This is a genomic window from Streptomyces sp. NPDC002790 (genome assembly GCF_040295505.1).
Taxonomy (GTDB): Bacteria; Actinomycetota; Actinomycetes; order Streptomycetales; family Streptomycetaceae; genus Streptomyces.
The window spans coordinates 1-57,671 of record NZ_JBEOVM010000006.1 but is presented as its reverse complement, the minus strand read 5'-3'; the positions used below and the strand labels follow the sequence as shown (position 1 = coordinate 57,671).

Here is a 57,671-nt window from a genome sequence, read left to right as displayed (position 1 = left end):
AGCAGCGCGCCGACGAGTACGCCGTGCGCTCGCAGGAGAAGGCGGCGAAGGCGTACGCGAACGGCAAGATCCAGCAGGATCTGGTGCCCATCTCCGTGCGCAACACCAACACCGAGGTCGGCGAGACCGGCTGGGGCCTCGTCACGGCCGACGAGCCGATGCGCCCGGGTACGACCCTGGAGAGCCTCGCGGGCCTCAAGACCCCGTTCCGCACGCACGGCCGCGTGACCGCTGGAAACGCCGCCGGTCTCAACGACGGTGCGACGGCCTCCATCATCGCGAGCGAGGACTTCGCCCGCGAGAACGACCTCCCGGTCAAGATGCGCCTCGTCTCCTACGCCTTCGTGGGCGTGGAGCCGGAGGTCATGGGCTACGGCCCGATCCCGGCCACGGAGAAGGCGCTCGCGAAGGCCGGCCTGTCGATCGAGGACATCAACCTCTTCGAGATCAACGAGGCCTTCGCCATCCAGGTCCTCGCCTTCCTCGACCACTACGGCATCGCCGACGACGACGCGCGCGTCAACCAGTACGGCGGCGCCATCGCGTACGGCCACCCGCTCGCCTCCTCCGGCGTCCGTCTGATGACGCAGCTGGCCCGCCAGTTCGAGGAGCAGCCGGAGGTCCGCTACGGCCTCACGACCATGTGCGTCGGCTTCGGCATGGGCGCCACGGTCATCTGGGAGAACCCGCACCACAAGGACGCCGGAGGCGACAAGTGAGCACCACCACCGCTGAGCTCCTGAAGGGCGCATCCGCCCTCTTCGAGGACGAGGTCGTCACGTCGGCGCACGTACGCCACCTCGATCTCCCGTACGGCGCGGGCAAGTTCGCCCTCATCACGCTGGACAACGGCCTGGACCACACCAAGCCGACCACCTTCGGCCCCGCGTCGCTCGCCAACCTGAACACGGCGATCGACCAGGTCGAGAAGGAGGCCGCCGAGGGCGACATCGTCGGCGCCGGCGTCACCGGCAAGCCGTTCATCTTCGCGGTCGGCGCCGACCTCAAGGGCGTCGAGCTGCTGAAGAAGCACGACGACGCGCTGGCCATCGGCAAGGGCGGCCACGAGGTCTTCAAGCGCCTCTCCTCCCTCGCGGTCCCCACCTTCGCGTACTACAACGGTGCGGCGATGGGCGGCGGCGTGGAGGTCGGTCTCCACTGCTCGTACAGGACCGTGTCTCAGGCCCTCCCGGCCTTCTCGCTCCCCGAGGTCTTCCTCGGCCTGGTTCCCGGCTGGGGCGGCTGTGCGCTGCTGCCGAACCTGATCGGCGCGGACAAGGCCGTCTCGGTCATCATCGAGAACAGCCTCAACCAGAACAAGCAGCTCAAGGGCGCGCAGGTCTACGAGCTGGGCATCGCCGACGCCCTGTTCGAGGGCGCCGACTTCCTTGAGCAGTCCCTCCTCTGGACCGCTCAGGTCCTCAAGGGCGACGTCAAGGTCGAGCGCCCGGACGTCGACCGCGGCGAGGCCTGGGACCAGGCCGTGGCGCGCGGCAAGTTCATCGCCGACAGCAAGGTGCACGGCGCTGCCCCGGCCGCGTACCGCGCGCTCGACATCATCGCGAACGCCAAGTCCGGTGACCTTCAGGCCGGCTTCGACGCCGAGGACCAGGCCCTCGCGGACCTGATCATGGGCGGCGAACTGCGCGCGGGCATCTACGCGTTCAACCTCGTCCAGAAGCGCGCGAAGCGCCCGGCGGGCGCCCCGGACAAGAACCTGGCGCGCCCGGTCACAAAGGTCGGCGTGGTGGGCGCGGGCCTGATGGCCTCGCAGCTCGCCCTGCTGTTCCTGCGCCGCCTCGAGGTCCCGGTCGTCCTCACGGACATCGACCAGGAGCGCGTCGACAAGGGTGTGGGCTACGTCCACGCCGAGATCGAGAAGCTGCTCGGCAAGGGCCGCATCAACCAGGACAAGGCGAACCGCCTGAAGGCCCTCGTCTCCGGTGTGCTCGACAAGGCCGAGGGCTTCGCGGACGCCGACTTCATCATCGAGGCCGTCTTCGAGGAGATCGGCGTCAAGCAGCAGGTCTTCGCGGAGGTGGAGGCCGTGGCCCCCGCGCACGCGATCCTGGCGACGAACACCTCGTCCCTCTCGGTGTCGGAGATGGCCGCCAAGCTGAAGCACCCCGAGCGCGTGGTCGGCTTCCACTTCTTCAACCCGGTCGCGATCCTCCCGCTCCTGGAGATCGTCCGCGGCGAGCAGACGGACGACGCGGCGCTGGCGACGGCGTTCGGTGTGGCCAAGAAGCTGAAGAAGACCGCGGTCCTGGTCAAGGACGCCCCGGCGTTCGTGGTCAACCGCATCCTGACCCGCTTCATGGGCGAGATCCAGAACGTCATCGACGAGGGCACGCCGGTCGCGGTCGCGGAGAAGGCCGTCGAGCCCCTCGGCCTCCCGATGTCCCCGCTGGTCCTCCTGGAGCTGGTCGGCCCGGCCATCGGCCTGCACGTCTCGGAGACCCTGAACCGCGCCTTCCCGGAGCGCTTCACGGTGTCCCCGAACCTCGCGGCCGTCGTCAAGGCCGGCAAGCGCGGCTTCTACGTCTACGACTCCGGCAAGCCGGAGCTGGACCCGGAGGTCGCGGCTCTGCTGAACCAGGGCGACGTGGTCCTCTCCGAGGAGCAGACCCGCGACCGCGTCCTCGACGCGGTGGCGCAGGAGATCGGCCTGATGCTCGACGAGAACGTCGTCGCCGAGGCCCAGGACATCGACCTCTGCCTGATCACGGGCGCCGGTTGGCCCTTCCACCTGGGCGGGATCACTCCGTACCTGGACCGGGCGGGCGTCTCCGAGCGGGTCACCGGGAAGAAGTTCCTGGAGGCGGGGGTGGCTTCGGTCCCCGCGTGACGCGTGCCGCGTGACGGTGGGCTGCTGATGCGGCTGTTGCTGTGACTGTGACGGCTATCTACGAACATTTCGTAGGTAGCCGTCACAGTTCATGGTGCGGGGGCCTCACCCGACACCCCGCCACGCCTCCATCGCCAGCCCGGGCTCATCCCGCTTCCGCCGCGCGAGATGCAGCCGCGCAGGCTCCCCCGGCACCCAACTCCCCGCCACAACATGCCGGTCACGGTCCTCCGCGAGCGCGACCCGCGCGTCCGCCGGCAGCTCAGGACCGGACTCCGACTCCGCCCACCAGGCCCCCGCGGACTCCGTCTCGGTGGGATACGCGGCGAAGGCGACCCGACCGCCGGCCGTGCGCTGAGCGAGCAACGTGCAGTCCACGCCGTCCAGTTGACACCGAACGGCCGAAACGGCCCCGGGCCCGACCGCATCCAGCACCCGCACCGGCGCGCCCTCCCCTCGCCAGGCGCACACGGCACCGTCCTCGTCGGTGAAGAAGAGGGTGGTGTGCCCGGCGGACGTGGCGAGGGCACACAGGGTGCCCGGCCGGGCGGCGGCGGGCTCCGGCTTCTCGTCCCGTACGAGGGGCCGCCCCGCCTCCTCCTGACGCCACCGCAGAACGCCCCCGTCAGCGGTCACGGCGTAGAGGGTGATCAGCCCCGACTCCCCCGCCACAGCTGCGAGTTGCCCATGCACATCCTCCCCCTTGAGATCCCGCCACGGCCCCCAGCCGCCCTTCTCCTCCTGCATCCGCAGGCTCACCCCGCCACCGTTGTTGCGTACGAAGACGTGGGCGCGGCCCTGCGCGTCGACGGCCACGGCGGGTGGGCCGGTGCGGTCGCCCTGCTTGTTGGGGTGGCCGATGGGGAGCCAGTCGAGGGCGGAGAGGTGCGGCTGGAAGTGCGTCGAGTGCACGAGTCCGGCCTCGCCGGAAACGGTGGGCCGCCAGGCGACGAGGTGCGCGTACCCCTCGCTGCTGCGGGCAACGCCCCCGCCCGGATGCACGCACTGCTCGCCGCCGACCGTGCGGGGTGGTGACCAGGGGCCTTCTGGATACTGCTCCGCGCGGCACGTGACCGCGCCCTCTCCGGGGGCGTACGCGTACGCGCGGAGGACGCCGCCGCGCCCACCGATCAGCCAGTCGCCGTTCACACCTCCAGCCTATGCCGCGCCGCACGGCCCCCTCGTGCGACCCTTGCCGCATGAACGAAGTGCTGGTGGTCGACGGGGCCAACGTCGTCGGCTCCGTCCCCGACGGATGGTGGCGCGACCGCCGAGGCGCCGCCGAGCGACTTCGGGACCGCCTGGTGGACTACGGAAAGCGAACCGGCACCGAGGTGATCCTCGTCGTCGAGGGAGCCGCGCGGGGCGTGGAATCGGTGCCCGGGGTGCGGGTGGAGTCGGCGGAGGGGAGCGGGGACGATCACATCGTGGGGGTGGTGGCGGGGCTTGGGCGGCCTTGCACTGTCGTTACGGCGGATCGTGAATTGCGGGGCAGGGTGGGCGCGTTGGGCGCGACCTGTGCAGGGCCGCGCACCGTGTGGCCGGGCTGAGGGCGCCCGAACCCGGATCAACCTTCCGAAGCCGCCGGTTCCGCCTCCCCACCGGAGACACAGACGCCGAGCACGGCCGTGCCCGTCCACGGCAACGGTCGGCACACCCAACGTCGCCGCACCCTTCGGGTCCCGGTACGGGTTGCCCAGGGAACGCCAATCACCAAGGGGGCGTCCGCTCTGGTACTGCACTGCGTAGAGCAGATCGGCCTTGGGCGCGCCTCCCCCTTGACGTCTCTCTCCGCGTCCTACCAAGCGTCAGCCGAGCAGCACCGACCCGGCCCCCCACGGGAGCGGCCTGCTGCTCCTGCCCCCTCTGGGCGCGAGTTGCGAGAACCCCACCGTGAGCCATGACGTGGGCACACCTGTACCGACATCCCACGGAGCCGAGTCCAGTACACGGCGCGGCCGCAAGGCCCCGAAGAAGAAGTGCCGCACGGGCCGGATCGTGCTCCTCGTGCTCCTGGTTCTCGTCCTGGCCCTCGGCGGCACCGGCTACCGGCTCTACAGCGACCTCAACAACAACATCGACGGCATCGACCTCGACAAGGCGATGGGTGGTGACCGGCCCGAGAAGCTGCCGACAGCGGGGCAGAACACTGGAAGGCCCTCCGCGGCGACCGCGAGATCCCCGAGTCGGCGAAGAAGTCCCCGGCCAAGGGGGGGACCGACGAGCGGTGGTCGGCTGGAGCGTGTATCGGAAGTGGCTGTTGAGGGTGCTGAGCAGCTGCGATCATCCGTGTCATGACAGTTGATTGGAGCAGTGACAAGGTCGTCTTTCAGCGTGCTGAGGGCGAGCACATGGACGATGTGCTGAGCGTGCTCGACGAGGCGGCGGAGTGGTTGGAGGTCCGCGGAGTCAGTCAGTGGCCTTCACGCTTCGAGGCGGCGTGGGTGGCGGAGGCGCTCGCCCGAGGCGAGACGTGGTTGGTCGAGATCGACGACAAGCCAGCGGACACCGTCACCGTGGACTGGTCGGACTCGTTGTGGGCGGATGTCGGCGGCACTGCGGGATACATCCATCGGATGGCTGTACGTCGCTGGGCGACCGGGCTGGGGGACGTCATTCTCGACTGGGCAACCGATACTGCCCGGCAACTGGGAGTGGACGCCTTGCGGCTGGACTGCGTGAAGTCCAACGTCCGCCTGCGTAGTCACTACGAGGCGCGGGGGTTCGTGCACCGCGGCGACGTGCCGGTCGGCGGCGCTCCGGGCCAGCGGCAGGATGATGGCCCGGCGACCTGGGTCAGCCGCTATGAACTGGGCCTCGCCGCGCGGTGACTGGCGTGTCACAGCCACTCGTTGATGGCTGCGACGATGCGGACCTGGCTGCGGCGCCGCGGCATCGGCCACACCATTCCCGAGCGGGCCGACCAGGTCCGCAACCGGCTCCGGCGCGGCAGCCGGGGCGGGCGCCGACCTGCCTTCGACAAGCAGCTCTACAAACGGCGCAACGTCGTGGAACGGTGCTTCAACCGGCTCAAGCAATGGCGCGGCATCGCCACCCTCTACGACAAGACCGCCGAGTCCTACCAAGCAGCCGTCACCCTCGCCCCGCTCCTGATGTGGGCGTGACACTTGAAGACAACTCCTAGGGCCGGCTGTCGTCCGGAGTGTTCCGGGGCGCGTGGGCGCGTTCGTAGACCACGGAACCGTCCACCACGGCCACTTCCCAATACCCCGCCAGGATGCGCCGTAGCGACCCCACCCGCCCCGGTCCGTACGGCGCGCCCCGTGAGTCGTCCACGATCAACGTCGGTGGCCGGTCCCGCACCTCCGCCCGGAACGTGGCCCAGCTCCCCGGCACCGCGAACCGCTCCCCGACGCCGCCCCCGTCCCGGCCCCCGCTGAAGTTCGTGAGGAGGCCGGCCGTCAGGAAGCGGGAGGCCGGGGTGCGGTTCGAGAGCCAGTACGCTTCCGGGTGCATGCCCCAGATCAGGATCCGGTCGTCCGGGGTCGTGCGCTCGCGCACCGCCGTGGCCAAACGCTCCGTGTGGGCGAGGTCCGTGCGCGGTGCGAGCAGGCCCCACGTGAGGAACAGGGCCGCGCAGCACGACGAGGCGAGCAGGGCACGTCGCTGGTGTTCGCGGGTGAGAATGTGCAGTGCCAGCGTTCCCAACAGGGCCAGGGGCGGGACCAGTTGGAGGTAGTAGTGGCCGAAGAAGTGGAAGCCGAAGACGACCGCGATCGCCGAGGACGCCAGCCACAGCCAGAGGTCCGCGCAGCCCGTCCGCGCGATGCGCAGCACCCGTACGATCGCCGGCAGCACGCCCGCGCACGCCACCGACAGGATCGCCGCATTCGTCAACCCTCGTAGGAGGACGTGGAGTTCGGAGCCGGTGATGGACGCGTATGCGCCCGAGCCCGTCACCGTCCAGAAGGCGAAACCGGTGGGGTTCGTGAGCAGTGCGGCTGCCGCGACGGGCGCGAGTGCTCCAACTCCGCACCGCAGCAGCCCACTTCGCGGCCACCCCGCCCTCCAGAGCAGCCACACCGCCGGTACCAGCACCGCTCCCCCGGTCTGCTTCGTCAGGAACGCCCCCGAGATCGCGGCACCGCACAGGGCCCAGTTGCGGCGGTCCGCGCACCAGAGCGCCGCCGCGGTCCACGGCAGCATGAAGACCTCGAAGGTCGCGGCCTGCGTGTCCTCCGGGTTCAGGCCGATGGACAGGAGGAGGTAGAGGACGCCCGCGGTGCGGCCCGGCGTGTCGCCCCAGCGGCGGCGGGCCAGTGACGCCAAGAGCACCGCTGTCACCACGTGCGCCAGCACCGCGCACACCCGCACCGGCGTGAGCGAGTCCGAACCGAAGACCGCGAACACCGCCTCGTACAGCCAGGGGACCAGCGGGGGTTTGCGGTCGACAACGGTTTCGTAGAGCGAGCCGCCGTGCGCCAACAGCCGTGCCTGGACGGCGAGATAGCCCTCGTCCGGGTTCCAGAGCGGGCGGGTGAAGGACGGGATGCGGGTGACGCAGGCCAGGGCCGTGAGGGCGAGGAGCAGGCGGGGCCAGTAGCGGCGGGGGCGTCGGGTGCGTCTGTCTTTCGAGGAGCCGGTACGGCCTTCGGATACGTACGGTCGTGGAAGGAGCGCCTCGCTGAGCATGTGCGCCAAGCTATCCGCCCCCGTATGTCCTACTTAGTAGGGACATACGGGGGCGGGGTGTGGTCGTGATTACCGTGATTACCGCTGGGCCCGGCTGTGGCGGCGGCCGTACGCGAAGTAGATGACCACGCCGATCACCATCCACACCGCGAACCGCAGCCACGTCTCCACGGACAGGTTGAGCATCAGCCACACCGAGCACGCCACGGAGGCGATGGGCAGGAACGGCACCCACGGGGCCTTGAAGGCGCGCGGCAGGTCGGGGCGGGTGCGGCGCAGGATGAGGACGCCGAGGGCCACGACGACGAAGGCGAACAGCGTGCCGATGTTGACCAGCTTGGAGAGTTCCTCGAGGGAGATGAGGCCGGCCACGCACGCCGTCAGGACGCCCAGGATGATCGTCGAGCGGTACGGGGTGCGGAACCTGGGGTGGACCCTGCTGAACACCGGGGGCAGCAGACCGTCGCGGCTCATCGCGAAGAAGACGCGGCTCTGGCCGAGGAGCAGGATCATGCAGACGGTCGTCAGGCCGATGACCGCGCCGAACGAGATCAGGCCCGCCCAGAACGGGTGGCCGACCGACTTGAACGCCTCCGCGAGCGGGGCGCCCGGGTCGAGTTCCTTGTAGTTCTGCATGCCGGTCACGACCGCGGCCACGCCCACGTACAGGACCGTGCAGATGGCGAGGGAGCCGAGGATGCCGCGCGGGACGTCCTTCTGCGGATTGCGGGTCTCCTCGGCGGCGGTCGCCACGACGTCGAAGCCGATGAACGCGAAGAAGACGACGGCCGCGGCGGTAAAGATGCCCATCACGCCGAAGCTCTGCGGTGTGAATCCGGCGATGCCTTCGAGGAGGGTGGCGCTCAGCCCCGAGCTGCTCTTGTTGTCCTGGGCCGGCGGGATGTACGGGCTGTAGTTGCTGGACTTGATGAAGAAGGCACCCACCGCGATCACGATCAGGACGACCGTCACCTTGATGGCCACGACCACCGATGTCACCCAGGCCGAGAGCTTCATGCCGATCACGACGACCGTCATCACGGCGAGCACCAGCAGGAACGCGGCGATGTTGAAGCTGAAGCCGCCCTGGCCGGAGCCGGGTCCCTGGAGCGCCCCCGGCAGTGGGATGCCCCAGCTGTCGAGGAGGGACTGTACGTAGCCGGACCAGCCGACCGCGACCGTCGCGCAGCCGAGGGCGAGTTCGAGGATCAGGTCCCAGCCGATGATCCAGGCCGGGAACTCGCCGAGCGAGGCGAAGGCGAAGGTGTACGCGGATCCGGCGACCGGGACCGTCGAGGCGAACTCCGCGTAGCAGAGCGCGGCGAGGGCGCAGACCACGGCGGCGACGACGAAGGCGATGGTCACGGCCGGGCCCGCGTAGTCGGTGGCGGCCGTGCCGGTGATGACGAAGATGCCGGAGCCGATGACGACGCCGACGCCGAAGACGGTGAGGTCGAGGGCGGAGAGGGTCTTCTTGAGCTGGTGCTCGGGTTCCTCGGTGTCCTGGATGGACTGCTCGATGGACTTGGTGCGGAACAGGCCGTTACGGGCTGTTCGTTCCGCGCCGCCTGGCTGGGTGCTCACGCTTACCTCCGTTGGCTTCGTCGTCCTCGACATGATCGGACGAGTGGCCTTCGGCGCGCGGGTGAGTCAACCGGTTTCATGCGAATGGGGCCGGTCCGGCCCCCATTTGGAGCCGCGTGGGCCAATCAAGCCCCTGCGGCGATTGAGCAGCGGGGTCCGGGGCGGAGCCCCGTGGCCTCGTCCCCGGCCGACCGGGGCACAAGATGTCCTCAATCGCCGGACGGGCTTGAATTGCCCGTCCGACGGGCTTGAATTGCTCGCGACGGGCTTGATGTGCTCAGTCGCGAGCCGCCTCGACCGCGTCCGCCGCGGCGGAGCCCTCGTAGCGGCCGTCCAGCTTGGAGACGAGGCCCGTGACCTGGCGGGCGATGTCGGGGGCCGTGAGGCCGATCTCGGCCATGATCTCCTTGCGGGAGGCGTGCTCCAGGAAGCGCGGCGGGATGCCGAAGTCGCGGAGCGGGACGTCGACGCCCGCGTCGCGCAGCGCCTGCGCGATGGACGAACCGACGCCGCCCACCCGGGAGTTGTCCTCGACCGTGACGACCACCCGGTGGCGCTCGGCCAGCGGAGCCATCGCCTCGTCGACCGGCTTGACCCAGCGGGGGTCGACGACCGTCGTCGTGATGCCCTGCTTGTCGAGGAGGTCGGCGATCTCCAGGCACATGGGCGCCAGCGCGCCGACCGAGACCAGGAGGACGTCGATCAAGGGGTGCGTCCCGTAGGGACTCGGTTGAGGGTGGTGGTGGGAGACGGGTGGGAGTTCGGAAGAGGCCTCCCGGAGTACGTCCATGCCGCCGACCTTGCCGACCGCCTCGACGGCCGGGCCGACCGCGCCCTTGGAGTAGCGGACGACGGTGGGCGCGTCCTCGACCTGGACCGCCTCGCGCAGCTGCGCGCGGACCTGGTCGGCGTCGCGCGGCGCGGCGATGCGGACGCCGGGGACGACCTGGAGCAGGGACATGTCCCACATGCCGTTGTGCGAGGCGCCGTCGGTGCCGGTGATGCCGGCCCGGTCCAGGACGAAGGTGACGCCGCACTTGTGCAGGGCGACGTCCATCAGGACCTGGTCGAAGGCGCGGTTGAGGAACGTCGCGTACACCGCGAAGACCGGGTGCAGGCCGCCCTGGGCGAGGCCCGCCGCGCTGGTCGCCGCGTGCTGCTCGGCGATGCCGACGTCGTAGACCCGCTCGGGGAACTCATCGGCGAACTTCTTCAGGCCGACCGGCTGCAGCATCGCGGCGGTGATCGCCACGATGTCCTCGCGCTCGCGGCCGAGCTTGGCCATCTCGTCGCCGAAGACCGACGTCCAGTCGGCGCCGGAGGCCTTGATCGGGAGGCCGGTGTCGGGGTGGATGGGGCCGATGCCGTGGAAGCGGTCGGCCTCGTCCTGGAGGGCGGGCTTGTAGCCGCGGCCCTTCTCGGTGAGGCAGTGCACGATGACCGGGCCGCCGAAGCGCTTGGCGCGGGTGAGCGCGGACTCCAGGGCCTCGAGGTCGTGGCCGTCGATCGGGCCGACGTACTTCAGGCCGAGGTCCTCGAACATGCCCTGCGGGGCGATGAAGTCCTTGAGGCCCTTCTTCGCGCCGTGCAGCGTCTCGTAGAGGGGCTTGCCGACGACCGGGGTGCGCTCCAGGAGGTCCTTGCCGCGGGCCAGGAAGCGCTCGTAGCCGTCCGTGGTGCGCAGGGTCGCGAGGTGGTTGGCGAGGCCGCCGATCGTGGGAGCGTACGAGCGCTCGTTGTCATTGACCACGATGACGAGGGGGCGGTCCTTGGCGGCGGCGATGTTGTTCAGCGCCTCCCAGGCCATGCCGCCGGTGAGCGCGCCGTCGCCGATGACCGCGACGACGTGGTCGCCGCGGTCCTGGATCTCGTTCGCCTTCGCGAGGCCGTCGGCCCAGCCGAGGACGGTGGAGGCGTGGCTGTTCTCGATCACGTCGTGCTCGGACTCGGCCTGCGAGGGGTAGCCGGACAGGCCGCCCTTCATCTTCAGCTTGGAGAAGTCCTTGCGGCCGGTGAGCAGCTTGTGCACGTAGGACTGGTGGCCGGTGTCCCACAGCACCTTGTCCTGGGGGGACTCGAAGACGCGATGCAGGGCGATCGTCAGCTCGACGACGCCGAGGTTCGGGCCGAGGTGGCCGCCGGTCTTGGAGACCGCGTCGACGAGGAAGGTCCGGATCTCTCCTGCCAGCTGGTCCAGCTGCTCAAGGCTGAGCCGGTCCAGATCGCGCGGTCCCGTGATGCGGGTCAGCAGCGGCACCCGTGCCTCCTTGCGATAGAGCTGTGAGTAACTGGTTGAGCTGTCGAGCTTGCCGGGCCTGTCGATTCTAATGTTCCCCTGCGCGCCACGGCGTGCGGGCCGTGCGTTCCTCGTCACGCCCTCGTCACGAAACAGAATCAGGCGTTCGGCCCGCACGCAGGGTGTGAGCGTGACTGTGCCCGGCGTCACCATCGACGCCGGGCACAGTCGGTCGAGGCCAGAAGGGCCGGAACAGCCGTCAGGCGCGGCCGGCCGTCTTCTGGGTCTTACGGGTGACCGAGTCGATGACGACCGTGGCGAGGAGTACACCGCCGGTGATCATGTACTGGATCGGGGTGGCGATGCCCTCGAGCGCGAGGCCGTACTGGATCGACGTGATCACCAGCACACCGAGCAGCGCGTTCCAGGTGCGGCCCCGGCCACCGAAGAGGCTGGTGCCGCCGATGACGGCCGCGGCGATGACGTTCATCAGGAGGTCGCCGGCGCCGGCGCTCTGGTTTGCCGCCGCGATCTTGGAGGCCCAGAAGAGGCCGCCGACCGCCGCGAACAGGCCCGCGAGGGCGAAGACCGAGATCCGGATCGCCGTGACGTTGATACCGGCACGCCGGGAGGCCTCGACGCTGCCGCCGAGCGCGTTGACCTTACGGCCGTACGAAGTACGGCGGAGAAGGAAGTCCGTACCGACGAGCACGATGCCGAACAGCAGCACCGCGAGCGGCAGGCCCTTGTACTGGTTGAAGATGATCGCGACGCCGAAGAGCGCGATCGCGAGCAGCACCGTGCGCAGCACGATGTCGCTGAGCGGCCGGGACGGGATGCCCGCGGCCTCGCGGCGCCGGTTGCCGAGGAAGGTCGGCACGAAGTAGGCGAGGATCGCGATGACGGCGAGGCCGTAGGCAGCGACGACGTCCGAGAAGTAGTACGTGGTGAGCTTGCCGACCACGCCGTCGCCGTCGATGTTGATCGTGCCGTTGGAACCCAGGATCTGGAGCATGAAGCCGTTCCAGAACAGCAGGCCCGCCAGCGTGACGGCGAACGCGGGGGCGCCGAGCCGGGCGAAGAAGAAGCCGTGCAGGGCGCCGATGATCGCGCCCGCGGCGAGCGAGACCAGGACGGCGACCCACTCGTTCACGCCGTGTGTGACGCTCAGCACCGCGGTGATCGCCGAGGAGACACCGGACACGGAGCCGACCGAGAGGTCGATCTCGCCGAGCATCAGCACGAAGACGATGCCGACCGACATCATGCCGGTGGCGACCATCGCGACGAAGATGTTGTTGAGGTTCTCCGCGCCCAGGAACGCCGAGTTCAGGCTCTGGAAGATCGCGCCGATGACGATCAGGCCGATGACGACCGGGATGGCGCCGAGGTCACCGCCCTTGATCTTGCGCTTGAACTCGCTGAGGTAACCCGCGAAGCCCTGCTCGCGCACGAGGAGGCGGGGGTCGACCGCGGTCACGGCGGCGCCGGCGGCGACGCCCGGTTCGTCCGCGGGGGCTTTGGTCTTGTCGATGCTCACTTCTGAGCCTCCCCGTTGGCGCGCGCCGCACGTCGGGTCACGGCGTTGTCCGTGGCGCCGGTGATGGCGGAGATGATCTCTTCCTGGGACGTGCTCTTGACGTCGAACACGCCGTTGTTGCGGCCGAGTCGGAGCACGCCGACCTTGTCGGCGACGGCCTTCACATCGGCCATGTTGTGGCTGATGAGGATGACCGCGTGGCCGCGCTCGCGCAGCCGCTCGACGAGGTCGAGGACCTGCGCGGTCTGCTCGACGCCGAGGGCGGCGGTCGGCTCGTCGAGGATCACCAGCTTGGGCTCGCCGAGCATGGAGCGGGCGATCGCCACGACCTGGCGCTGGCCACCGGAGAGCGAGGCGACCGGGATCCGCACGCTGGGTATCCGGATCGACAGGGTCTCGAGCAGTTCCCGGGAGCGGCGCTCCATCTCGACCTCGTCGAGGATGCCGCGCTTCTTGATCTCGCGCCCCAGGAACAGGTTGCCGACGACATCGATGTTGTCGCACAGCGAGAGGTCCTGATAGACGGTCGCGATGCCCAGGTCCTGGGCATCGTGCGGCCGGTTGACGGCGACGGCCTTGCCGTTCCACTCGATGACACCGTCATCGATGGGATGCACGCCGGCGATCGTCTTGACCAGGGTGGACTTTCCGGCACCGTTGTCGCCGACCAGGGCGACCACCTCACCGGCGTGGACTTCAAGCTCTACGTCGGTGAGCGCCTGCACGGCACCGAATCGCTTGGAGACCCCGCGCAACGCCAGCACGGGCGTAGCGGACACGTGAACCATCTCCTTCACCGCCACAGGCATGACCCGGCGGGAGGTTGAACTCAGAAGAATGAGGGGGGTGTTGGTGTTCCGTCCGACGCCCCGCCGTTGAGCTTGCGGGGCTGTTGGCGGCGGGGCGCCGGACGTGCATCAGGGGCCCGTCAGGGCCGTGGGGAAGGCTGCTTCGAGCTCCCGGGTTACTTCAGGCCGATCTTGTCGCAGGCCGCCTTGTACTTGGCCGTGCAGATGTCGTTGACCGTGTAGTAACCCTCCTTGACGACCGTGTCCTGGATGTTGTCCTGCGTCAGCGAGACGATCGGGACGATCACGGAGGGGATGCCCTTGGCGGTGCCGCTGTCGACCTTGGTGGTCTCCAGCGAGCTGTCGATCTTGCCCGTCTTGGCGATCGAGACGGCCATCTTGGCGACGGTCTCGGCCTCGGTCGGGTACGACTTGAAGACCGACATGTACTGGTCGCCCGTCACGATCCGCTGCACGCCCGCGAGTTCTGCGTCCTGACCGGTGACCGGCGGCAGCTTCGAGAGGCCCGCGCCCTTGAGCGCGGTGATGATGCCGCCCGCGAGGCCGTCGTTGGCGGAGTAGACGCCGACGATCTTGTCCTTGCCGAGGGCGGAGATGGCGCCTTCCATGTTCTGGTTGGCGTTCTCCGCCTTCCACTCCTTGGTGTCGTACTCCTTGCCGACCTTCACCTTGCCGTCGAGGACGGAGTGGGCGCCCTTCTTGAAGTCGCCGGCGTTCGGGTCCGTGGCGGCCCCGTTCATCATCACGATCTCGTTGCTCGGCTTGGCCTTGTCGCCCAGGGCCTTCAGCAGCGCCTTGCCCTGCTCCTTGCCGACCTCCTCGTTGTCGAACGAGGTGTAGGCGGAGATCGGGCCCTCGGCCAGGCGGTCGTAGGCGACGACGGGGATGTCCGCGTCCTTGGCCTTCTTCACGCCCCCGGCGACGGCCTTGGAGTCGACCGAGTCGAGGATCAGCACGTCCACCTTGTTGGTGATCATCGTGTCGATCTGCTGCGACTGGACGGACGGGTCCTGCTTGGCGTTGAGGTACTGGACCTTGCCCTTGCCACCCGTCAGCTTCTTGACCTGCTGCTCGATGATGGGCTTGTCGAACTTCTCGTAACGCGCGGTCTGGTTCTCCGGGAGGAGCAGACCTATCTTCAGCGCGTCGGTCTTCTTGCCTTCGGACTTGGTGGAGTCGTCGCCGGACTCCTTGGCGCTGCCACAGGCAGCGAGGGACGCGGCCATGGCGGTGGCACAGAACGCAACGGCGGCACGACGCATACGCGTGTTCACTTTGAAACCTCCCTGACGAGGCCGCGTCGTTGCGGCCGAGGTGGCTGGAAGTCAACTCGGCCGCAACCGCAGCGTCAAGGAGTAAATCCTTAACGGGTTGGCAACGGTGTCATGCGTTCTCTAAGTGAAGGCAGGTGTGGCTGCGGGCACAGCACCTGCACCAGAACCGTCCAAAAGCATCGAATCGCCCATCTCGCTGAGTGCCAGGGCGAGCGCCCCGAGCACCTCCGCGCGGCCGCCCAACGCCCCTGGGAGGACCGAGAGTTGGCGCCCGGCGCTGGGGATCGCATAGCGTCCCACGGACTCCCTGATGGGCCCCAGGACCAGCTCCCCGGCCTCCGCCAGATCGCCGCCGAGGACGACCCGGCTGGGGTTCAGCAGATTGCAAAGATTCGCCACACCGGAGCCGATGTGCCGCCCCACGTCCGCGACGACGCGGCGGCAGCCCGGGTCCCCGTCGCGCGCGAGCCGCACGACCTTCTCCATCGTGAGGTCGGTGCCGTGGCTGGACTGGAGCAGCGGCAGCACGTAGCGGGCGGCGGTGAAGGTCTCCAGGCAGCCGCGGTTGCCGCAGCGGCACACGGGCCCCGACTCGTCGAGCGTGATGTGCCCGATCTCCCCCGCCGTGCCGCCGGGCCCGCGGTAGATCTTCCCGCTGATCACGAGGCCCGCGCCGACACCACTGGCCACCTTGATGTACGCGAGGTCCTTGACGCCCCGGCCGCTGCCCCACACCAGCTCGCCGAGCGCGCCGAGGTTGGCGTCGTTGTCGACGTGCACGGGGACGCCCAGGCGCCGCGCCAGCTCCTCGGCGGGCTTGGTGCCGGACCAGCCCGGCAGGATCGAGGTGGAGCCCAGCGTGCCGCTCTCCACGTCGATGGGGCCCGGCACACCGAGACCGACACCGGCGACCTTCGCCCGGTCCACGCCCGTGGCCACGATGAGGCGCTCCACCAGCTCCTCGGCCCGGTCGAAGCCCTGCGCGGCGGAGGCGTCCACGTCGAGCGGCTCGGACTCCTCCGCGAGCACCTGGTGGGCGAGGTTGCCGACCGCCACGCGCAGGTGGGTGTGGCCGAAGTCGACGCCGATCACGATGCCGGCGTCGCCACTGAGGGAGACGCTGCGGGCCCTGCGGCCGCCGGCCGATGTGGGCGTGACCTCGACGGTTCCGCCGTCCTTGAGCTCCCGGACGATGTTGGAGACCGTCGCGGCGGACAGGCCCGTCGTCCTCGCGATCTCGGCCTGCGTGAGCGAACCGGCAAGGCGTACGGCGCGTACGACCCGCTCGAGATTGGCCCGGTGCAGCGAGGACTGCGACCCCGGAGTCTCCATTGACCCACCCTTATCCCTTGATCCGCGTCACCCAGTGTGACCGGACCTTGTACAAGTTATGAACTCCAAGCTCCGCTGAAGGTGTCTCCGGCGTCAAGCCCTTGACACCAATCCGTTCCCTTGGAAACGCGCAGAAGTCCGGCCCCGGGGGGATTTGCCCCGGGGCCGGACCCTTCGTCGTACGAGAATTCGGGCGGTTACTTCAGCGCCCCCGCGGTCAACCCCTGAACGACCTGGCGCTGGAAGATGATGTACGCCGCCAGCACCGGCAGCATCGCCATCACCAGACCCGCGAAGAGGCCCGACCAGTCGCCCTTGTAGCCCTGGCTCGTGGCGAGCTCGACGAGGCCCTGGGCGAGGACACGCTTGTCGGGGTCCGGGTTGAGGACCGTCGGAATCATGTACTGGTTCCACTGGCCGAGGAAGTTGAAGATGCCCACGCTGATCAGGCCGGGCTTGGCCATCGGCAGCATGATCTGGAAGAACGTCCGGGTGTGCGAGGCCCCGTCGACGAACGCCGCCTCCGCGATCGAGCTCGGCAGCGTACGGAAGAACGACGTGAGGAAGAACACCGTGAACGGCAGCGAGTACGCGATGTAGGCGAGGACGAGGCCCGGGATCGTGTTCAGCAGGGCCAGGTTCTTCATGACGAAGAACAGCGGTACGAGCGCCAGGATGATCGGGAAGCTCATGCCGCCGACGAACAGGTAGTAGATGAAGCTGCGTCCCGGGAACTCGAAGCGGGCGAGCACGTACGCGACCATCGAGCCGAGTACGAGCGTGCCCACGAGTGAACAGCCCACGACCACAATGGTGTTGAGGAAATAGTCGCTCATGTGGGCGTCGGACCACGCCCGCGACCAGTTCTCGAAGTGCAGCTTGTCCGGCAGCGACCAGGGCGAGCCGAAGATGTCGCCGTCCGTCTTGAAGGACGTCATCACCGCCCACAGCAGCGGCATGACGACCAGGATCGCCCAGAGGATGAGCATGCCGTGCGAGAAGACGTTGAGGACGCCGCCCTCGCTGCTCTTCAGCTTCTTGTCCTCGGGCGACTTCGTCTTGGTGACCGGGTCGCCGCTGCCGCGCTGGGCCGGGACCTCGGACGGCGGAGTGTCGGTGGTCTTCATGGTCAGAACTCCAGCCGCTCGCGTCGACCGAGGCGCATCACGACGGCCGCGAACAGCAGCGTGAGGACGAGCAGGGCGACACCGATCGTCGTTGCGTAGGCGGCGTTCGCGTCACGGAACGCCGATTGCCAGACGTACAGGGGGAGGACGGTCGTCGAGTAGGCGGGACCGCCGGGGCCCACCGACATGATCTGGACCGAGGCGAAGGCCTCGGCGCCGAGGGCGAGGATGCCCATGTAGATCCAGCCGGACTGGATGGTGTCCCACAGCAGGGGCACCGTGATCTTGAAGAAGGTGGTGGCCCGTCCTGCGCCGTCGAGCAGCGCCGCCTCGTAGAAGTCCTTCGGGATGGACGCCATGCCCGCCGAGAACAGGACCACGAAGAACCCGACCGTGCTCCACACCAGGACGGCCATGATGGACCACAGGGCGACGTTCGGGTCGCCCAGCCAGTCCTGCGCGAGCGAGTCCAGGCCGACCGCTCGGAGCGCGCCGTTGGTCGCGCCGTCGTTCGGGCTGTACGCGAACCGGAAGAGGATCGCGACGATCGCGATCGACAGTACCTGCGGGAAGAAGTACGCGATCTTGTAGAAGCCCGACCCGCGCACGCCCGAGACGGCGGCGCCCTTTCTGTGCCGTCCCCCCACATTGATCATGAAGGAGAAGAACAGCGCGAGGCCGAGCGTCACCAGCGGCAGCAGCACCACGAACATGAGGCTGTGTTGGAGCGACTTCCAGAAGACGTCGTCCTCGAACAACCTCTTGTAGTTCGCGAAGCCCACCATCTTGAAATCCGGGCTCAGTCCGGTCCAGTCGGTGAACGAGTAGTAGATCGCCTGGATGAACGGCCAGATGACGAAGATGGCGTACAGCGCGAGGGGGGCCACCAAGAACCCCACAATGAAGCGGTACTTGCCGTGTTGCATTTTTACCGACCCCGTTCGGTTCGCGGGTGCCGCCGCTGGTGACGAGAGCGCACGTGCTGTGCCGCTACTGGTGCTTGTAGTGCTTGATGGACGAGTCCTTGGCCGTCGCATCCGCGAATGCCTGGATCTTCTTGATGGCCTCGGCCGGGGTCATGCGGCCAGCCATCATCTCGCCCAGACACGAGACGCCGATCTGCTCCTTCTGGAGCTTCGCGTACCAGTCCTGCATACGCGGGTTGACCACGTTGTCCTTGGCCAGTTCCAGGGCGGCGTTGGCCGACTCCGTGCCCGAGGTCAGCTTGATGCCGTCGGTGCCGCCGTTGTAGGCGGTCAGCGACTTCACGAGCTTCGTGGTGTTCTGCGAGGACTTCTCGCTGAGCATGATGCGCAGCTGCTCCATGCCGCCCTCGGCGTTCTTCGCGTTCGCCGGAACGATGTACGGCTCGGAGCCGGCCGCCCAGATGGTGCCGAACGGCATCTTGTCGCTCTTGTCGAGGCCGGACGGCGCGCTCACGGTCAGCTCGAAGTCCTTGGGGATGACGCTCGCCGACTCGTTCTCCACCCAGGACCCGTTGGGGAGGAACAGCGCCTTGCCCTTGGCCCACGCGGTCTGCGACTGGATGTGGTCGATGCCGGGCGTGCCCTTGAGGATGTAGCCCTTCTTGTAGAGCTCGTAGTACGCCTCGAAGGCGGCCTTGACGGCCGGGTCGCTCCAGGCCTTCGGCTCCAGGTTGTCGATCTTGTCGAGGACCTCGCGGCCGCCGATCTTGGCGATGAACGGGTAGAGCGAGAACGGCAGGTAGTACGGGTACTTACCGGCGTACGTCCAGCCGGCCATGCCCTTCTTCTTCGCCTTCGCGCAGACGGCGAGCATGTCGTCCCAGGTCTGCGGGTACTCCGCGTCCAGCCCGTCGAGCGCCTTCTTCGAGTACCAGACGCCGTACACGGTGTAGGCCATGTACATCACGACGCACTGCTTGCCCTCGAACTGGCCCATCTCGACGACGCCGGGGCGCAGCGTGTCGCGGAACTTCTTGCTCGGGTCGTCCACCGACGGGGCGTCGAGCAGCGGCGTGAGGTCGGCGAGCTGCTTCTTCGAGAAGAGGACACCCATGTCCATCTGCTCGGCACCGGAGTTGTCGATGAGGTCCGGCGGGGTGCCGCCGTTGAACTTCGGCTGCAGCTCTGACTGGATCTTCTGCGTCGAGTGGAAGTCGATCTTCGCCTTCGGGTGCGCCGTCTTGTACATCTTGTTGGCGTCCTTGGCGTACTGCGTGCCGAAGCCGCCGTCGAAGATGACCACGGAGAGCGCGGCGCTCTCGTTGACACCCAGCGGGTTCTTCTCGGACTTCTTGCCCCCCTTGGCCTTCGTGTCCGAGTCGTCGCTGCCGCTGGCGCATGCGGAGAGCATCCCCATGGCCGGTACGGACAGCAGGCCGAGCGCAGCGGAGCGCTTCATCAGGGTGCGTCGGCCGACGCCACCGTTTGTGTTCTGCTCGGAAGTGGATCCCATGCTCAAGTCCTCGCCTTCTCCAGGACTCAGGCGGTGAACCGGATCCTCCCCGGCACCGCGGTGATGTGCTGCGTAACGCAGGTGGAGCTGGGTGGTGCCCGCCCGGATCTCGAACGGGCCGGGCGGTGGCGACAGGTATAGTCCACTCCCTGTGAGGGGGGCAAGATCGAATGCAGGTTTGGGCATCGGTCTTTTCCGAGTTGAGACCTCCCGGAAATACGCCGCACCAGCGACGAACCGTTCTTTCCAACTGCGTTGTCTACAAAGGGTGTAGCGGCGACGTAGCGGAATCCGTCGGGCCGCTTATTCACTGGCGGGGGAACCATCCCCTCCAAAGGGCCCAATACCCTTGACACCACTGGGCACTTGAGCCCCTACTGGACCTTGCTCAGCAACTGACAACGTTGTCCAGTAGCCGGAGGGTGGGCCCCTTTATGCGAGGCAGATCCAGACACAGACTCGGAACGGTGGCCGCGCTGGGCGCGGCCGCACTTGTGCTCTCGGCGGCGGGCCAGGGTCTCGGCCCCGCCACCACCGCCCAAGCCGCCGGGGGGAAGCCGGAGTTCCGCTCCTCCTTCGAGGCGGGGCAGCCCGCCCCGGACTGGCTGAACACCGTCGACACCGACGCCGACGGCAAGAAGCGGGCGAGCGGCGTGGACGGCGCGTACAGCAGCGGCATGCCGGGCAATGTGAACGGCCATGTCACCGACATCCGCGCGAGCGACGAGAACGCGGACGGAGGTGAGACCAAGGAGAACCTCGTCGACGGTGAGCCGACCACCAAGTGGCTGGCCTTCACGCCGACGAGCTGGGTCGAGTACGACCTCGACGGGCCGGTCAAGATCTCCAAGTACGCGCTCACGTCGGCCAATGACCACGACGAGCGCGACCCGAAGGACTGGACCCTGAAGGGTTCGGCGGACGGCAAGGAGTGGAAGACGCTCGACTCCCGCTCCGGCGAGACGTTCGACAAGCGCCAGCAGTTGAAGTCGTACGACATCCAGAGCCCGGCGGAGTACTCCCACTTCCGTATCGAGTTCACGAAGAACAACGGCGCGGACGACGCGACGCAGCTCGCCGACTTCCAGCTCTCGACCGGTGAGGACTCCGCCCCGGCCCCCGAGGACATGCTCTCGCTGGTGGACCGCGGCCCGACCGCCTCGCCCACCGCCAAGGCGGGCGTCGGCTTCACCGGCACGCGCGCGCTGCGCTACGCGGGCACGCACAAGGGCGACGGCCGCGCGTACTCGTACAACAAGGTCTTCGACGTCGATGTGGCGGTGGCCAAGGACACCGAGCTCGCGTACAAGATCTTCCCGTCGATGGCGGACGGCGACCGCGACTACGACGCCACGAACGTCTCCGTCGACCTCGCCTTCACCGACGGCACGTACCTGAGCGACCTCAAGGCCGTCGACTCCAACGGCGGGGCGCTGACCCCGCAGGGGCAGGGCGCGGCGAAGCGGCTGTACGTGAACCAGTGGAACGCGGTGAAGTCCGGGATCGGATCGGTCGCGGCCGGTAAGACGGTCGACCGGGTCCTCGTCGCGTACGACTCCCCCAAGGGGCCCGCGAAGTTCCGCGGGTGGCTGGACGACCTCAGCATCGCGAAGGCGCGGCCGGCCAAGCCGAAGGCGCACCTGAGCGACTACGCGTCGACGACCCGCGGCACGAACTCCACCGGTGACTTCTCGCGCGGCAACACCTTCCCGGCGACGGCCGTCCCGCACGGCTTCAACTTCTGGACGCCGGTGACCAACGCGGGCTCGCTGAGCTGGCTGTACGACTACGCGCGCGACAACAACGCGGACAACCTGCCCACGATGGAGGCGTTCGCGGCGAGTCACGAGCCGAGCCCGTGGATGGGTGACCGGCAGACGTTCCAGGTGATGCCGTCGGCCAAGTCCGGTGACGCGTTGGACACGTCGCGCTCCGGGCGCGCGCTGCCGTTCAAGCACGACGACGAGACGGCGACGCCCTCGTACTACGGCGTGAAGTTCCAGAACGGCGTGAAGGCGGAGATGACGCCGACCGATCACGCTGCGGCGCTCCGCTTCAGCTACCCCGACGACGACGCGAGCGTGGTCTTCGACAACGTCTCCGACCAGGGCGGTCTCACGCTCGACAAGGAGAACGGGGTCGTCACCGGCTACTCGGACGTCAAGTCCGGCCTGTCGGCGGGTGCGACGCGGCTGTTCGTCTACGGGGTCTTCGACAAGCCGGTGAAGGACGCCGACTCGTCGGGCGTGAAGGGCCACTTCACGTTCGACGCGGGCAAGGACCGCACGGTGACGCTGCGCCTCGCCACGTCCCTCATCGGCCTGGACCAGGCGAAGGACAACCTGTCGCAGGAGCTGCCGCAGAAGCGGTCGTTCGCGGACGTACGGAACGCGGCGCGCGCCCAGTGGGACACGCTGATGAAGAAGGTGGAGGTCGAGGGCGCGACGGACGATCAGCGCACGGCGCTGTACTCCTCGATGTACCGGCTGTACCTGTACCCCAACTCGGGCTTCGAGAAGGTGCGTTCGCAGGGCGGAAAGAGCAAGGCGACGTACAAGTACGCGTCGCCGTTCTCGCCGATGCCGAACCCGGACACCCCGACCCACACCGGCGCGAAGATCGTCGAGGGCAAGCCGTACGTCAACAACGGCTTCTGGGACACGTATCGCACGACCTGGCCCGCCTACTCGCTGCTGACGCCGAAGAAGGCGGGTGAGCTGGTCGACGGGTTCGTGCAGCAGTACCGGGACGGCGGCTGGACCTCCCGCTGGTCCTCGCCGGGCTACGCGGACCTGATGACCGGCACGTCGTCGGACGTGGCGTTCGCGGACGCGTACGTGAAGGGCGTCGACGACTTCGACGTCGAGTCGGCGTACAAGGCGGCCGTGAAGAACGCGACCGTGGTGGCGCCACAGGCCGGCGTCGGCCGCAAGGGCATGGAGACCTCCCCGTTCCTCGGCTACACGCCGTCGGAGACGCACGAGGGTGCGTCGTGGGCGCTTGAGGGCTACCTCAACGACTACGGCATCGCGGAGATGGGCCGGAAGCTCTACAAGAAGACGGGCGAGAAGCACTACAAGGAGGAGTCGGAGTACTTCCTGAACCGCGCCCGTGACTACGTCAACATGTTCGACGACAAGGCGGCCGGCAGCGCGTCGAGTCCGGGCTTCTTCCAGGGCAAGGACAAGGACGGCAACTGGCGTGTGAAGTCGGAGGACTTCGACCCGGCGATCTGGGGCTACGACTACACGGAGACCAACGCCTGGGGCTACGCCTTCACCGCCGTCCAGGACAGCCGCGGCCTCGCCAATCTGTACGGCGGCCGGGGCGGCCTCGCCAAGAAGCTCGACACGTACTTCGACACGCCGGAGACCGGCTCGAAGGACGTCGCGGGCTCGTACGGCGGTGTCATCCACGAGATGACCGAGGCGCGCGACGTACGCATGGGCATGTACGGCCACTCGAACCAGGTCGCCCACCACGTCACGTACATGTACGACGCGGCAGGTCAGCCGTGGAAGACGCAGGAGAAGGTCCGCGAGGTGCTCTCCCGCCTCTACACGGGCAGCGAGATCGGGCAGGGATACCACGGCGACGAGGACAACGGCGAGCAGTCGGCCTGGTACCTGTTCTCCTCGCTGGGCTTCTACCCGCTGGTCATGGGCAGCGGTGAATACGCCATCGGTTCCCCGCAGTTCACGAAGATGACGCTGCACCTGGAGAACGGCAAGGACCTGGTCGTCAAGGCGCCGAAGAACAGCGCGAAGAACATCTACGTGCAGGGCGTGAAGGTCAACGGTCGTACGTGGACGAAGACTTCGCTGCCACACTCGGCCATCGCCAAGGGTGGCGTCATCGAGTTCGCGATGGGTGACAAGCCGTCGAAGTGGGGCACGGGTGCGGACGCCGCGCCGACGTCGATCACGAAGGACGACAAGGTGCCCTCGCCGCGCTCGGACGCCATCACGGGTTCGGGCCCGCTGTTCGACAACTCCTCCGCTACGTCGGCCAGTTCATCGGGTCCGGTGGAGCTGCCGGTCGGGGCGGACGGTGCGAAGGCGGTCCAGTACACGCTGACCTCTTCGGGGGACAAGTCGAAGGCGCCGACGGGGTGGAAACTGGAGGCCTCGGACGACGCGAAGGGCTGGAAGACCGTCGACGAACGCTCCGGTGAGTCCTTCGCCTGGGACAAGCAGACACGGGCGTTCTCCGTGCCGTCCCCGGCGGCGCACAAGCACTACCGGCTGGTGTTCACCGGCGGGGCGGCGACGGTGGCGGAGGTGGAACTGCTGTCGTGACGTCCTCCCGGGTGGCGTGCCGAGCGCGGCACGTCACCCGGGGCAGTCGCCGTTGTCGAAGGTCCGGTACAGCGAGAGTTTCCGTTCGTGACGCCGGTCCGGGAACTCCACGACTGGCACCGGCTTGCACGCCGACCACTTCCGGTGCGTTTCCTGACCCGCGAAGCCGTACGTCCCGGTCGCGCCTTGGAGCATGCCCGCGCCGTTGACGGTGGGCTGCAACAGAGTCGTGTACAGCTCCTTGCTCGTGGGAATCTTCTCGCTGTTCTCGCCCTCGTTCATGTCGGCGAAGGTGCGCTTCACCGCCTCGGTGAGCAGCCGCAGGCCGTCGTAGTACGAAGCCGCGTAGCCGTCGGCCAGGGGCTTCTCGCCGAGCGTGTGCTGGGTCCTGATCTCGTTGAAGAGGTCGAGGAAGTCGTCGACGCCGGAGGGTCGGTCCGCGGAACCCCCCTTCTCCCAGTGCGGGTCGAAGGAGGCGGCGTCGACGATGGTGGCGTTCGCCTTGTCCAGGTCGCGCTCGACGTCCGGCCTGGTGAGGGTGGGTTCGAGGCCTATGCCGGTCTTCAGGATGCGCAGGGGGCGGCGGGCGCAGCTGCCCTCGTCGGAGAGGCCGTCGATGAAGCCCGGGAGGTCCTGGTCGCGGCCCGCGAAGAAGACCGTGTCCAAGTGCTCACGGCAGATCTTGTCGATCGCGTTCACGAAGAGGCCCGGCTCGCCCTCGTCGCTGCCGGAGGAACCGGTGAAGACGGAGAAGCCGGTCTTGAGGCCGTAGTCCTTGCTGAAGCGGTCCCTGAGGGTGTTCCTCAGGTCCCTGGAGTACACGTCGCCCCCGTGCTTGTCGAGCAGGAGCAACCCCTTCTTGCTGCCCTGCGGGTAGGTTTTGAGGTAGTGCTGCAGGGCGTTCGCGAACTCCTCGTCGCTCGGCGAGGTCTTGAAGAAGTACGGGAAGTTCATCGACGACGCGTTGATGACCGGGCCCACCGTGGGGATCTCGCTCGCGCTCAGTGCGGTGAGGGCGTGCTTGGTCTGTGTCTGGCTGCTGGGGATGCCCGTGACACCGACGAGCGGGTGTTTCCCGTCGTCGGCCAGCGCGTCCAACTGGTCGACCACCGGCTTCCATTGGTCGAGTTGCTTCCCGACGGGCGCGAGCATCAGCTGGACCTGCGGACCGCCCGCCCCCGCGTTCGCCTCCGTGAGCGCGGCGAGGGAGCCCGCGAGTGCGCGGCGGATCATGTCGCCGGTCATCGCGCTCGTGTCGCCCGAGGTGAAGGCCATCATCAGGGCGATACGGACGTAGGGGGTGCCGCTCTCCGACGCGACCCGGTGGTTCTCGTCGGCGATGGCGCCGAGGAGCGAGCCGATGTCGTCGTCCGCCTCGAAGGACTCCGCGGTGACGCCGATGCACTCACCGCCGATCTCGTTCAGTCCGTTGTCGCACGTGCGCAGCAGCTTCGAGCCGCCGTAGATCCCGCCGGCCACGAGCGCGAGCACCACCATCGCGGCGACGCACCAGTCCAGCGGACCCCACTCCCTGATCCTGCTGCCGAACATCAGCCTCCCTCCCCGGAGTTGGTGCCTGGGGGCACGGGTAGTTCCTGCCTCTTGCGGGCGGCCGTCGGCCAGTCGCGGGCCGCCTGCCCGAGGGCCGCGTACCAGGTGGGGTGGCGGCGCGCGAGGAAGCCCAGCTCCTCCCCCACGGCCTTGCACATCCGGTCGGCGTCCGGGTCGAGGGCGGCGTCGGCGTACGGCTCGGAGAGGTACCACAGGGCGTGCAGCAGGCGGTTGATGCTGCGGCCCGAGGGGTCGAGGCGCGCGTAGCGGGCCGCGTGCTCGCCGTCGGCGATCTCGACGCGCTGGTCGCGCCAGGTGTCGTCGGCGGGCGGCACGGGCGCGCTCGCGCAGCGCTGGAGGCACAGCAGCCAGTGCTCGACGCTCTGTTCGGCCTCCTCCGCGTCGAACTCGTCGGCGAGCATCGCGACGACCTGTTGCGGGTTTCCGGCGGCGAGGTTGTGGCGCAGGGCGTCGGCCTCCTCGGTTTCGGCGCGCTGGACGTGGTGGAGGTGGAGGAAGGCGTGCACGGAGCGCCAGCTGTGCGGTTCGTCGCCCGGCGGCAGGGTGCGCCGCGCCTCGTGGACGAGGAGGGTGCGCAGGAGGGGGCTGGTGACCAGCGGGTCGTCGGAGCCCGGGAGTTCCTGCCACTCGCGCTCGACGAGGTACTGCGCGGCGGCCGTGGCGGGCAGCTGCTCGGGGCCGACCAGGCCGAGGTCCTGGGCGAGCGCCTCGGCCGCCTTGGAGTCCCTGGCGAGGCAGAGCTTGACGAGGCGGTCGCGCTGTCTGCGGTCGGGCAGCAGGTCCCGCAGCAGCACCTCGGTGACGGCGCGGCCGCCCTCGACGCGCAGGTCGAGCAGGTCGCGCGGTACGACGGTGCGGTTCTGCTTGGCGGTCTCGACGGCGGCGTCGGCGAGGACGGTGCTGGCCGATGGGTGGCCTCCGGTGAGGGCGTGGAGCGCGGAGGCGAGGTGCGGGTGGAGCAGGCGCGAGGACGCCCGGTCGAGCATGGAAAGGATGTCGTCCCTGGTCAGCGGGGTGAGCGGGAGGACGAGGAGGCCTTCGGACGGCTCGTGCCCGGTCCGCTTCCACAGGGTGGCGGCGTGTCCGGGGCGTCTGACGCCGCCGGGCGGCAGCAGGTCGACGAGCTCCCGGCGCACGGCGTGCGGCGCGTCCTCCCGCGGCAGGTCGCCGAGCCGGGTGGCGACGACGACGGTGCGGTCGTCGTACGTGCGTCCCCCCAGGGCCCGCTGTTCCAGGAGGAGTTCGAGGAAGCGGGAGCCCGCGGGGGTGTGCGCCTCGTCGAGGAGGATCAGCGGCCAGGGCTCACGGTTGAGCCGGCGCACCAGGCCGTGCGCGTGGGCCGTCTCCTCCAGGAAGGCGGCGGTCAGGGCCTGTTCGGCCGCGTGGAGGTAGTCGCCGCCACGGTGGAAGCGGCGGGACAGCAGCCACAGCGGGTCCTCCTCGGCGATGGTGCCGTCGGGCGTGGTGTGCCGCTTGCGGAACCAGGCGCGGGCGGGGTCGAGGGGCGTTCTGGTGGCGAGTTGGCGCAGCACGGCGGCGGTGACGGGTTGCGTGCCGTCCGGGTCGTCGGGGTCGCTGTTGCGGGCGGCGGCCCGGCTGAGCGAGGTCTCGACCTGGGTGGCCCAGTCGCGGGCGACCTCGCGCTCGGTGCCCTGGGCGAGTCCGCCCACCAGGAGCATCCGGGCGTGTCTGCGGCACACCTCGTCACGCTCGTCCGTCTGCCCCACGTGCCAGCCGGACACGGCGAACAGGGCGGGCATCAGGGTCCGGAAGGTGCCGTACGTGGGGGTGAGCGCGCACACGAGGCGCTCCAGGATCTCGGCGGCCGACGCGGCGTGCTGCGGCGGCACACTGCCCTCGGGAACCTCATCGGCGATGCCGGAGGCGACGGGAGAGCCCGGTACGACGGCGCGTACATGGGCGAGCGGTAAGCGGCCCCGGTAGCCGCGGGCGAGGGCGTCGAGGAGGGCGCTGCGTCCGGTGCCGTGCTCGCCGGTGAGCAGCACGACGGGCACACCGGGCCCGAACTCACGCTTGGCGCGGGCGCGTTCGTGGAACGCCAGCCCGGTGAGCGAGGGGACGAGCGATCCCACCAGGGGTTCACGCCCGTACAGAAAGGGCGCCTTGGGCCTGGCCATCTTCGGCTGTCCTGCTTCCCTAGGGATCGTCAATTTCTGCGTGAACCCTAGAACTTACCGGTGGCGCCGATCTCTTGCCAGATGGTCCGCAAGGCCGCCGACCCCCTCACGGTTGCGGATAAATCTCCAGCTCGGCGCCCTCGGGCAGCTCCTCGACGCCCTGGACGACGCCGCCCGGATAGGCGATCCGTACGCGGCGCAGCGACGCGATTCCCTTGAGCGGGGAGAGGTCGATGTCGCCGCCCTGCGTCACGTGCAGCTCCTCAAGTCCTTGCAGGCGGCGGGACATGCGGCGCAGTTGCAGCGGGGTGCCCTGCTGGGCGTAGACGTAGAGCTTGGTCAGTTGCGGGATCTGGCTGGTCGGGTTGAAGAGGAGGGTGCTGAGCTGCTCGGCGGAGAGGCAGAGCGTGCGCAGCTCGGGCAGGCGGCCGAGCAGTCCGCCCCAGTCGTCGGGGAGCAGCCGGCTGCTCGCGTCCTGAAGGCGCAGCTCCTGAAGCGCGACGCAGCGGGTGATCTCGGCGAGTTCGGACGTTCCCGGCGGCAGCGACAGCGTCTTGAGCCGGCCGGGCCTGGGCAGTTCGGCCACGCCGCGCCAGGGGACGCCCGCGCCGATGTGCAGTGCTTCGAGCCGCGCGCACTGGTCGAGCTGTTCCAGCGGCTCGAACTGCGGGACGTTCTCCAGTACGAGGCTGCTCAGTCGCGGGAGCCGGGTGAGCGGTTCGGGGTCCTTGACGTTGCGGCAGCCCTGGAGGGTGAGGCTCTCCAGGTGCTGGAAGTCGTGGAGGAGGGACAGGTCGTCGATCCGCAGCGCGCCGCGCAGCCGCAGCTCGCGCAGATGCTCCGAAGACAGGGCGGCGCGGACGGCGTCGGGGTCGAAGTCGCCGTGGATGCCGACGCGCTCACAGCCGGGCAGGCGTGACAGGGCGTCGAGTTCGGCCTTCGAGCGGACGGTGACGGGCTCACCTGGCGCCGCTTCGAGGAGCGGGGCGATGATCTCGCGGGCGTACGTCTCGGTGTCGAAGCGGTCCCAGTGGCCGAGGAGCTGGGCGCGCACGGTGGACTGCGAGGTGGTGAGGAACTCGCGCAGGCGCGGGATGGCCGCGTCGCCGCCGATCTGGCAGATGGCGTGCGCGGTCGCCAGCTCGGCGTCCCCGTCGAGCTCGTCGGCTCTTGGGAGCAGCCCCAACAGCAGCGGCCCCGTGCGGGCGAGGACGCGGGCCTGGCGCAGGCTGCGCGGCGGGAGCATGCTCGCGGCCTCGGCCTCGATGGTCTGGCGTACGGCGGGTTCCAGCCGCGTGGCCTGTTCGAGGGAGGCGAGGGCGAGGAGGCGGATCCTGGCCTGGACGGTCACGTCCTTCTCGCGCTTTCCGCGGTCGCTCAGGCGCATCAGCAGGTCGGCCCGCCCATTGTGATCGGCTTGCGCGACGGCCATCTGCACCACGTCCTCCCACTGGTCCATGTGAGCGTGTTTCACCAGCATGCCGAAGTCACGGTCCTCAAGAACAGCCTTGGCACCCAGGTAGTCCTGAAACGTGCGGTGAATGAAGTCCACGGCGCCCGGCGCGGGCTCCCGGAGCAGCCCGGAGCGCTCCAGCAGGTATTCGAGCGCGTGCTCGGGTCCGCCGAGCTGTTCCAGGCTCGGAACCTGCGGCTGGAGGCGGCGCAGCTCGTGGATGGCGTCGTCGCGTTCCATCTGGCTGTCGTCGTTGCGGATCAGCCGGTACGCGAGCCGTTTGAGCGGCTCCGTCGCCGACTCCTCGTCGAGCCGAGGGCGGTCGTCGTCCCGCACATAGAAGTCCCGCTCCGTGTCGCGCCGCTCCAGGAGCATGGACAGGGCGGCCTTGTAGAGAGAGGCCCGGCCGTGCGGCAGAAAACCCCGGCGTTCGCGGTGCAGGGCACAAATGAGGCTGCACATCAGGGGGTTGGTGGCGAGTCGGTTTAGTTCGGGGTTGGAACGCAGGGACTCGACGAGCTTGTCGGCGAGACCCTCCGCGCCCGCCGCGACGTGCCAGCGCGCGATGAAGCGCCGCAGGTCCCCGGGGCTCAGCGGGTTGAGGCTCAGCTCGTGGAAGCCCTCGCCGCGCAGCCAGCCCGGTTCGAGCGCGGAGGGGCGGGTGGTGCACAGCCAGAGGTTGCCGGGGTACCTGCGCACCAGCTGGGCCAGCCAGTCGCGGGCGCGCCGCCGGTCGGCCTTGGGGATCTCGTCGAGGCCGTCGACGAGCAGCACCGCGCGCCCGTTGCGCAGGACGCGGACGGCCCAACCGTCGGGCTCGCTGCCGCTGAGGTCGCAGCGCATCCACTTCAGGAACTCGTCGGGCAGCGGGAGTTCGGCCCCCTGCCGGGCGAGCGTACGCAGCGGCAGCACGAACGGGACCCGCCCTATCAGCTGCGGCAGAGCGGCGGGCACGGCCTCCTGGCGCGCGGTGGTCAGGGCGAGCCACTGCACGAGCGTCGTCTTGCCGGTGCCGGCGAGACCGTGCAGCAGGATCTTGCCGCGCCCGGTGAGCGCGGTCTCGACGCTCTCCTCGGTCACGGTCTCGTAGTCGCCGTCCTCCTCGGCGGCGGCCACCGGTACGGCGGTCAGGCTCAAGTAGGCGTCGTCGAGGAGCCATTGGGGCCCGGCGGGGTCGCGGAGGTCGACGCCGTGGATGGTGAGCCACCGGTGCCGCTCGACGACGTACTGGGCGTACTCCCCCTCGAAGCGGAGGTCGTCGGCTTGGTGGTCCTCACCGGAGACGGTCCGCAGCACGCGCTCCAACAGCTCCTTTTGTTCGCGGAGTTGGCGGAAGTTCGACAGCTGCGCGCGGGCCTCGAAGCCGGGCCGCTCGGTGAAGAACCGCACGAGGTGCACACAGGCCGTGACGAGCAGCGCGTCGTGAAAGCGGGCCGCGTCCGCCGTGAGCAGCCCCTTGATGTCCCGCTCCGCCGCGCTGGACAGCGTGGCGGCCAGCTCCTCAGGACCGAGCACCACCAGGTCGACGTCGTTCATGTCCAGCTGACCGAGCGCGAAGAGCGTACGGGTGAGGGCCTGGCCCACCGCGTCGTGCTCGTCGTCGGGCAGCCTGGCCTCGTGCGGCGGCGCGGCCTGCACGGCGCGGCGCACCAGCTCGCTGGAGAGCCGATGCATGTCGTCACGGCTGAGAGCGGGGTGATCACCCACGAAGGACAGCAACGACCTTACGCGGACGGGCTTTTCACCGGGGAACTCGGCCCCCGCCACCTTCGCCGGAGGCAGCACGAACCGCTTCAGCAACGGCACCACCACCGAGGACGCGAGCTTCAGCCCCATTGCGCCCAGTTCCACCGCTCACCCCCGTCACCCACGAGTCCTCCACCATACGTGCCCCGGTCCCGGCCACCCCGAACTCGCACCACACCACCTTGCCGGGGTCCCGCTCCCCCACGCCCCACGCGTCCGCGAGCGCCGCGACGAGGATCAGCCCCCGGCCCCCTTCGTCCGGCCGCACCGCGCGCGGCACGCCGCCGCCACTGTCGTGCACCTCGACCCGGAGGCCGACCTCGTGGGGCAGGAGGCGCAGCAGGTAGCCGCGGCCCGGCGGGGCGCCGTGCAGGAGAGCGTTGGTGGCGAGTTCGCTGACGCACAGGACGATGTCCTCTGCGCGGTCGCCCTCCACGCCCCAGTCGGCGAGTGCGGCGCGGGTGAACTCGCGGGCGGCGGGGACGGATTGGCGTTCGCGGCGGCAGAAGCGGTCGCGGGGTTCGTGGTTCACGAGTGGAATGTTGCGGAGAGTGATTGACTGGCGACAGTGAATCGACCCCGACAGATTTTTTGTCGGGGTTCGAGTGGGGTCAAGAAGGAACGGGGGCGGGGAGATTGCCCGTCATGAGCCCTGCGCAACATCCGCCGAAGAACCCGTCGGCGATGAGGCTGGTCGCCGACCTCGTCGCCCTCTTCCGCAAGGCCGCCGGTTACACACAGGCGGCGCTCGCGGAGCGGCTGATAGTGGCCGAGTCGACGATCGCGGCGATCGAGCAGGCGCGGCGCCCGCTGGTGCCGAAGCTGGCGGAGTCGATGGACCAACTCCTTGAGACCAAGGGGGCGTTGGTCACGGCGGTGGCGGCGATGCCGGAGGTGGACCAGTTTCCGTTGTGGGCGGAGTCGTATATCCAGCACGAGCGGGAGGCCATCGCCCTGTCGTGGTACGACGCGCTGGTCGTGCCCGGCATCCTCCAGACCGCGGAGTACGCACGGACGTTGCTGGGGCAGCGCGTACCCGCGTACGGCGAGGACGAGATCGAGACCAAGACGGCGGCCCGTGTCGACCGCCAGGCGATCCTCCACCGGAAGGTCCCGCCGACGATGAGCTTCGTCGTGTGGGAGCCCGCGCTGAAGATGGCGTTCACCGAACCGCTGGTGCGGGCGGCGGAGTTGAGCTTTCTGCGGGCGAGCGCGGACCTGCCGGGGCTGTCGCTTCAGGTGTTGCCGCTGGATGCGCCGGAGAACGCGGGCGACGCAGGCCCGTTCACCCTCCTGGAGACCCCGGACCATCAGCATCTCGCCTACACGGAGTCCCAGCGCGGTAGCCAGTGGGTTTCCGACGCCGACGAGGTGTCCATCCTGGCTTGCAAGTATGCGATGCTGCGATCTCAGGCCCTCACGCCCAAAGCCACCATGGGCCTGCTGGATCGCCTGCTAGGAGAGCCATGACCACCGCACTTCACTGGTTCAAGTCGAGCTACAGCAGTAGCGAAGGCGGCGCGTGCCTTGAAGTCGCCTACACCTGGCGGAAGTCGAGCTACAGCAGCAGCGAAGGCGGCCAGTGCGTCGAGGTCGCAACCCACCCCTCCGCCATCCACGTCCGCGACTCCAAGAACGCCGACGGCGGCCACCTCACCGTCGCGCCCGGGGCCTGGACCACGTTCCTTGAAGCCGCTCGGGCTTGACGCGGTCCGGCGGGTCCCGGAGCTGGAGGGCCCCCGGTCGCGGCTGTGGCGCGCCGAGTTCCAGGGCACCCCGGTGATGGTGAAGCAGCTGGTCGACGCGCCGGAGGCCGCCGACCGGTACGCCCGCGAGGTCGCGTCGCTGCGCCTCGCCGCCACCGTGGACCCGCCCGTCGTCCCCCGGCTCCTCGACATCGACCCCGACGAACGCGTACTGGTCCTGGAGTACGTGGAGCATCGGCACCCAGGCCCGGACTGGCGGGTCGACTACGCGGCGGCGCTCGCGCGGCTGCACGCGGCCCGGCAGCGCCTCACGCACCGGCTGGGCGTCGTGGCCGACCAGAGCGGCGGACTCCCGGCCCTCGGCCGCCTCGCCACGGACCTGCGCGCGACCATGCTCACCCGCTGGCCGCAGCTCGCCCCGCTACCCGCGGAGCGACCTCGCGACTGACGACGCTGCGGGTCAATACACCTAGAGCCTGTCGTCCTTCACGTACACCGACACATGACTGCCGCTCTCCGAGGTGAACGGGGCGCGCTCCCAGTTCTCGTACCGCTGCTCCAGGCGCATTCCGGCGAAGCGGGCCATCAGGTCGAGCTCGCTGGGCCAGACGTAGCGGAAGGGGATGCTGCGATAGCGGCCGCGGCCTTCGGCGTCCACGGAGACGTAGTTGGAGCTGAAGCGCTGGTGAACGAGGTCGTCGTACCGGTCGAAGGCGACGCGCTCGCCGGACAGGCCGAAGATCACCGCCTCCTGGCCGGGCGGCAGGTGGCGCAGTACGGGCACGCCGACCTCGACGACGAAGCGGCCGCCGGGCGCGAGGTGGGCCGACGCGTTGCGGAACGCGTCGACCTGGGCGTCCTGCGTGGTGAGGTTGTTGATGGTGTTGTAGACGAGGTAGGCGAGGGTGAACGTGCCGGCGCCGTCGACCTTGGTCGTGGTCATGTCACCGATGGTTACGGGGAGTTCGGCCCCGCCGGGCTTGGCACGGAGCCTCGCCACCATGGCGCGCGAGAGGTCGGTTCCCGTGACGGGGACGCCGCGCGCGACCAGCGGCAGAGCGATCCGCCCGGTGCCGACGGCGAGTTCGAAGGCGGGGCCGCCGTCGGCGAGCGCCGCGAGGAAGTCCGCGGCGAGGGCCGCGCGGCGCGGGTCCTCGCCGTCGTCGTATTCGGCGGCGACGCTCTCCGGAAAGTGGCCGTCCTCGGGAGCGTCGGATGCGGGTACGGATGCGTGGTCATCGGTCACCGGGCGACGGTAGCCCGCCCGGTCGGGCCGGGTCACCTGATTTCCGCCGGCGGGGGGAGGCCGCCGCGGCTCTTGCCGACGCATGACAGAGGGCCGCACCCCCGCCGAAGCGGGGATGCGGCCCTCAACTGCCTTACTGGTGGCCCGATTACTCGCTGATCAGGCTGCGCAGCACGTACTGCAGGATGCCGCCGTTGCGGTAGTAGTCCGCCTCACCGGGGGTGTCGATGCGGACGACCGCGTCGAACTCCACGCCGGAGTCGGTGGTGACCTTGACCGTGGACGGGGTCGTGCCGTCGTTCAGCTCGGTGAGGCCCGCGATGGAGAAGGACTCCTCGCCGGTCAGGCCGAGCGAGTCGGCCGACTGGCCCTCCGGGAACTGCAGCGGGACGACGCCCATGCCGATGAGGTTCGAGCGGTGGATGCGCTCGTACGACTCGGTGATGACGGCCTTGACGCCGAGGAGCGCGGTGCCCTTGGCGGCCCAGTCGCGGGACGAACCGGAGCCGTACTCCTTGCCGCCCAGGATGACGAGCGGGGTGCCCTGCGCCTGGTAGTTCTGCGAGGCGTCGTAGATGAACGACACCGGCGCGTCACCGGCAGCGTCGGCCTGGGTGAAGTCGCGGGTGTAGCCGCCCTCCGTGCCCGGCGCGATCTGGTTGCGCAGGCGGATGTTGGCGAACGTGCCACGGATCATGATCTCGTGGTTGCCGCGACGCGAGCCGTACGAGTTGAAGTCGCGACGCTCGACGCCGTGCTCCGACAGGTACTTGCCGGCCGGGGTGTCGGCCTTGATCGCACCGGCCGGGGAGATGTGGTCGGTGGTGACCGAGTCGCCCAGCTTGGCGAGGACGCGGGCGTTCGAGATGTCCTGGACCGGCGCCGGCTCCATCTGCATGCCCTCGAAGTACGGGGGCTTGCGGACGTAGGTCGACTCGTTGTCCCACTCGAAGGTGTTGCCGGTGGGGACCGAGAGGGCCTGCCACTGGGCGTCGCCCGCGAAGACGTCCTCGTAGGACTTGGAGAACATGTCCTCGCCGATGGAGTTGGCGACGACGTCGTTGACCTCGGCCTCCGTCGGCCAGATGTCGGCCAGGAACACGGGCTTGCCGTCCTGGTCGACGCCGAGGGCGTCCTTGGTGATGTTGACCTTCATCGAACCGGCGATGGCGTACGCGACGACCAGCGGCGGGGACGCCAGGTAGTTCATCTTGACGTCGGGGTTGATGCGGCCCTCGAAGTTCCGGTTACCGGAGAGGACGGACGTCACGGCCAGGTCGTGGTCGTTGACGGCCTTCGAGACCTCGTCGGGCAGCGGGCCCGAGTTGCCGATGCAGGTGGTGCAGCCGTAGCCGACGAGGTTGAAGCCGACCTTGTCGAGGTACGGGGTGAGACCCGACTTGTCGAAGTAGTCGGTGACGACCTTCGAGCCCGGCGCGAGCGTGGTCTTGACCCACGGCTTGCGGGTCAGGCCCTTCTCGACGGCCTTCTTCGCGACGAGGGCGGCGGCCACCATCACGTACGGGTTCGAGGTGTTGGTGCAGGAGGTGATCGCGGCGACCGTGACGGCGCCGTGGTCCAGCTCGTACGTCGAGCCGTCAGGGGCGGTCACGGTGACCGGGTTCGACGGGACGCCGTTCGTCGCGGCCGGGGCGTCGGACGCGGGGAAGGACTCCTTGCCCGCCTCCTCGTCGTCCGCCACGTAGTTGCGCACGTCGGTCTTGAACTGCTCGGCGGCGTTCGCGAGGACGATGCGGTCCTGCGGGCGCTTCGGACCGGCGATCGACGGGACGACCGTGGAGAGGTCGAGCTCCAGCTTCTCGGAGAAGTCGGGCTCGGCGGCCGGGTCCAGCCAGAGGCCCTGCTCCTTGGCGTAGGCCTCGACGAGCGCGACCTGCTGGGCGTCACGGCCGGTCAGGCGCAGGTAGTTCAGCGTCTCGTCGTCGATCGGGAAGATCGCGGCGGTGGAGCCGAACTCCGGCGACATGTTGCCGATGGTGGCGCGGTTCGCGAGGGAGGTCGCGGCGACGCCCTCACCGTAGAACTCGACGAACTTGCCGACGACGCCGTGCTTGCGCAGCATCTCGGTGATCGTGAGCACGAGGTCGGTGGCGGTCGTGCCGGCCGGCAGCTCGCCGGTCAGCTTGAAGCCGACGACGCGCGGGATGAGCATCGATACCGGCTGACCGAGCATCGCGGCCTCGGCCTCGATACCGCCGACGCCCCAGCCGAGCACGCCCAGGCCGTTGACCATCGTGGTGTGCGAGTCCGTGCCGACGAGGGTGTCGGGGTAAGCCTGGCCGTTGCGGACCATGACCGTACGGGCCAGCTTCTCGATGTTGACCTGGTGGACGATGCCGGTGCCGGGCGGGACGACCTTGAAGTCGTCGAACGCGGTCTGGCCCCAGCGCAGGAACTGGTAGCGCTCCTTGTTGCGGCCGTACTCCAGGTCCACGTTCTGCTTGAACGCGTCGTTCGTGCCGAACTTGTCGGCGATGACGGAGTGGTCGATGACCATCTCGGCCGGGGACAGCGGGTTGATCTTCGCCGGGTCGCCGCCGAGGGCCTTCACGGCCTCACGCATCGTGGCGAGGTCCACGACGCAGGGGACGCCCGTGAAGTCCTGCATGATCACGCGGGCCGGCGTGAACTGGATCTCCTTGTCGGGCTGGGCCTGGGAGTCCCAGTTGCCGAGCGCACGGATGTGGTCGGCGGTGATGTTCGCGCCGTCCTCGGTGCGGAGCAGGTTCTCCAGAAGGACCTTCAGGCTGTACGGAAGGCGGGCCGAGCCCTCAACCTTGTCCAGCTTGAAGATCTCGTACGACTCGTCGCCCACGCGCAGCGTGCTGCGGGCGTCGAAGCTGTTCGCCGACACGACAGTCTCCTTCATGTGTGTGCGCGTTCCACCGCATCCTGCCGCCACGCCGACTCGACGATCCGCTAAGGTAAGGCTAAGTTAGGTAGCCCTTACCATCCGACCTTCGACTCCGTGCGGCCACGGTGCGCCTCGGTAGATATCTCGATGTCGAGATAACTCTAATACATCACCCGGCGATGCCATCAAGCGGTGCCGCCGAGCCCACGCCTGACCGCGTACCCGCGCGCGCTCCCTTCATCGTCGTACGGGTCGGGGCGGGGCACCAGCGCTAGGCTCGGCGGCGCGGGGGTGGGGCCAATGAACCTGTGGTGGACCGGAGTGCTTGCGGCGGCTCTGGCCGCGGGATTCGCCTTTCTGCTCTACCTCGCCGTCACGGGGCGGACAACGGAACCCTGGAACCAGGCACGGGCCGAGGCATACGAGCGTCGCCGCTATCCGGTGGCGCTGCGGCGGGCCTCCGACATGGCCATCGCCGAGGCGCGGCGGCGGGCACGGGACGGGGAGCCCGCGATCGTGACCGTCGCGGATGTGCTGGAGCTGATGGAGGAGCACTTCGGGTTTCCGGACGCCACCAGGTACGAGGCGTCCGCCGCGCTGCGCGAGCGGTTCGCCGCGCGGGGATGTGACGTGGACTGTGTGACGGATGCGTGAGGCGTCGCGTCGGCCAGCCCCGAGTCCCTCCACATGCGGCATCTCATATCTGAGATAACCTGTCGCCATGGCAGACGACTACCTCGAACGTATCGGCAAGCTCATCCGCGACGCCCGGCAGCACCGGGGCTGGACGCAGTCGCAGCTTGCGGAGGCACTCAACACCAGCCAGAGTGCGGTGAACCGCATCGAGCGCGGGAACCAAAACATCAGCCTTGAGATGATCGCTCGAATTGGCGAAGCCCTCGACAGTGAAATCGTCTCCCTCGGGTACGCGGGACCGATGCACCTGCGCGTGGTCGGCGGACGCCGGCTGTCGGGTTCGATCGAAGTGAAGACGAGCAAGAACGCGTGTGTCGCGCTGCTGTGCGCCTCGCTGCTCAACAAGGGCCGCACCGTGCTCCGCCGGGTCGCCCGCATCGAGGAGGTGTACCGCCTTCTGGAGGTACTCGGCTCGATCGGCGTCCGCACCCGCTGGATCAACGACGGCGCGGACCTCGAGATCGTGCCGCCGGCCAAGCTCGACATGGACGCCATCGACGCCGACGCGGCCCGCCGCACCCGGTCGATCATCATGTTCCTCGGCCCGCTCCTGCACCGCATGGACCGCTTCAAGCTGCCCTACGCCGGCGGCTGCGACCTCGGCACCCGCACCATCCAGCCGCACATGATCGCGCTGCGCCGCTTCGGCCTCGACATCACGGCGACCGAGGGCCTCTACCACGCGGAGGTCCATCCGGGCACCGCGCCGGACCGCCCCATCGTGCTGACCGAGCGCGGCGACACCGTGACCGAGAACGCGCTGCTCGCCGCCGCCCGCGCCGACGGCACCACGGTCATCCGCAACGCCTCCTCCAACTACATGGTCCAGGACCTGTGCTTCTTCCTGGAGGCGCTGGGCGTCGAGGTCGAGGGCGTCGGCACGACCACGCTCACCGTGCACGGCGTGCCGCACATCGACGTCGACGTGGACTACTCGCCGTCCGAGGACCCGGTCGAGGCGATGAGCCTGCTGACCGCGGCCGTCGTCACGCAGTCCGAACTCACGGTCAAGCGCGTGCCGGTGGAGTTCCTGGAGATCGAGCTGGCGGTCCTGGAGGAGATGGGGCTCGACCACGACCGCTCCGCGGAGTACCCGGCCGACAACGGGCGGACGCGGCTCATCGACCTCACCGTCCGGCCGTCGAAGCTCGAAGCGCCCATCGACAAGATCCACCCGATGCCGTTCCCCGGCCTGAACATCGACAACGTGCCGTTCTTCGCGGCGATCGCGGCGTCGGCCCAGGGCAAGACCCTCATCCACGACTGGGTCTACGACAACCGGGCGATCTACCTCACGGACCTGAACCGGCTCGGCGGGCGCCTCCAACTCCTCGACCCGCACCGGGTGTTGGTCGAGGGGCCGACACGGTGGCGCGCCGCCGAGATGATGTGCCCGCCCGCGCTTCGGCCCGCCGTGGTCGTGCTGCTGGCGATGATGGCGGCGGAGGGCACGTCGGTGCTGCGCAACGTGTACGTGATCAACCGGGGGTACGAGGAGCTGGCGGAGCGGCTCAACTCCGTCGGCGCGCAGATCGAGACGTTCCGGGACATCTGAGCCCATCAAGCCCCTGGGGCACCGGCGTTGCGGCCGCGGGGCTCCGCCCCGGACCCCGCGCCTCAAACGCCGGCGGGGCTGGAAAAACCAATCGCCGGCGGGGCTTGAGCAGCGGGGGCCGGGGCAGAGCTCCGCGGCCCGGGCGCTACGTGGCCGCAATAAACTCCCGGATCGCCGCCGCCAGGGCGCGTGGCTGGTCCAGGGGGATCAGCGTGCCGCAGTCGTCCAGTTCGATCAGGCGGCCCTGCGGGAGCAGGTCTGCCAAGCGGCGGGCGTGGGCCAACGGCATCATGCGGTCCTGCTTGCCCCAGACCACCAGCGCGGGCCGGTCGTAGGCGCGGAGCGCGTCCGCCGCCTCCATCATTTCCGTCTTCACGCCGGAGCGGAGGTAGTGGAGGAGGAGTTGGCGCGCCGCCGGGTCCTTGCGCAGGGGCTCGATCCAGTCGTCGATCATCTCGTGCGGCACCGGTCGCTGCGACATCACCGCGTAACCCGTACCGGGCATGCGGCGCAGGGGCCGGACGGAGAGCGTGCGGACGAGGAGGGTGATGCCGCCGGGCACCCGGGACATGACGTCCAGGAGCTTGCCCGCCGGGCCCGGCGGATAGTTGTCGAAGGCCTCGCAGCCCGCGATGACCATGCGCCCCACCCGGTCGGGGCGCTCCGCGGCGAGCTGCTGGAGGCGCCCCGCGTCGTTCTCCACGAACACCGTGTCGTCGCCCAGCTTGAGCGCGTCGGCGAACTCGCCGATCAGCAACGCCACGGATTGCGGGGTGATTTGGGCACCAGGGCGCACGGGTGTGTGCTGACTCCCGTACGGAAGGTGGGGCACGATGCACCGCGCGGACGTGCCGAGTTCGTCGACGACGCGCCGCCACACCGTGCCGTTCTGGGCCAGCCCGTGGAGGAGGACGACGGTCGTGCCGTCGCCTCCCGAGTCCTCGTACGCGATCGGGCCCACGGAGAGGTCCACCACCGAGAGTTCCGTCTGCTGGGTCATGCGGTCGAGCCTAGGCGCCCGTGGGCTTCATGGCAGGACGGCGATCCCGTCGAGTTCCACCTTGGCCTCCTCGTCCCAGAGTCGGGTCACGCCGATCACGGCCATCGCCGGGTAGTCGCGGCCCGCCAACTCGCGCCAGATCCGGCCGAGTTCGCGGGCGTGCTCGCGGTATTCCGCGACGTCCGTGGCGTAGACCGTGACGCGCGTCAGGTGCTCCGGTGTGCCGCCGGACGCGCGCAGGGCGGTGAGCAGGTTCGTCAGGGCGCGGGTGAACTGGGCGGGGAGGGTGGCCCCGACCACCTTGCCGTCGGCGTCCAGGGACGTCTGGCCCGCGAGCATGACCAGTCGGCCGCCCGTCGCGACGACGGCGTGGGAGAAGCCGGTGGGCGGGGAGAGTTCGGGCGGGTTGACGCGCTCCACGTCGCTGCTCACGCCGATCCCTTCGTGTGGGCCTTGTACAACTCGCGGGCGATGATGGCCCGTTGGACCTCGGACGCGCCCTCGTAGATGCGGGGCGCCCGGACCTCGCGGTACAGGTGTTCCAGGACGTGGCCGCGGCGCAGCGCCCGCGCCCCGTGCAACTGCACGGCCGCGTCGACGACTTGCTGCGCCGCCTCCGTCGCGATGAGCTTCGCGGCGGCCGCGCGGCGCGGCACGTCCGGGGCGCCCTCGTCGTACGCGGACGCCGCCGCGTACACCATGAGGCGTGCGGACTCCACCCGTACCGACATGTCGGCGACCTGGTGGGCCACCGTCTGGAGTTCCTTCAGCGGGGCGCCGAACGCCTCCCGCTCCGCGGTGTGCGTGAGGGTCGCGTCGAGGGCCGCCTGCGCCATGCCGACGGCGAAGGCGCCGACGCTTGGACGGAAGAGGTTGAGGGTGTTCATCGCGACGCGGAACCCGGCGTCGACCTCGCCGAGCAGGTCGTCGCGGGTCACCGGGACGCCGTCGAAGGCAAGCGCGCCGATGGGGTGCGGGGAGATCATGTCGAGGTGCTCGCCGGTCAGGCCCGGACGGTCGGCGGGGACCGCGAAGGCCGTCACTCCGCGTGCGCCCGCGCCGGGGGTGGTGCGGGCGAAGACGGTGTAGACGTCGGCCTCGGGAGCGTTCGAGATCCAGCACTTCTCGCCGGTGAGCCGCCAGCCGTCGCCGTGGGGCGCGGCTTCCAGGGACAGCGCCGCCGCATCCGAGCCCGCCCCCGGCTCGCTCAGCGCGAACGCCGCCACGGCCCGGCCCGCGCCCACCTGCGGAATCCACCGCTCGCGCACCGCCGCGCTGCCGTACACGTGGATCGGGTGCGCCCCCAGCCCCTGCAACGCGAGCGCCGTCTCGGCCTCCGTGCTGACGCGGGCCAGGGACTCCCGGAGAAGGCAGAGGTCGAGCGCGCCGGATGTGAACAGGCGCTCAAGGAGACCGAGTTGGCCGAGCTCGGCGACGACAGGGCGGTTGACGCGGCCCGGCTCCCCCTTCTCTGCGAGCGGGGCGAGACGGTCGGCCGCGAGGGCCCGTAGCTCGCCACACCACGCGAGCTGCTCCGGTTCGAGCGAGAATGTCCCCATACGTGGTGCTCCTCTCACGACTGCCTACCGGCCTCACACAAGAACCGTATCGCGCCCCGTTGACTGTCGTCACCATCACGATACGCTCGATGCGCGCCGCCTCACCCGGCGACGGCATGCGAGCCACTCACCACGAGGGGGCGCCAGGCCATGACCCACCATCCGCCCAGCCCACTGCTTCCTTCTGGGCACGTCGACACCTTCGCGCGCGACCATCTGCCGGCCGCCGAGCTGTGGCCGGGCCTCACCTTCGAGCTGCCCGAGCTGCGCTACCCCCAGCGACTGAACTGCGGCTCCGAACTCCTCGACGCCACCGTGGAGCGGCACGGCGCGGACCGCCCCGCCTTCCACTCCCCCGGCCGAACCCCCTGGTCCTACGGGGAGTTGAAGGCGACGGTGGACCGAATCGCGCACGTGCTCACCGATGACCTGGGCGTCGTCCCCGGCAACCGGGTGTTGTTGCGCGGCCCCACCACCCGGTATCTCGCGGCGTGTTGGCTCGCCGTGATGAAGGCCGGGGCCGTCGCCGTGACCGTCCTCGCGCAGGCGCGGGCGAGCGAGCTGGCCACCGTGTGCGGGATCGCGCAGGTGGGGCACGCCCTGTGCGACGTCCGGTCGGTCGACGACCTGGCGAAGGCGGAGGTGCCGGGGCTGCGCATCACCACGTTCGGCGGGGACGGGGCCGACGACCTGCTGCACCGGGCGGCCGGGAAACCGGCGGCGTTCGAGGCCGCCGAGACCTCCGCCGACGACGTCGCGCTGATCGCCTTCACCTCCGGGACCACCGGGCGCCCCAAGGGGTGCATGCACTTCCACCGGGACGTGCTCGCGGTCGCGGACACCTTCGCGCGGCACGTACTGAAGGCAGGGCCCGACGACGTGTTCGCGGGGAGCCCGCCGCTGGGCTTCACGTTCGGGCTCGGCGGCCTCGTGATCTTTCCGCTGCGAGCGGGAGCTTCGGCGCTGCTGCTCGAACAGGCGGGCCCGCAGAAGCTGCTGCCCGCGATCGCCGAGCACCGGGTGTCGGTCGTGTTCACCGCGCCGACGGCGTACCGGGCGATGCTCGGCGCGCTCGCCGATGACCCCTCGCACGACATCTCCTCGCTGCGCCGCTGCGTGTCCGCGGGCGAGAATCTGCCCGCCGCGACCTGGCAGGCCTGGCAGGAGGCGACCGGGCTCCGGATCATCAACGGGATCGGTGCGACGGAACTGCTCCACATCTTCATCTCGGCGGCCGACGACGCGATCCGGCCCGGGACCACGGGCGTTCCCGTGCCCGGCTGGGAGGCCCGCATCGTCGACACCGAAGGCCGCCAACTCGCGGACGGGGAACCGGGGTTGCTTGCCGTGCGCGGCCCCGTCGGCTGCCGCTACCTCGCCGACGAGCGGCAGACCGTGTACGTACAGCACGGCTGGAACGTCACCGGGGACACGTACGTCCGCGAGGCCGACGGTTATTTCCGGTACGTGGCCCGCGCCGACGACATGATCATTTCCGCCGGGTACAACATCGCGGGCCCGGAGGTGGAGGACGCGCTGCTGCGCCACCCGGACGTGGCGGAGGCGGCGGTGGTCGGGCGCCCCGACGAGGAGCGCGGACAGGTCGCCGTCGCGTACGTGGTGCTGCGGCCGGGGGCGCGGCAGGACGGCGACGGCCTGCGCGAGTTCGTGAAGGCCGAACTCGTCCCCTACAAGTGTCCACGCGCGATCGAGTTCCTGGACGCGCTGCCGCGCACGGCCACGGGAAAGCTCCAGCGGTTCCGGCTCCGTGAGCCCTCGGCCGTAGAGTGATCGCGTGTCCGAGCAGCCCACGTCCCACACCCCCCGCTCCCTCATCGTCACCCTGTACGGCGCCTACGGCCGCGACCTGCCGGGGCCGCTGCCGGTCGCCGAGCTGATCCGGCTGCTCGGCGCGGTCGGCGTCGACGCCCCGTCCGTCCGCTCGGCGGTGTCCCGCCTGAAGCGGCGCGGCCTGCTGCTCCCGGCCCGCACCGCGAGCGGCGCCGCCGGCTACGCGCTCTCCGACGACGCCCGCCAGCTCCTCGACGACGGCGACCGCCGCATCTACGGAACGGGGAACGCGCGGGACGGCTGGGTGCTCGCCGTGTTCTCCGTCCCGGAGTCCGAGCGTGCCAAGCGGCACGTACTGCGCTCCACACTCACAGGGCTCGGCTTCGGCACGGCGGCGCCCGGCGTGTGGCTCGCGCCCCTCGGCGTCTACGAGGAGACCCGGCACACGTTGGAGCGCATCGGCTGCGCCGGGTACGTGGAGCTGTTCCGCGGCGAACACCTGGGCTTCGCGGCGACGGCCGACGCGGTGGCCGGCTGGTGGGACCTCGCCGCCCTCGCCAAGCTCCACGAGGCGTTCCTCGACGAGCACGAGCCGGTGCTGCGCGCCTGGCAGCCCCGCCCCGAAACCCCGCCGCGCGAGGCCTACCGCGACTACCTCCTGGCCCTCGACTCCTGGCGCCACCTCCCCTACGCGGACCCGAGCCTGCCGCCGGAACTGCTGCCGGAGGACTGGCCGGGGGTGCGCGCGGCGGAGGTGTTCCGGGCGCTGGACGAGCGGCTGCGGGCGGCGGGGGCGGAGTTCGCCCACGCACCGACGCACTAAGGCAACCCTCAGGTTCCTCCACAGATCCTCTCAGAATGCCCGCTTAGCGTCGGTTCTCATGAGTCTCATGCGCAACATGAACCGGGCGCTGACCGCCACCACCGGCCTCCAGGTGCGCCGCGCGTCCGCGAAGCCGGCCGAGCCCCTCGCCAAGAAGTCACCGGCGAAGCCGCCCGCCCCGGACTACCGATGTACCGACGACCCGGCGACCGACCGGCTGCTGCGGCGGCCCGTCTTCATCATGTCGCCGGTGCGCTCGGGTTCGACCCTGCTGCGGATGCTGCTCGACGCCCACCCGCGCCTGCACGCCCCGCACGAGCTGCACATCCGGCGCCTCGAGGTCGGCTACGGCAGCAAGCTGTCGCAGCGCGCCATGGACGCGCTCGACCTGGGGCGCGGCGACCTGGAGCACCTGCTGTGGGATCGCGTCCTGCACCGTGAACTCACCAGGTCCGGCAAGGACTTCATCGTCGAGAAGACCCCCAGCAACGCCTTCGCCTACCGGCGGATCCGCGACTGCTGGCCCGACGCCGGATTCGTGTTCCTGCTGCGGCATCCCGTCTCCATCGCCCAGTCCTGGCACGAGGGCGACCCCGAGAAGCGCACGTACGACGAGGCCTGCGCGGACGCCCTGCGTTACATGAAGGCCGTCGACAACGCGCGCAAGGGCATCACCGGCGGACACACCCTGCGCTACGAGGAGCTCACGGCCGATCCGGAGGGCAAGATGCGCGCCCTGTGCGCCTTCCTCGGGGTCGACTTCGAGCCCTCGATGCTGGAGTACGGCGCCCGCGACGAGACGCAGGTCCAGAAGGGACTCGGCGACTGGCGGGACAAGATCCGCAGCGGCAGCGTGCAGGCGGGCCGCGAGCTGCCGAAGGACGACGAGATCCCCGAGGTGCTGCGGCCCATCTGCAAGGCGTGGGGGTACCTGAAGTGAAGCCCCGGGCCGAGGTCGAGGAAGTGTGGCCGCGAGACGGGCGGATCGGGGTCGTCGGTCGGCTGGTCGGACTGAGCGATGGGGCCACCGACGGGTGGCGGCTGACGGTGACGCGACGCTCCAGCGGTGACCAAGTACTCGCGTACGACGCCGAGTTGGACGGTGCGCGGTTCAGCTGCGCGTGGGACGTGGCCGATCTCGCCGCGTACGACGACGGGTTCAGCGGCGCCGACCAGTGGGACCTGCATCTGACGGACGGCGCGTCGAGGCTGCGCGTCGGGCGGCGGCTCGACGACATCCGCGGCAAGAAGGCGATCTACGTCTATCCGCGGCAGGCGGTGCCGGGGGCGGGGTTCGGCGTACGGCCGTACTTCACCGTCGAGGACAACCTGTCGCTGGAGTGCCGCGCACTGTCGCCGGAGCGCCGCGCATGAGGAACACCCCAATCCGGTACCTGCTGCTGCACGCCTACGGGCGCGGCGGCACCATCCGCACCGTCTTCAACCAGGCCAACTCCCTTGCCGCCGCGGGCTGGGACGTCGAGATCGTCAGCGCCGTGCGGCGGCGCGAGGCCCTGCAGTTCCCGCTGGACGAGCGGGTGCCGGTGACGACGGTCGTCGATCTGCGGGAGGGGGCCGCCCCCGAGGCCACCGAGCCGGGGATCGGCGGCTGGTGGCACGCCCGCAGGCGCGACCGCCTCGCCGCGACGCCCGCGCGTGAGATCCCGCGCGGCGAGTTCGGCCACCGGTACTTCGACCGGCGCCTGGAACTGGCCCTCGGCGACTACCTGCGCTCGCTCACCGACGGCGTGCTCGTCACGACGCGCCCCGCCCTGAACTTCCTCGCCGCCGCGCACGCCACGAACGGCGTGGTGCGGGTGGCGCAGGAGCACATGAACCACGGCACGCACCGCCCCGACGTACAGCGCCGCATCCTCGAGACGTACGAGTGCTTCGCGGCCGTCGCCGTACTGACGGAGCGCGACCGCGGCGAGTACGCGCGGCTGCTGCCCGGCACGCGCGTCGTGCGGATCCCGAACGCCGTGCACTCCCTCGACCAGGTCCCGGCGAACCACGCCTCGAAGATCGCGGTCGCGGCCGGCAGGCTCTTCCCGCAGAAGGGCTTCGACCTGCTGATCCCCGCGTGGGCCAAGCTCGTCCAGGATTTCCCGGACTGGCAGCTGCGCATCTACGGCAGCGGCGAGAAGAAGGCGCAGCTGCGCGCCCTGATCGAGGAGCACCACCTCTACAACCACGTCCTGCTGATGGGACACAGCGACCAGCTGGACGACGAACTCGCCAAGTGCTCGCTGTACGTGCTGAGTTCCCGTTTCGAGGGACTGCCGATGGTGATGATCGAGGCGATGGCGCACGCCCTCCCCGTGGTCTCCTTCGACTGTCCCACGGGCCCCGCCGACGTACTCACGCACGGCGTGGACGGGCTGCTCGTGCCCGAGCAGGACCCCGACGCCCTCGCCGACGCCCTGGCCCGCCTCATGGGCGACCGCGAGCTGCGTACGGAGATGGGCACGGCGGCCGTGCTCACGGCGGCGGCCTACGGCCCCGACGCGGTTCACCCGCGCTGGGAGGCCCTCTTCACCGAACTGACCAAGACCCACGAGGTGCGGGCCGCCGACGGCTCCGACGGCACCGATGGCACCGACGGCACCGCGAAAGGACTTCACGCATGACGACGGCCACCACGGGCCGCCCGCAGGGAGCCACCATCTGGCTCACCGGGCTGCCCAGTTCCGGCAAGACGACCGTGGCGCGCGCCCTCGCCGGGCAGTTGCGCGCGGAGGGCCTGCGCGTCGAGGTCCTCGACGGCGACGAGATCCGCCGCTTCCTCTCGGCGGGCCTCGGTTTCAGCCGCGAGGACCGCAACACGAACGTGCAGCGCATCGGCCTCGTCGCCGAAGTCCTCGCCCGCAACGGGGTGTTCGCCGTCGTCCCCGTCATCGCGCCGTACGCGGACAGCCGGGAGGCCGTGCGCAAGCGGCACGCCTCCAGCGACACCCCGTACATCGAGGTGCACGTCGCGACGCCGGTCGAGGTGTGCAGCGAGCGCGACGTGAAGGGCCTGTACGCACGTCAGGCCGCCGGGCAGTTGAAGGGGCTCACCGGGGTCGACGACCCGTACGAGGCTCCGGTGGACCCGGATCTGGCGCTGGAGACGCAGCACCAGACACCGCAGGAGTCAGCGGGTTCGGTGCGGGCGGTCCTCGCGGCGAGGGGTCTGGTGTGAGCGACACGTCGTACGCACTGAGCCACCTGGACACCCTCGAATCCGAGGCCGTGCACATCTTCCGTGAGGTGGCGGGCGAGTTCGAGCGGCCGGTGATTCTGTTCTCCGGCGGCAAGGACTCGATCCTGATGCTGCATCTGGCGCTGAAGGCGTTCGCGCCCGCGCCGGTGCCGTTCCCGCTGCTGCACGTCGACACGGGGCACAACTTTCCCGAGGTCATCGCCTACCGGGACCGTGTGGTCGCCGCACATGGGCTGACACTCCATGTGGCGTCCGTACAGGACTACATCGACCGGGGTGTGCTCCGCGAACGCCCCGACGGGACGCGCAATCCGCTCCAGACGGTGCCGCTGACGGAGGCCATCCGGTACGAGCGCTTCGACGCCGTGTTCGGCGGCGGGCGCCGGGACGAGGAGAAGGCGCGGGCGAAGGAGCGGGTGTTCTCGCTGCGCGACGAGTTCTCGCAGTGGGACCCGCGCCGCCAGCGCCCCGAACTCTGGCAGCTCTACAACGGCCGGCACGCCCCCGGCGAGCACGTCCGCGTGTTCCCGCTGTCCAACTGGACCGAGCTGGACGTGTGGCAGTACATCGCCCGCGAACGCATCGAGCTGCCGGAGATCTACTTCGCCCACCGGCGCGAGGTCTTCGACCGGGGCGGCATGTGGCTGTCCGCCGGCGACTGGGGCGGCCCGAAGGACGGCGAGTCGGTCGAGAAGCGGCGGGTCCGCTATCGCACGGTCGGCGACATGTCCTGCACCGGCGCGGTCGACTCCGACGCCGAGACCCTGGACCAGGTCATCGCGGAGATCGCGGCCTCCCGGCTCACCGAACGGGGCGCCACGCGCGCCGACGACAAGTTGTCCGAGGCGGCCATGGAAGACCGCAAGCGCGAAGGATACTTCTAGAAATGCCTGGTTCTGTGTCTGTATCCATGTCTGGTGTTACTGAAGTGGGCACGTTGCGGCTGGCCACGGCCGGGTCGGTCGACGACGGCAAGTCCACGCTCGTGGGTCGCCTCCTGCACGACTCCAAGTCGGTGCTCGCCGACCAGTTGGAGTCGATCTCCCGTACCGGCACGCCCGATCTGGCGCTGCTCACGGACGGCCTGCGCGCCGAACGCGAGCAGGGCATCACGATCGACGTCGCGTACCGGTACTTCGCCACACCCCGGCGGCGGTTCATTCTCGCGGACACGCCGGGGCATGTGCAGTACACGCGGAACATGGTGACGGGCGCGTCCACAGCGGAGCTGACGATCGTCCTGGTCGACGCCAGGCACGGGGTCGTCGAGCAGACGCGCAGGCACGCCGCGATCGCCGCGATGCTGCGTGTCCCGCATGTGCTCCTCGCCGTGAACAAGATGGATCTCGTCGGGTACGAGGAGTCCGCTTTCGCGGCAATCGCGTCCGAATTCACCACGCACGCCGACGGGTTGGGAATCCCGACGGTCACCGCGATCCCAATCTCGGCGCTCGCGGGCGACAACGTGGTGGACCCTTCCGCGCGCATGGACTGGTACGGCGGCCCGACGGTCCTGGAACACCTGGAAACGGTCCCGACGACCGTCGCATCCCCTTCGGCCCCGACCCGCTTCCCGGTCCAGTGCGTCATCCGGCACGGCGAATCCCGTCACTACGCGGGCCAGTTGGCGTCGGGGACGCTCCGGGTCGGCTCCGCCGTGACGGTGCACCCGTCGGGCCGTACGTCGACGATCGCGGGCCTCGACGTTCTCGGCACGCCGGTGGACGAGGCCCATGCCGGGACCTCGCTCACGGTGCGGCTCTCCGATGAACTCGACGTCTCCCGCGGCGACTTGATCACACCGTCCGCCGACCGGGCGCCGACTGTGACGCGGGATGTGCGGGCGGCGGTGTGCCATGTGGCGGACCGGCCGTTGCGGGTGGGTCAGCGGGTCCTGGTGCGCCACACGACACGCACGGTCCAGGCCATCGTCAAATCCCTCGGGGACGCGGTCGAGTTGACGGCGAACGACCTGGGCCGGGTGGCCCTACGCACGGCCGAGCCACTGGCACTGGACGCCTATGCCGCGGTGCGACCAACGGGTTCCTTCCTCCTGGTCGACCCATCGGACGGGACGACGCTGACGGCGGGAATGGCGGGAACGGCGGGACCGCCCGAACCGACACCCTGACGCCACGGGGCGCCACGGGGCGCCACGGGGCGCCACGGGGCGCCACGGGGTTGGATCCCCGTCACCCTGACGCCACGGGGCTCCGCCCCGGACCCCGCGCCTCAATCGCCGGCGGGGCTTGAAATTCGCACCCGCTGCGGGGCCTTGATGGCACCCGCCCATCTCCCACCCACCCGCCCCCTCCGGGGGCGTCGGCCACACGGGGTACGGCCCCCGCATCCGGCCGACCGCCGCCGCCATGGGCAATCCACCACCGACACGACTCCCACCCCATTACGGCCGACCACCCCGCCCCCTTGAACAATCCACCACCGGCACGGCTCCCCACCCATCACGGCCGACCACCCCGCCGCCTTGAACAATCCACCACCGGCACGGCTCCCCACCCATCACGGCCGACCGCCCCGCCGCCTTGGGCAATCTGCCGCCTTGGGCGGCAGAGTGGGCAAGGCGGCACCCCGGTGCCGCGCGACCAGAACGGCAGGCGTCGCCCACGGCAAGGCCCGAACCCCGGTGCGGGCATCGGTCACCACGAGCGGCAGCCCCGGCACAGCCCCTGGGCCCGGACGGGCCGAAGCCCCCGGAGGGGGCGGGCGGGTGGGAGCTGAGCCGGCACCGGCGCACCCGGGGAAGGGCTGGTGCCGCGTAACCAATACCCGAGGCGCCACCCCGGCACCGCCGCAAAATCCCGGTGCCGCGCAACCGTCGCCAGACGCGCCACCCCGGCACCGCCGCAAAATCCCGGTGCCGCGCAACCGTCGCCAGACGCGCCACCCCGGCACCGCCGCAAAACCCCGGTGCCGCGCAGACAGGACGACGGCACCGACCCCGTCACCCGGGCAGCACCAACCTCGGCTTCGGCGCATCCAACCGCCCCGTCTGCGGCCGCCGGCTCCCCGCACCGTACTGCCGGGGCCACCCGACCCCCGGCCCCGCATACCCCTGCTCCGCGGCAGCGTGCAACGTCCAGTTCGGGTCGTACAGGTGCGGACGCGCCAGTGCACACAGGTCCGTACGGCCCGCCAGGACAAGGGAGTTGACGTCGTCCCAAGACGAGATCGCGCCGACGGCCACGACCGGGACCCCGGCCTCCGCCCGGATCCGATCCGCATACGGCACCTGGTAGGAGCGCCCGAACGCGGGCCGCTCGTCCGAGACCACCTGCCCCGTGGACACGTCGATCGCGTCGGCCCCATGCGCGGCGAAGGCGCGGGCGATCGCCACGGCCTCCTCCGCACTGGTGCCGCCCTCCGCCCAGTCCGTGGCGGAGATCCGCACCGTCATCGGCCGCTCGTCCGGCCACACCTCGCGTACGGCGTCGAAGACCTCCAGCGGGAACCGCAGCCGACCCTCCAGCGACCCGCCGTACGCGTCCGTGCGCCGGTTCGTCAGCGGGGACAGGAAACCGGACAGCAAGTAGCCGTGCGCGCAGTGGAGTTCGAGGAGGTCGAAGCCCGCGTCCGCCGCACGCCGCGCCGACTCCACGAACTGCGCGCGTACACCCACCAGTTCGGTCGCCGTCAGCGCGCGCGGCAACTGACTGTCCGGCCGATAGCGGAGCGCGGACGCCGCGACCAGCGGCCAGTTGTCGTCCGCGTCAGGGAGCGGCTCGTCCATGCCCTCCCACATCAACCGCGTGGAACCCTTGCGGCCCGAGTGCCCGAGCTGCACTCCGATCGCCGTACCGGGCGCCCGCGTGTGGACGAAGTCCACGATCCTGCGCCAGGACTCCGCCTGGTCATCCGCGTACAGCCCCGCACACCCCGGCGTAATGCGCCCCTCCGGGCTCACGCACACCATTTCCGTCATGACCAGACCGGCGCCGCCGAGAGCCCGCGCCCCCAGGTGCACGAGGTGGAAGTCGCCCGGTACCCCGTCCACCGCCGAGTACATGTCCATCGGTGACACCACGACCCGGTTGCGCAGCTCAAGGCCTCCGAGCCGGAACGGCGTGAACATCGGCGGCGTGCCCTCGGGACAGCCGAACTCCCGCTCCACCGACTCCGTGAACCCCGCGTCCCGAAGCCGCAGGTTCTCGTGCGTCACCCGGCGCGAGCGCGTCAGCAGGTTGAACGCGAACTGGCGCGGCGGCTGGTCCAGATAGCGGCCCAGCTCCTCGAACCACTGGAGGCTGGCCCGCGCCGCCCGCTGCGTCGACGCCACGACGGGCCTGCGCTCCTCCTCGTACGCGGCAAGCGCCGCGCCGGTCGTGGGCTGCTCGGTCAGGCACGCGGCGAGCGCGAGCGCGTCCTCGACGGCGAGCTTCGTACCGGAGCCGATGGAGAAGTGCGCGGTGTGCGCGGCGTCGCCGATGAGCACGCAATTGCCGTGCGACCAGCGGTCGTTGACGACCGTGCGGAAGGTGAGCCAAGAGGAATTATTGGTCTTCAGTGCGCGCCCTCCCAGCGCGTCCTTGAAGATCCGTACGCAGGCATCAATCGATTCGCGTACGTCCATGTCCGCGAAACCGGCCGCCCGCCACACCTCTTCGCGCATCTCGACGATGACCGTGGACCCGCTCTCGCTGAACGGGTATCCGTGCAGCTGCATCACGCCGTGCTCGGTCTCGGCGATGTCGAAGCGGAAGGCGTCGAACGCGAAGTCGGCGGCGAGCCAGATGTAGCGGTTGCGGTGCTCCTCGATGTGCGGCCCGAACGCGTCGGCGTACGTCTCGCGGGTCTTGCTGTGCACACCGTCGGCGGCGATCACCAGGTCGTGCATGTCCCGGAGTTCGGCGATCGGCGGCGCCTCCTCCTGGAAGCGCAGGTCCACGCCCAGTTCGCGGCAGCGGTCGTGCAGGATCTCCAGGAGCCTGCGGCGGCCAAGTGCCGCGAAACCGTGTCCAGTTGAGGTGTGGCGCTGTCCACGGTGCACGATGTCGATGTCGTCCCAGCGCACGAACTCGCCCTGGAGCGCCCGGTAGACCACCGGGTCGGCGTGCTCGATTCCACCAAGGGTTTCGTCGGACAGGACGACACCGAAGCCGAACGTGTCGTACGGGGCGTTCCGCTCCCAGACCGTGATCTCGCGGTCCGGGTCGAGGCGCTTGAGGAGGGCCGCGGCGTACAGGCCGCCGGGGCCGCCTCCGATGACGGCGATGCGCCGGGCGCGTACGGTCATCAGCCGGTCACCGCCCCTGCCACTTCGGCGGGCGCTTGTCGGTGAACGCCGCGTGGAACTCGGCGTAGTCCTCGCCGTGCATGAGCAGCGCCTGCGTGGCCGCGTCCATCTCGATGGCCCCGGCGAGCGGCATGTCCAGCTCGGCCGTCAGGAGCGCCTTCGTCTGCGCGTACGCGAGGGCGGGCCCTTCGGCGAGGCGCTGGGCGAGAGCGAGCGCGGCCTCGTCGGCCCTGCCCTCGTCGGTCAGCTCGCTGATCAGGCCGATGCGCTCGGCCTCGGGCGCGCGGACCGCGTCGCCGAGCATCAGCAGGCGGGTGGCGTGGCCGAGGCCGACGACGCGGGGCAGCAGATACGCCGCGCCCATGTCGCCGCCGGAGAGCCCGACCTTCGTGAACAGGAACGCGAAGCGGGCGCTCGGGTCGGCGACGCGGAAGTCGGAGGCGAGCGCGAGGACCGCGCCCGCCCCGGCCGCGACCCCGTGCACGGCGGCGATCACCGGGAACGGGGCCTCGCGCACGGCCCGGACCACCTGCCCGGTCATCCGGTTGAAGTCGAGGATCTGTGCGGTGTCCATGGAGAGCGTGGCGCCGATGATCTCGTCGACGTCGCCGCCCGAGCAGAAGCCGCGACCCTCGCCGGCGAGGACGAGGGCGCGCACGGACTTGGTCCGGGACAGCTCGGCGAGGAGGTCGCGCAGGTCGGCGTAGGCGCCGAAGGTGAGCGCGTTGAGTTTCTCGGGGCGGGCGAGCGTGACGGTGGCGACGCCGCTCTCGTCCACGGCGTACGTCAGGTGCTGCCAGGAGTCGGTACGGGGGGTGGAGCCGGTGAAGGGACTCATGCGTTGCCTCCGGCGAGGTCGCGGGCGTGCCGAGGAGGGGCGAGACCTGTCGACCGTATCACCGCATCGTGACTGCCGTCACGAGTGCGCGATAACGGAGAAAGGGTCGGACGTCCCGGCCCGCACCGACGAGAGCCTCTTTCGCCCCACGCCGTACCATTCATAAGGTTGAACGCAGGACAGTCCCCCTTGAGCCCGTTCCTCCGAGCCCGTCCCCGAGCCGCATACGCGCCCTCCGCCCCCAGGATTCCGCCGTGACTCCCTTCCCCGGTCCACCTACGCCCACGTCGTGGCGCATCGCCCTGCCGCACACAGTCGCGGCCGTGCCCGTCGCGCGTGCCCTCGTGCGGACCGCGCTGTCGGAGATCGACTCACCGGCCGCCGACGCGGACACGGCGGAGCTGCTGACGGCGGAACTGGTGGCGAACGCGGTGGAGCACACGACGGGGGACACACCGATCGAGCTGGTCGTGGAGCTGCTCGACTCCGGCTGTCAGGTCGAGGTGCACGACACGGACCCGGCGCCGCCCTCCGACCTCACCAATCCCGAGGACGACGGGCCGCCCGACCCCTGGCAGGAGCACGGCCGCGGCCTGCTCCTCATCCGCACGCTCAGCTCGTCGTGCGGGCACCGCCCCACCGATTCCGGCAAGGCGGTGTGGTTCACGCTTCCCCCTCTGGTGCCGGCACAGCGCCCGGCGTCCGAAGCGTAGGGCCGCCCCTCAACCGAGCCGCGAGTTGCGGCGGCCGTACAGCGCGTACACGAGCGCGCCCACGACGAGGAACACCGCGAACTGGCCCCACGTCGTCCACCCCGTGCCCCAGATCAGGTAGAGGCAGAAGCCGACGCCCAGGATCGGGCTGACCGGGTACAGCGGCACCCGGAACGAGCGCTTCAGACCGGGGTGCGAGGGGCGCAGCGCGATCACCGCGATGTTCACGGCGACCATGGTGGCGAGCGTGCCGATGGTGGTCAGGTTGACGACCGCGTCGAGCGAGGAGAACGCGGCCGGGACCGCGAAGACGGTCGCGACGATCCACGTGTTGGCGACCGGCGTGTGCGTCTTCGGGGAGACCCGCTCGAAGACCCGCGGGATCAGCCCGTCGCGGGACATCGACATCAGGATCCGGGTCTGCCCGTACATCACCGCGAGGACGACCGAGGCGATGGCGACGACCGCACCGAAGGCGATGACGCCGCCGCCGACGGTCGACCCGGTGACCTGGTCGACGACGAGGGAGAGCGCGGCCGGCTTGTCCCCGACGGCGCCCGCACCGAGCGCGCCGATGGCGGCGACGGCCACGGCGACGTAGAGCAGCGTGACGATGCCGATGCAGATCAGGATGGCGAGGGGGATGTTCCGCCGCGGGTTCTTGACCTCTTCGCCGGCCGTGGTGACCGCGTCGAAACCGATGTACGAGAAGAAGGCGAGCGAGCCACCGGAGGTGACGCCGGCCATGCCGTCCTTCGTGGGGCCGCGTGCCGGTGGGGCCGGAGAGGGTGTTCCGGCTCCACCAGTTTGAACGGTTGCTCAGTGAATGTGCGGTTTTGTCGCTGCGAAGGTGAATGTGCGGCTTGTCGCTACTGGCCGAGCGTGGCGACCATGACGGCCTTGATCGTGTGCATCCGGTTCTCCGCCTCGTCGAAGACGACGGAGTGCTCCGACTCGAAGACCTCGTCGGTGACCTCGAGGGACTCCAGGCCGTACTTGGCGTGTATCTCGCGGCCGACCTTGGTGCCCAGGTCGTGGAAGGCGGGGAGGCAGTGCAGGAACTTCACGTCCGCGTTCCCCGTCGCGCGCAGCACGTCCATCGTGACGGCGTACGGCGCGAGCGACTTGATCCGCTCGTCCCAGATCTCCTCGGGCTCGCCCATCGACACCCAGACATCGGTGAGGACGAAGTCCGCGCCCGCGACGCCTTCCTCGACGGACTCGGTGAGGGTGATGCGGGCACCGCTCGCGGCGGCCAGCTCACGGGCCTTGGCGACGACCTCCTCGGCCGGCCAGTAGGCCTTGGGCGCGACGATCCGGACGTCCATGCCGAGCAGGGCGCCGGTGACGAGGTAGGAGTTGCCCATGTTGAACCGGGCGTCGCCGAGGTAGGCGAAGGACATGTCGGTGAGCGGCTTGGCGCTGTGCTCGGTCATCGTGAGCACGTCGGCGAGCATCTGCGTGGGGTGCCAGTCGTCGGTCAGGCCGTTGTAGACCGGCACGCCCGCGTACTCGGCGAGCGTCTCGACGATGGACTGCTCGTCACCCCGGAACTCGATGGCGTCGAACATCCGGCCGAGCACACGCGCGGTGTCCTTGCTCGACTCCTTCTTGCCGATGTGCGAGCCGGCCGGGTCGATGTACGTCGTCGACGCGCCCTGGTCCGCGGCCGCGACCTCGAAGGAGCAGCGCGTACGCGTGGACGCCTTCTCGAAGATCAGCGCCACGTTCTTGCCCTTGAGGTGCTGCGGCTCGGCCCCTGCCTTTTTGGCCGCCTTCAGCTCCGCGGCCAGGTCGACGAGGCCTCGGAACTCCTCGGCGGTGAAGTCCAGCTCCTTGAGGAAGTGGCGGCCGGTGAGGTTCATACGGGGCTCCTGCGCGTGACTCGGGGACGGGATCGGGACAGTGGAAGTCTATACGATGTTCCACATTTCTATTCATGGGTACGTCTCTTCATGGGCACTTCTCTTCATGGGTCTGTCTGCTCAGCCGGTCACCGCGTCCCGCTCGACCGGGCAGCTCATGCAGCGCGGCCCGCCCCGGCCGCGGCCCAGCTCGCTCCCCGGGATCTCGATGACCTCGATGCCCTGCTTGCGCAGGAACGTGTTCGTCGTGGCGTTCCGCTCGTACGCGACGACGACGCCCGGCTCGACGGCGAGCACATTGCAGCCGTCGTCCCACTGCTCGCGCTCGGCGGCGTGCACGTCCTGTGTCGCGGTCAGGACCCGGATCTCGGGGAGTCCGAGCGCGGCGGCGATCGCCCGGTGCATGTGCTCGGGCGGATGGTCGGTGACCTTCAACTCCGCGCCGGACGTGCCCGGTTCGATGGTGTACGAGCGCAGCATGCCGAGCCCCGCGTACTGCGTGAACGTGTCGCCGTCGACCATCGTCATGACCGTGTCGAGGTGCATGAAGGCCCGCCGCTTCGGCATGTCGAGGGCGACGATGGTGCGCGCCGAGCCCGCCGCGAACAGCTTGTGCGCGAGCATCTCCACGGCCTGCGGCGTGGTCCGCTCGCTCATCCCGATGAGGACGGCGCCCCGCCCGATGACGAGGACGTCGCCGCCCTCGATGGTCGACGGATAGTCCGCCTGCCCCTCGGACCAGACGTGGAAGCCCCCGTCCTCCGCCGCGTCCCGGAACAGCGGATGGTGCCGGTAGATCGCCTCGAAGTGGACGGTCTCGCGCTGCCGGGCGGGCCACCGCATCGCGTTGATGGACACCCCGTCGTAGATCCAGGCCGAGGTGTCGCGCGTGAACAGGTGGTTGGGCAGCGGGCCGAGGAGGAAGTCGTCGAGCTCCATGACGTGGAAGCGCACGGAGGTCGGCTCCGGGTGCGCCGCCAGGAACTCGCGCTTCGTCATCCCGCCGATGAGCGCCTCGGCGAGTTCCGTGGACGGCAGCGTCTCGAAGGCCTCCCGCAGATGGCCCGCGGCCAGCGGGCCGTACTCCTTCTCGTCGAATACGCGGTCCAGGACGAGGCCGCGGGCGGCGTCGACGTCCAGGGCCTCGGTGAGCAGGTCGCCGAAGAGGTGCACGTTGACGCCCCGGTCGCGCAGCACGTCGGCGAAACCGTCGTGTTCCTGGCGGGCCCGGCGCACCCACAGCACGTCGTCGAAGAGCAGCTGGTCCTTATTGCTCGGCGTGAGCCGCTTCAGCTCGAGATCGGGCCGATGCAGAATCACTCGGCGCAGGCGGCCGGCCTCGGAGTCGACGTGGAATCCCATGCAGCCATCCTTACCCGCCGCACGGCGGTTGCGCCCCGGGGGGGGGGCCCCCCCCCCCCCGCGCGAAAGCCCGGCATTGAACCCCCCCCCGCCGTTTTGGGGGGGGGGGGGGGGGGCGGGCCCCCGGGGTTGGGGGC

At 69.8% G+C, this 57,671-nt stretch carries 43 protein-coding genes and 3 pseudogenes (1 of these 46 running past the window's edge); 21 read left to right on the top strand and 25 right to left on the bottom strand.

What is annotated here, in order from left to right; genetic code table 11:
- Positions 1–719, top strand: partial view of a thiolase family protein gene (locus tag ABT004_RS05670; RefSeq protein WP_351331578.1) — the 3' portion only. 508 nt of this gene lie to the left of the window's left edge; only the last 719 of its 1,227 coding nucleotides appear in the window; its start codon lies beyond the left edge, outside the window; its stop codon occupies positions 717–719.
- The gene (locus ABT004_RS05665; protein WP_351331577.1) at positions 716–2,848 is read left to right on the top strand and encodes a 3-hydroxyacyl-CoA dehydrogenase NAD-binding domain-containing protein; all 2,133 of its coding nucleotides are present in this window, start codon (positions 716–718) and stop codon (positions 2,846–2,848) included. The genes ABT004_RS05670 and ABT004_RS05665 overlap by 4 nt, the downstream gene beginning before the upstream one ends.
- 105 nt (positions 2,849–2,953) lie before the next feature.
- Here ABT004_RS05665 and ABT004_RS05660 read toward each other — a convergent pair whose 3' ends face one another.
- Entirely contained in the window at positions 2,954–3,997 is a 1,044-nt protein-coding gene (locus ABT004_RS05660; RefSeq protein ID WP_351331576.1) for a PLL family lectin, read from the bottom strand.
- Between the two features lie 11 nt (positions 3,998–4,008).
- On the opposite strand from ABT004_RS05660, the gene ABT004_RS05655 reads away from it, so the two are divergent.
- From ABT004_RS05655 to ABT004_RS05640, 4 genes and pseudogenes are all read left to right on the top strand, one after another.
- Entirely contained in the window at positions 4,009–4,398 is a 390-nt protein-coding gene (locus ABT004_RS05655; protein ID WP_451190130.1) for a PIN domain-containing protein, read from the top strand.
- 343 nt (positions 4,399–4,741) lie between these two features.
- Positions 4,742–5,146, top strand: coding sequence for a hypothetical protein (locus ABT004_RS36360; protein WP_451190127.1), 405 nt, complete (start codon positions 4,742–4,744; stop codon positions 5,144–5,146).
- On the top strand, positions 5,143–5,679 hold the full coding sequence (locus tag ABT004_RS05645) for a GNAT family N-acetyltransferase (protein WP_351331574.1): 537 nt from the start codon (positions 5,143–5,145) through the stop codon (positions 5,677–5,679). The genes ABT004_RS36360 and ABT004_RS05645 overlap by 4 nt, the downstream gene beginning before the upstream one ends.
- Positions 5,680–5,718: 39 nt before the next feature.
- Positions 5,719–5,973, top strand: a pseudogene (locus tag ABT004_RS05640) (transposase); the annotation flags it as partial.
- Between the two features lie 16 nt (positions 5,974–5,989).
- Here ABT004_RS05640 and ABT004_RS05635 read toward each other — a convergent pair.
- From ABT004_RS05635 to ngcE, 10 genes are all read right to left on the bottom strand, one after another.
- On the bottom strand, positions 5,990–7,501 hold the full coding sequence (locus ABT004_RS05635; protein ID WP_351331573.1) for an ArnT family glycosyltransferase: 1,512 nt from the start codon (positions 7,499–7,501) through the stop codon (positions 5,990–5,992).
- Between the two features lie 78 nt (positions 7,502–7,579).
- Positions 7,580–9,118 carry an amino acid permease gene (locus tag ABT004_RS05630; RefSeq protein ID WP_351331572.1) on the bottom strand — a complete coding sequence of 513 codons (1,539 nt, stop codon included), beginning with the start codon at positions 9,116–9,118 and terminating at the stop codon, positions 7,580–7,582.
- A gap of 244 nt (positions 9,119–9,362) precedes the next feature.
- Positions 9,363–11,342 (bottom strand): 1-deoxy-D-xylulose-5-phosphate synthase, encoded by a 1,980-nt coding sequence (gene dxs, locus ABT004_RS05625; RefSeq protein ID WP_351331571.1) that lies wholly within the window; start codon positions 11,340–11,342, stop codon positions 9,363–9,365.
- A 238-nt stretch (positions 11,343–11,580) separates the two neighbouring features.
- Positions 11,581–12,861, bottom strand: coding sequence for a sugar ABC transporter permease (locus tag ABT004_RS05620; protein WP_351331570.1), 1,281 nt, complete (start codon positions 12,859–12,861; stop codon positions 11,581–11,583).
- Entirely contained in the window at positions 12,858–13,649 is a 792-nt protein-coding gene (locus tag ABT004_RS05615) for an ATP-binding cassette domain-containing protein (protein ID WP_351331569.1), read from the bottom strand. Before ABT004_RS05615 ends, ABT004_RS05620 begins: the two co-directional genes overlap by 4 nt.
- A 176-nt stretch (positions 13,650–13,825) precedes the next feature.
- On the bottom strand, positions 13,826–14,932 hold the full coding sequence (locus ABT004_RS05610) for an ABC transporter substrate-binding protein (protein WP_351331742.1): 1,107 nt from the start codon (positions 14,930–14,932) through the stop codon (positions 13,826–13,828).
- 132 nt (positions 14,933–15,064) lie between these two features.
- Complete coding sequence (locus tag ABT004_RS05605) at positions 15,065–16,276, bottom strand: ROK family transcriptional regulator (RefSeq protein ID WP_351331568.1); 1,212 nt, start codon at positions 16,274–16,276, stop codon at positions 15,065–15,067.
- 197 nt (positions 16,277–16,473) lie between these two features.
- Entirely contained in the window at positions 16,474–17,403 is a 930-nt protein-coding gene (locus ABT004_RS05600) for a carbohydrate ABC transporter permease (RefSeq protein WP_351331567.1), read from the bottom strand.
- Positions 17,404–17,405: 2 nt separating this feature from the next.
- On the bottom strand, positions 17,406–18,329 hold the full coding sequence (locus ABT004_RS05595) for a carbohydrate ABC transporter permease (RefSeq protein WP_351331566.1): 924 nt from the start codon (positions 18,327–18,329) through the stop codon (positions 17,406–17,408).
- A gap of 64 nt (positions 18,330–18,393) precedes the next feature.
- Positions 18,394–19,842, bottom strand: coding sequence for an N-acetylglucosamine/diacetylchitobiose ABC transporter substrate-binding protein (ngcE, locus tag ABT004_RS05590; protein ID WP_351331565.1), 1,449 nt, complete (start codon positions 19,840–19,842; stop codon positions 18,394–18,396).
- Between the two features lie 434 nt (positions 19,843–20,276).
- Between ngcE and ABT004_RS05585 the strand changes: the two genes are divergently transcribed.
- Entirely contained in the window at positions 20,277–24,140 is a 3,864-nt protein-coding gene (locus ABT004_RS05585; RefSeq protein ID WP_351331564.1) for a GH92 family glycosyl hydrolase, read from the top strand.
- A gap of 33 nt (positions 24,141–24,173) precedes the next feature.
- On the opposite strand, the gene ABT004_RS05580 is transcribed toward ABT004_RS05585, so the two are convergent.
- From ABT004_RS05580 to ABT004_RS05565, 4 genes and pseudogenes are all read right to left on the bottom strand, one after another.
- Positions 24,174–25,691 carry an ABC transporter substrate-binding protein gene (locus tag ABT004_RS05580; RefSeq protein WP_351331563.1) on the bottom strand — a complete coding sequence of 506 codons (1,518 nt, stop codon included), beginning with the start codon at positions 25,689–25,691 and terminating at the stop codon, positions 24,174–24,176.
- Complete coding sequence (locus ABT004_RS05575; RefSeq protein WP_351331562.1) at positions 25,691–27,850, bottom strand: ATP-binding protein; 2,160 nt, start codon at positions 27,848–27,850, stop codon at positions 25,691–25,693. The genes ABT004_RS05580 and ABT004_RS05575 overlap by 1 nt, the downstream gene beginning before the upstream one ends.
- Positions 27,851–27,956: 106 nt before the next feature.
- A complete protein-coding gene (locus ABT004_RS05570) occupies positions 27,957–31,139 on the bottom strand; it encodes an NACHT domain-containing protein (RefSeq protein WP_351331561.1) in 3,183 nt (1,060 codons plus the stop codon).
- A gap of 64 nt (positions 31,140–31,203) precedes the next feature.
- Positions 31,204–31,590 (bottom strand): annotated as a pseudogene (locus ABT004_RS05565) (ATP-binding protein); the annotation flags it as partial.
- A gap of 104 nt (positions 31,591–31,694) precedes the next feature.
- On the opposite strand from ABT004_RS05565, the gene ABT004_RS05560 reads away from it, so the two are divergent.
- The 3 genes from ABT004_RS05560 to ABT004_RS05550 are packed head-to-tail and all read left to right on the top strand — an operon-like array spanning position 31,695 to position 33,203.
- The gene (locus tag ABT004_RS05560; RefSeq protein ID WP_351331560.1) at positions 31,695–32,519 is read left to right on the top strand and encodes a helix-turn-helix domain-containing protein; all 825 of its coding nucleotides are present in this window, start codon (positions 31,695–31,697) and stop codon (positions 32,517–32,519) included.
- Positions 32,516–32,755 carry a DUF397 domain-containing protein gene (locus ABT004_RS05555; RefSeq protein ID WP_351331559.1) on the top strand — a complete coding sequence of 80 codons (240 nt, stop codon included), beginning with the start codon at positions 32,516–32,518 and terminating at the stop codon, positions 32,753–32,755. The genes ABT004_RS05560 and ABT004_RS05555 overlap by 4 nt, the downstream gene beginning before the upstream one ends.
- Positions 32,736–33,203 carry a hypothetical protein gene (locus ABT004_RS05550; RefSeq protein WP_351331558.1) on the top strand — a complete coding sequence of 156 codons (468 nt, stop codon included), beginning with the start codon at positions 32,736–32,738 and terminating at the stop codon, positions 33,201–33,203. The genes ABT004_RS05555 and ABT004_RS05550 overlap by 20 nt, the downstream gene beginning before the upstream one ends.
- A gap of 21 nt (positions 33,204–33,224) precedes the next feature.
- On the opposite strand, the gene ABT004_RS05545 is transcribed toward ABT004_RS05550, so the two are convergent.
- Both ABT004_RS05545 and acnA read right to left on the bottom strand, forming a co-directional pair.
- Positions 33,225–34,001, bottom strand: a complete 777-nt coding sequence (locus ABT004_RS05545; RefSeq protein WP_351331557.1) for a methyltransferase domain-containing protein — start codon at positions 33,999–34,001, stop codon at positions 33,225–33,227.
- Positions 34,002–34,149: 148 nt separating this feature from the next.
- On the bottom strand, positions 34,150–36,876 hold the full coding sequence (acnA, locus tag ABT004_RS05540; protein WP_351331556.1) for an aconitate hydratase AcnA: 2,727 nt from the start codon (positions 36,874–36,876) through the stop codon (positions 34,150–34,152).
- 300 nt (positions 36,877–37,176) lie between these two features.
- Between acnA and ABT004_RS05535 the strand changes: the two genes are divergently transcribed.
- A complete protein-coding gene (locus tag ABT004_RS05535; protein ID WP_351331555.1) occupies positions 37,177–37,530 on the top strand; it encodes a hypothetical protein in 354 nt (117 codons plus the stop codon).
- A gap of 67 nt (positions 37,531–37,597) precedes the next feature.
- A complete protein-coding gene (locus ABT004_RS05530; protein ID WP_351331554.1) occupies positions 37,598–39,127 on the top strand; it encodes a UDP-N-acetylglucosamine 1-carboxyvinyltransferase in 1,530 nt (509 codons plus the stop codon).
- A 145-nt stretch (positions 39,128–39,272) separates the two neighbouring features.
- Here the strand turns inward: ABT004_RS05530 and ABT004_RS05525 are convergent, their stop codons facing one another.
- The 3 genes from ABT004_RS05525 to ABT004_RS05515 are packed head-to-tail and all read right to left on the bottom strand — an operon-like array spanning position 39,273 to position 41,686.
- Positions 39,273–40,127: an alpha/beta fold hydrolase gene (locus ABT004_RS05525; protein WP_351331553.1), complete on the bottom strand. Its 855-nt coding sequence runs from the start codon at positions 40,125–40,127 to the stop codon at positions 39,273–39,275.
- 27 nt (positions 40,128–40,154) lie between these two features.
- Positions 40,155–40,559 carry a RidA family protein gene (locus ABT004_RS05520; protein ID WP_351331552.1) on the bottom strand — a complete coding sequence of 135 codons (405 nt, stop codon included), beginning with the start codon at positions 40,557–40,559 and terminating at the stop codon, positions 40,155–40,157.
- Positions 40,556–41,686, bottom strand: coding sequence for an acyl-CoA dehydrogenase family protein (locus ABT004_RS05515; protein ID WP_351331551.1), 1,131 nt, complete (start codon positions 41,684–41,686; stop codon positions 40,556–40,558). Before ABT004_RS05515 ends, ABT004_RS05520 begins: the two co-directional genes overlap by 4 nt.
- Positions 41,687–41,836: 150 nt before the next feature.
- Here ABT004_RS05515 and ABT004_RS05510 point away from each other — a divergent pair, with 150 nt between their 5' ends.
- Genes ABT004_RS05510 through ABT004_RS05475 form a run of 8 tightly spaced genes read left to right on the top strand, consistent with a single transcriptional unit; the run spans position 41,837 to position 49,636 of the window.
- Positions 41,837–43,477 carry an AMP-binding protein gene (locus tag ABT004_RS05510; protein ID WP_351331550.1) on the top strand — a complete coding sequence of 547 codons (1,641 nt, stop codon included), beginning with the start codon at positions 41,837–41,839 and terminating at the stop codon, positions 43,475–43,477.
- A gap of 4 nt (positions 43,478–43,481) precedes the next feature.
- A complete protein-coding gene (locus ABT004_RS05505; RefSeq protein ID WP_351331549.1) occupies positions 43,482–44,300 on the top strand; it encodes a PaaX family transcriptional regulator in 819 nt (272 codons plus the stop codon).
- Positions 44,301–44,358: 58 nt separating this feature from the next.
- Entirely contained in the window at positions 44,359–45,240 is an 882-nt protein-coding gene (locus ABT004_RS05500; RefSeq protein ID WP_351331548.1) for a sulfotransferase family protein, read from the top strand.
- Positions 45,237–45,674, top strand: coding sequence for a hypothetical protein (locus ABT004_RS05495; protein ID WP_351331547.1), 438 nt, complete (start codon positions 45,237–45,239; stop codon positions 45,672–45,674). Before ABT004_RS05500 ends, ABT004_RS05495 begins: the two co-directional genes overlap by 4 nt.
- On the top strand, positions 45,671–46,930 hold the full coding sequence (locus ABT004_RS05490) for a glycosyltransferase family 4 protein (RefSeq protein WP_351331546.1): 1,260 nt from the start codon (positions 45,671–45,673) through the stop codon (positions 46,928–46,930). The genes ABT004_RS05495 and ABT004_RS05490 overlap by 4 nt, the downstream gene beginning before the upstream one ends.
- On the top strand, positions 46,927–47,484 hold the full coding sequence (gene cysC / locus ABT004_RS05485; protein ID WP_351331545.1) for an adenylyl-sulfate kinase: 558 nt from the start codon (positions 46,927–46,929) through the stop codon (positions 47,482–47,484). The genes ABT004_RS05490 and cysC overlap by 4 nt, the downstream gene beginning before the upstream one ends.
- Positions 47,481–48,389, top strand: coding sequence for a sulfate adenylyltransferase subunit CysD (gene cysD / locus ABT004_RS05480; RefSeq protein WP_351331544.1), 909 nt, complete (start codon positions 47,481–47,483; stop codon positions 48,387–48,389). Before cysC ends, cysD begins: the two co-directional genes overlap by 4 nt.
- Positions 48,390–48,415: 26 nt before the next feature.
- On the top strand, positions 48,416–49,636 hold the full coding sequence (locus tag ABT004_RS05475) for a sulfate adenylyltransferase subunit 1 (RefSeq protein ID WP_351331543.1): 1,221 nt from the start codon (positions 48,416–48,418) through the stop codon (positions 49,634–49,636).
- An 831-nt stretch (positions 49,637–50,467) separates the two neighbouring features.
- Here the strand turns inward: ABT004_RS05475 and ABT004_RS05470 are convergent.
- Together ABT004_RS05470 and ABT004_RS05465 are read right to left on the bottom strand one after the other, a co-directional pair.
- Entirely contained in the window at positions 50,468–52,756 is a 2,289-nt protein-coding gene (locus ABT004_RS05470; RefSeq protein ID WP_351331542.1) for a bifunctional salicylyl-CoA 5-hydroxylase/oxidoreductase, read from the bottom strand.
- 7 nt (positions 52,757–52,763) lie between these two features.
- Positions 52,764–53,594: an enoyl-CoA hydratase family protein gene (locus ABT004_RS05465; RefSeq protein WP_351331541.1), complete on the bottom strand. Its 831-nt coding sequence runs from the start codon at positions 53,592–53,594 to the stop codon at positions 52,764–52,766.
- Positions 53,595–53,848: 254 nt separating this feature from the next.
- Between ABT004_RS05465 and ABT004_RS05460 the strand changes: the two genes are divergently transcribed.
- Entirely contained in the window at positions 53,849–54,307 is a 459-nt protein-coding gene (locus tag ABT004_RS05460; protein WP_351331540.1) for an ATP-binding protein, read from the top strand.
- Between the two features lie 9 nt (positions 54,308–54,316).
- Here the strand turns inward: ABT004_RS05460 and ABT004_RS05455 are convergent.
- The 3 genes and pseudogenes from ABT004_RS05455 to ABT004_RS05445 all read right to left on the bottom strand — a co-directional run.
- Positions 54,317–55,057: pseudogene (locus ABT004_RS05455) on the bottom strand (APC family permease); the annotation flags it as partial.
- A gap of 119 nt (positions 55,058–55,176) precedes the next feature.
- Positions 55,177–56,172: an ornithine carbamoyltransferase gene (gene argF, locus ABT004_RS05450; RefSeq protein WP_351331539.1), complete on the bottom strand. Its 996-nt coding sequence runs from the start codon at positions 56,170–56,172 to the stop codon at positions 55,177–55,179.
- 120 nt (positions 56,173–56,292) lie between these two features.
- The gene (locus ABT004_RS05445; RefSeq protein ID WP_351331538.1) at positions 56,293–57,534 is read right to left on the bottom strand and encodes an arginine deiminase; all 1,242 of its coding nucleotides are present in this window, start codon (positions 57,532–57,534) and stop codon (positions 56,293–56,295) included.
- Positions 57,535–57,671: the final 137 nt, after the last annotated feature.

Bases quoted from the DNA above. Each gene is read 5' to 3' on its own strand.
- ABT004_RS05655 (WP_451190130.1), top strand. From the start codon at position 4,009: ATGCCGCGCCGCACGGCCCCCTCGTGCGACCCTTGCCGCATGAACGAA.
- ABT004_RS05645 (WP_351331574.1), top strand. From the start codon at position 5,143: ATGACAGTTGATTGGAGCAGTGACAAGGTCGTCTTTCAGCGTGCTGAG.
- ABT004_RS05635 (WP_351331573.1), bottom strand. From the start codon at position 7,501: ATGCTCAGCGAGGCGCTCCTTCCACGACCGTACGTATCCGAAGGCCGT.
- ABT004_RS05630 (WP_351331572.1), bottom strand. From the start codon at position 9,118: ATGTCGAGGACGACGAAGCCAACGGAGGTAAGCGTGAGCACCCAGCCA.
- ABT004_RS05615 (WP_351331569.1), bottom strand. From the start codon at position 13,649: ATGGTTCACGTGTCCGCTACGCCCGTGCTGGCGTTGCGCGGGGTCTCC.
- ABT004_RS05610 (WP_351331742.1), bottom strand. From the start codon at position 14,932: ATGCGTCGTGCCGCCGTTGCGTTCTGTGCCACCGCCATGGCCGCGTCC.
- ABT004_RS05605 (WP_351331568.1), bottom strand. From the start codon at position 16,276: ATGGAGACTCCGGGGTCGCAGTCCTCGCTGCACCGGGCCAATCTCGAG.
- ABT004_RS05600 (WP_351331567.1), bottom strand. From the start codon at position 17,403: ATGAAGACCACCGACACTCCGCCGTCCGAGGTCCCGGCCCAGCGCGGC.
- ABT004_RS05595 (WP_351331566.1), bottom strand. From the start codon at position 18,329: ATGCAACACGGCAAGTACCGCTTCATTGTGGGGTTCTTGGTGGCCCCC.
- ngcE (WP_351331565.1), bottom strand. From the start codon at position 19,842: ATGGGATCCACTTCCGAGCAGAACACAAACGGTGGCGTCGGCCGACGC.
- ABT004_RS05585 (WP_351331564.1), top strand. From the start codon at position 20,277: ATGCGAGGCAGATCCAGACACAGACTCGGAACGGTGGCCGCGCTGGGC.
- ABT004_RS05580 (WP_351331563.1), bottom strand. From the start codon at position 25,691: ATGTTCGGCAGCAGGATCAGGGAGTGGGGTCCGCTGGACTGGTGCGTC.
- ABT004_RS05575 (WP_351331562.1), bottom strand. From the start codon at position 27,850: ATGGCCAGGCCCAAGGCGCCCTTTCTGTACGGGCGTGAACCCCTGGTG.
- ABT004_RS05570 (WP_351331561.1), bottom strand. From the start codon at position 31,139: ATGGGGCTGAAGCTCGCGTCCTCGGTGGTGGTGCCGTTGCTGAAGCGG.
- ABT004_RS05560 (WP_351331560.1), top strand. From the start codon at position 31,695: ATGAGCCCTGCGCAACATCCGCCGAAGAACCCGTCGGCGATGAGGCTG.
- ABT004_RS05555 (WP_351331559.1), top strand. From the start codon at position 32,516: ATGACCACCGCACTTCACTGGTTCAAGTCGAGCTACAGCAGTAGCGAA.
- ABT004_RS05535 (WP_351331555.1), top strand. From the start codon at position 37,177: ATGAACCTGTGGTGGACCGGAGTGCTTGCGGCGGCTCTGGCCGCGGGA.
- ABT004_RS05530 (WP_351331554.1), top strand. From the start codon at position 37,598: ATGGCAGACGACTACCTCGAACGTATCGGCAAGCTCATCCGCGACGCC.
- ABT004_RS05525 (WP_351331553.1), bottom strand. From the start codon at position 40,127: ATGACCCAGCAGACGGAACTCTCGGTGGTGGACCTCTCCGTGGGCCCG.
- ABT004_RS05515 (WP_351331551.1), bottom strand. From the start codon at position 41,686: ATGGGGACATTCTCGCTCGAACCGGAGCAGCTCGCGTGGTGTGGCGAG.
- ABT004_RS05510 (WP_351331550.1), top strand. From the start codon at position 41,837: ATGACCCACCATCCGCCCAGCCCACTGCTTCCTTCTGGGCACGTCGAC.
- ABT004_RS05500 (WP_351331548.1), top strand. From the start codon at position 44,359: ATGAGTCTCATGCGCAACATGAACCGGGCGCTGACCGCCACCACCGGC.
- ABT004_RS05490 (WP_351331546.1), top strand. From the start codon at position 45,671: ATGAGGAACACCCCAATCCGGTACCTGCTGCTGCACGCCTACGGGCGC.
- cysC (WP_351331545.1), top strand. From the start codon at position 46,927: ATGACGACGGCCACCACGGGCCGCCCGCAGGGAGCCACCATCTGGCTC.
- ABT004_RS05475 (WP_351331543.1), top strand. From the start codon at position 48,416: ATGTCTGGTGTTACTGAAGTGGGCACGTTGCGGCTGGCCACGGCCGGG.
- ABT004_RS05470 (WP_351331542.1), bottom strand. From the start codon at position 52,756: ATGACCGTACGCGCCCGGCGCATCGCCGTCATCGGAGGCGGCCCCGGC.
- ABT004_RS05465 (WP_351331541.1), bottom strand. From the start codon at position 53,594: ATGAGTCCCTTCACCGGCTCCACCCCCCGTACCGACTCCTGGCAGCAC.
- argF (WP_351331539.1), bottom strand. From the start codon at position 56,172: ATGAACCTCACCGGCCGCCACTTCCTCAAGGAGCTGGACTTCACCGCC.
- ABT004_RS05445 (WP_351331538.1), bottom strand. From the start codon at position 57,534: ATGGGATTCCACGTCGACTCCGAGGCCGGCCGCCTGCGCCGAGTGATT.